This window comes from Clostridium bowmanii (assembly GCF_018861315.1).
Lineage (GTDB): Bacteria > Bacillota > Clostridia > Clostridiales > Clostridiaceae > Clostridium_AD > Clostridium_AD bowmanii.
The window spans coordinates 1-57,671 of the sequence record NZ_JAHLDL010000024.1; the positions used below are offsets into that span (position 1 = coordinate 1).

The 57,671-nt window shown below is 31.1% G+C and carries 51 protein-coding genes (1 of these 51 running past the window's edge); 3 read left to right on the forward strand and 48 right to left on the reverse strand.

All coding sequences use genetic code 11. The features are described from left to right. Positions 1 to 274: 274 nt before the first annotated feature. Both KPL51_RS15535 and hflX read right to left on the reverse strand, forming a co-directional pair. Positions 275 to 775, reverse strand: a complete 501-nt coding sequence (locus tag KPL51_RS15535) for a hypothetical protein (protein WP_216163384.1) — start codon at positions 773 to 775, stop codon at positions 275 to 277. 133 nt (positions 776 to 908) lie between these two features. Next, complete coding sequence (gene hflX, locus KPL51_RS15540) at positions 909 to 2,699, reverse strand: GTPase HflX (protein WP_216163499.1); 1,791 nt, start codon at positions 2,697 to 2,699, stop codon at positions 909 to 911. 122 nt (positions 2,700 to 2,821) lie between these two features. Here hflX and hpt point away from each other — a divergent pair, with 122 nt between their 5' ends. Further along, positions 2,822 to 3,346: a hypoxanthine phosphoribosyltransferase gene (gene hpt, locus KPL51_RS15545; protein WP_216163386.1), complete on the forward strand. Its 525-nt coding sequence runs from the start codon at positions 2,822 to 2,824 to the stop codon at positions 3,344 to 3,346. 87 nt (positions 3,347 to 3,433) lie between these two features. Here hpt and yunB read toward each other — a convergent pair whose 3' ends face one another. Further along, a complete protein-coding gene (gene yunB / locus KPL51_RS15550) occupies positions 3,434 to 4,111 on the reverse strand; it encodes a sporulation protein YunB (RefSeq protein ID WP_216163387.1) in 678 nt (225 codons plus the stop codon). A 197-nt stretch (positions 4,112 to 4,308) separates the two neighbouring features. Here yunB and KPL51_RS15555 point away from each other — a divergent pair, with 197 nt between their 5' ends. Further along, entirely contained in the window at positions 4,309 to 6,807 is a 2,499-nt protein-coding gene (locus KPL51_RS15555; RefSeq protein WP_216163388.1) for a transglycosylase domain-containing protein, read from the forward strand. A 49-nt stretch (positions 6,808 to 6,856) separates the two neighbouring features. Here the strand turns inward: KPL51_RS15555 and spoVAE are convergent, their stop codons facing one another. The 38 genes from spoVAE to KPL51_RS15745 all read right to left on the reverse strand — a co-directional run bounded on the left by spoVAE (position 6,857) and on the right by KPL51_RS15745 (position 48,689). Continuing rightward, positions 6,857 to 7,216 (reverse strand): stage V sporulation protein AE, encoded by a 360-nt coding sequence (spoVAE, locus tag KPL51_RS15560; RefSeq protein ID WP_216163389.1) that lies wholly within the window; start codon positions 7,214 to 7,216, stop codon positions 6,857 to 6,859. Further along, positions 7,217 to 8,233 carry a stage V sporulation protein AD gene (spoVAD, locus tag KPL51_RS15565; protein WP_216163390.1) on the reverse strand — a complete coding sequence of 339 codons (1,017 nt, stop codon included), beginning with the start codon at positions 8,231 to 8,233 and terminating at the stop codon, positions 7,217 to 7,219. It lies immediately after the preceding gene. 6 nt (positions 8,234 to 8,239) lie between these two features. After that, positions 8,240 to 8,692: a stage V sporulation protein AC gene (spoVAC, locus tag KPL51_RS15570; RefSeq protein WP_216163391.1), complete on the reverse strand. Its 453-nt coding sequence runs from the start codon at positions 8,690 to 8,692 to the stop codon at positions 8,240 to 8,242. Positions 8,693 to 8,878: 186 nt separating this feature from the next. Next, entirely contained in the window at positions 8,879 to 9,634 is a 756-nt protein-coding gene (gene sigF, locus KPL51_RS15575) for an RNA polymerase sporulation sigma factor SigF (protein WP_216163392.1), read from the reverse strand. Positions 9,635 to 9,644: 10 nt separating this feature from the next. Beyond that, positions 9,645 to 10,073, reverse strand: a complete 429-nt coding sequence (gene spoIIAB, locus KPL51_RS15580; RefSeq protein WP_216163394.1) for an anti-sigma F factor — start codon at positions 10,071 to 10,073, stop codon at positions 9,645 to 9,647. A gap of 13 nt (positions 10,074 to 10,086) precedes the next feature. Beyond that, on the reverse strand, positions 10,087 to 10,422 hold the full coding sequence (gene spoIIAA / locus KPL51_RS15585; protein ID WP_216163396.1) for an anti-sigma F factor antagonist: 336 nt from the start codon (positions 10,420 to 10,422) through the stop codon (positions 10,087 to 10,089). 457 nt (positions 10,423 to 10,879) lie between these two features. After that, positions 10,880 to 12,253, reverse strand: a complete 1,374-nt coding sequence (locus KPL51_RS15590) for a hypothetical protein (RefSeq protein ID WP_216163398.1) — start codon at positions 12,251 to 12,253, stop codon at positions 10,880 to 10,882. Positions 12,254 to 12,301: 48 nt separating this feature from the next. Next, a complete protein-coding gene (locus tag KPL51_RS15595; RefSeq protein ID WP_216163400.1) occupies positions 12,302 to 13,600 on the reverse strand; it encodes an acetyl-CoA hydrolase/transferase family protein in 1,299 nt (432 codons plus the stop codon). Positions 13,601 to 13,617: 17 nt separating this feature from the next. Next, complete coding sequence (locus KPL51_RS15600) at positions 13,618 to 13,890, reverse strand: hypothetical protein (protein WP_216163402.1); 273 nt, start codon at positions 13,888 to 13,890, stop codon at positions 13,618 to 13,620. Then, a complete protein-coding gene (locus KPL51_RS15605) occupies positions 13,890 to 14,177 on the reverse strand; it encodes a NifU family protein (protein ID WP_216163404.1) in 288 nt (95 codons plus the stop codon). The genes KPL51_RS15600 and KPL51_RS15605 overlap by 1 nt, the downstream gene beginning before the upstream one ends. 92 nt (positions 14,178 to 14,269) lie before the next feature. After that, positions 14,270 to 15,724, reverse strand: a complete 1,455-nt coding sequence (locus tag KPL51_RS15610) for a 4-hydroxyphenylacetate 3-hydroxylase family protein (protein WP_216163406.1) — start codon at positions 15,722 to 15,724, stop codon at positions 14,270 to 14,272. A gap of 310 nt (positions 15,725 to 16,034) precedes the next feature. Further along, positions 16,035 to 17,834, reverse strand: coding sequence for a sigma 54-interacting transcriptional regulator (locus KPL51_RS15615; RefSeq protein WP_216163408.1), 1,800 nt, complete (start codon positions 17,832 to 17,834; stop codon positions 16,035 to 16,037). 133 nt (positions 17,835 to 17,967) lie between these two features. Next, the gene (locus KPL51_RS15620; RefSeq protein WP_216163410.1) at positions 17,968 to 19,272 is read right to left on the reverse strand and encodes an acyl-CoA reductase; all 1,305 of its coding nucleotides are present in this window, start codon (positions 19,270 to 19,272) and stop codon (positions 17,968 to 17,970) included. Continuing rightward, positions 19,269 to 20,381, reverse strand: a complete 1,113-nt coding sequence (locus tag KPL51_RS15625) for a LuxE/PaaK family acyltransferase (RefSeq protein ID WP_216163412.1) — start codon at positions 20,379 to 20,381, stop codon at positions 19,269 to 19,271. Before KPL51_RS15625 ends, KPL51_RS15620 begins: the two co-directional genes overlap by 4 nt. Positions 20,382 to 20,400: 19 nt before the next feature. Beyond that, the gene (locus KPL51_RS15630; protein WP_216163414.1) at positions 20,401 to 21,870 is read right to left on the reverse strand and encodes an AMP-binding protein; all 1,470 of its coding nucleotides are present in this window, start codon (positions 21,868 to 21,870) and stop codon (positions 20,401 to 20,403) included. Beyond that, positions 21,867 to 22,109 carry an acyl carrier protein gene (locus KPL51_RS15635; RefSeq protein ID WP_216163416.1) on the reverse strand — a complete coding sequence of 81 codons (243 nt, stop codon included), beginning with the start codon at positions 22,107 to 22,109 and terminating at the stop codon, positions 21,867 to 21,869. Before KPL51_RS15635 ends, KPL51_RS15630 begins: the two co-directional genes overlap by 4 nt. Positions 22,110 to 22,556: 447 nt before the next feature. Continuing rightward, positions 22,557 to 24,311, reverse strand: coding sequence for an Eco57I restriction-modification methylase domain-containing protein (locus tag KPL51_RS15640; RefSeq protein WP_216163418.1), 1,755 nt, complete (start codon positions 24,309 to 24,311; stop codon positions 22,557 to 22,559). Between the two features lie 196 nt (positions 24,312 to 24,507). Continuing rightward, positions 24,508 to 25,368: a DMT family transporter gene (locus KPL51_RS15645; RefSeq protein ID WP_216163420.1), complete on the reverse strand. Its 861-nt coding sequence runs from the start codon at positions 25,366 to 25,368 to the stop codon at positions 24,508 to 24,510. Between the two features lie 195 nt (positions 25,369 to 25,563). Next, complete coding sequence (locus tag KPL51_RS15650) at positions 25,564 to 26,103, reverse strand: nitroreductase family protein (RefSeq protein ID WP_216163422.1); 540 nt, start codon at positions 26,101 to 26,103, stop codon at positions 25,564 to 25,566. Between the two features lie 53 nt (positions 26,104 to 26,156). Further along, complete coding sequence (locus KPL51_RS24340) at positions 26,157 to 27,254, reverse strand: glycosyltransferase (protein WP_376770096.1); 1,098 nt, start codon at positions 27,252 to 27,254, stop codon at positions 26,157 to 26,159. A 37-nt stretch (positions 27,255 to 27,291) separates the two neighbouring features. After that, positions 27,292 to 28,011, reverse strand: coding sequence for a WecB/TagA/CpsF family glycosyltransferase (locus KPL51_RS15660; RefSeq protein ID WP_216163427.1), 720 nt, complete (start codon positions 28,009 to 28,011; stop codon positions 27,292 to 27,294). A gap of 81 nt (positions 28,012 to 28,092) precedes the next feature. Next, complete coding sequence (locus KPL51_RS15665; RefSeq protein ID WP_216163429.1) at positions 28,093 to 28,749, reverse strand: sugar transferase; 657 nt, start codon at positions 28,747 to 28,749, stop codon at positions 28,093 to 28,095. Positions 28,750 to 28,982: 233 nt separating this feature from the next. Beyond that, complete coding sequence (locus tag KPL51_RS15670) at positions 28,983 to 30,113, reverse strand: glycosyltransferase (RefSeq protein WP_216163431.1); 1,131 nt, start codon at positions 30,111 to 30,113, stop codon at positions 28,983 to 28,985. Next, positions 30,113 to 31,378, reverse strand: a complete 1,266-nt coding sequence (locus KPL51_RS24345) for an O-antigen ligase family protein (RefSeq protein WP_216163433.1) — start codon at positions 31,376 to 31,378, stop codon at positions 30,113 to 30,115. Before KPL51_RS24345 ends, KPL51_RS15670 begins: the two co-directional genes overlap by 1 nt. A gap of 35 nt (positions 31,379 to 31,413) precedes the next feature. Beyond that, a complete protein-coding gene (locus KPL51_RS15680; protein ID WP_216163435.1) occupies positions 31,414 to 32,445 on the reverse strand; it encodes a glycosyltransferase family 2 protein in 1,032 nt (343 codons plus the stop codon). Between the two features lie 69 nt (positions 32,446 to 32,514). Then, positions 32,515 to 33,978 (reverse strand): O-antigen ligase family protein, encoded by a 1,464-nt coding sequence (locus KPL51_RS15685; RefSeq protein ID WP_216163436.1) that lies wholly within the window; start codon positions 33,976 to 33,978, stop codon positions 32,515 to 32,517. A 55-nt stretch (positions 33,979 to 34,033) separates the two neighbouring features. Beyond that, complete coding sequence (locus tag KPL51_RS15690; RefSeq protein ID WP_216163438.1) at positions 34,034 to 35,377, reverse strand: ABC transporter substrate-binding protein; 1,344 nt, start codon at positions 35,375 to 35,377, stop codon at positions 34,034 to 34,036. A 187-nt stretch (positions 35,378 to 35,564) separates the two neighbouring features. Then, positions 35,565 to 36,689: a glycosyltransferase family 4 protein gene (locus KPL51_RS15695; protein WP_216163440.1), complete on the reverse strand. Its 1,125-nt coding sequence runs from the start codon at positions 36,687 to 36,689 to the stop codon at positions 35,565 to 35,567. Positions 36,690 to 37,050: 361 nt separating this feature from the next. Then, entirely contained in the window at positions 37,051 to 37,791 is a 741-nt protein-coding gene (locus KPL51_RS15700; protein ID WP_216163442.1) for an acyltransferase, read from the reverse strand. Positions 37,792 to 37,824: 33 nt separating this feature from the next. Continuing rightward, entirely contained in the window at positions 37,825 to 38,913 is a 1,089-nt protein-coding gene (locus tag KPL51_RS15705; RefSeq protein WP_216163444.1) for a Gfo/Idh/MocA family protein, read from the reverse strand. A gap of 96 nt (positions 38,914 to 39,009) precedes the next feature. Beyond that, positions 39,010 to 40,326 carry a nucleotide sugar dehydrogenase gene (locus tag KPL51_RS15710; RefSeq protein WP_216163446.1) on the reverse strand — a complete coding sequence of 439 codons (1,317 nt, stop codon included), beginning with the start codon at positions 40,324 to 40,326 and terminating at the stop codon, positions 39,010 to 39,012. 147 nt (positions 40,327 to 40,473) lie between these two features. Further along, positions 40,474 to 42,315: a polysaccharide biosynthesis protein gene (locus tag KPL51_RS15715; RefSeq protein ID WP_216163448.1), complete on the reverse strand. Its 1,842-nt coding sequence runs from the start codon at positions 42,313 to 42,315 to the stop codon at positions 40,474 to 40,476. 320 nt (positions 42,316 to 42,635) lie between these two features. After that, positions 42,636 to 43,544, reverse strand: a complete 909-nt coding sequence (gene galU, locus KPL51_RS15720; RefSeq protein ID WP_216163450.1) for a UTP--glucose-1-phosphate uridylyltransferase GalU — start codon at positions 43,542 to 43,544, stop codon at positions 42,636 to 42,638. A 45-nt stretch (positions 43,545 to 43,589) separates the two neighbouring features. After that, entirely contained in the window at positions 43,590 to 44,366 is a 777-nt protein-coding gene (locus KPL51_RS15725; protein ID WP_216163452.1) for a tyrosine-protein phosphatase, read from the reverse strand. Positions 44,367 to 44,387: 21 nt separating this feature from the next. After that, on the reverse strand, positions 44,388 to 45,071 hold the full coding sequence (locus KPL51_RS15730) for a CpsD/CapB family tyrosine-protein kinase (RefSeq protein WP_216163454.1): 684 nt from the start codon (positions 45,069 to 45,071) through the stop codon (positions 44,388 to 44,390). Between the two features lie 12 nt (positions 45,072 to 45,083). After that, positions 45,084 to 45,755, reverse strand: coding sequence for a YveK family protein (locus KPL51_RS15735; RefSeq protein WP_216163456.1), 672 nt, complete (start codon positions 45,753 to 45,755; stop codon positions 45,084 to 45,086). After that, positions 45,755 to 46,825 (reverse strand): tetratricopeptide repeat protein, encoded by a 1,071-nt coding sequence (locus KPL51_RS15740; protein ID WP_216163458.1) that lies wholly within the window; start codon positions 46,823 to 46,825, stop codon positions 45,755 to 45,757. The genes KPL51_RS15735 and KPL51_RS15740 overlap by 1 nt, the downstream gene beginning before the upstream one ends. A 130-nt stretch (positions 46,826 to 46,955) precedes the next feature. Continuing rightward, the gene (locus KPL51_RS15745) at positions 46,956 to 48,689 is read right to left on the reverse strand and encodes a phospho-sugar mutase (protein WP_216163460.1); all 1,734 of its coding nucleotides are present in this window, start codon (positions 48,687 to 48,689) and stop codon (positions 46,956 to 46,958) included. A 353-nt stretch (positions 48,690 to 49,042) separates the two neighbouring features. Here KPL51_RS15745 and KPL51_RS15750 point away from each other — a divergent pair, with 353 nt between their 5' ends. Continuing rightward, positions 49,043 to 50,533, forward strand: a complete 1,491-nt coding sequence (locus tag KPL51_RS15750; protein WP_216163462.1) for an aminotransferase class I/II-fold pyridoxal phosphate-dependent enzyme — start codon at positions 49,043 to 49,045, stop codon at positions 50,531 to 50,533. A gap of 19 nt (positions 50,534 to 50,552) precedes the next feature. Here KPL51_RS15750 and KPL51_RS15755 read toward each other — a convergent pair whose 3' ends face one another. The 7 genes from KPL51_RS15755 to KPL51_RS15785 all read right to left on the reverse strand — a co-directional run. Further along, the gene (locus KPL51_RS15755; RefSeq protein WP_216163464.1) at positions 50,553 to 51,398 is read right to left on the reverse strand and encodes a hypothetical protein; all 846 of its coding nucleotides are present in this window, start codon (positions 51,396 to 51,398) and stop codon (positions 50,553 to 50,555) included. A gap of 239 nt (positions 51,399 to 51,637) precedes the next feature. Continuing rightward, positions 51,638 to 52,213: an indolepyruvate oxidoreductase subunit beta gene (locus KPL51_RS15760; protein WP_216163466.1), complete on the reverse strand. Its 576-nt coding sequence runs from the start codon at positions 52,211 to 52,213 to the stop codon at positions 51,638 to 51,640. Between the two features lies 1 nt (position 52,214). Next, complete coding sequence (gene iorA, locus KPL51_RS15765) at positions 52,215 to 53,981, reverse strand: indolepyruvate ferredoxin oxidoreductase subunit alpha (protein WP_216163468.1); 1,767 nt, start codon at positions 53,979 to 53,981, stop codon at positions 52,215 to 52,217. 16 nt (positions 53,982 to 53,997) lie between these two features. After that, entirely contained in the window at positions 53,998 to 54,894 is an 897-nt protein-coding gene (locus KPL51_RS15770; RefSeq protein WP_216163470.1) for a phosphate butyryltransferase, read from the reverse strand. 57 nt (positions 54,895 to 54,951) lie between these two features. Then, a complete protein-coding gene (glnA, locus tag KPL51_RS15775) occupies positions 54,952 to 56,382 on the reverse strand; it encodes a type I glutamate--ammonia ligase (protein ID WP_216163472.1) in 1,431 nt (476 codons plus the stop codon). Between the two features lie 145 nt (positions 56,383 to 56,527). After that, complete coding sequence (locus KPL51_RS15780) at positions 56,528 to 57,541, reverse strand: alpha-hydroxy-acid oxidizing protein (protein ID WP_216163475.1); 1,014 nt, start codon at positions 57,539 to 57,541, stop codon at positions 56,528 to 56,530. Beyond that, positions 57,531 to 57,671 carry the 3' end of a 2-thiouracil desulfurase family protein gene (locus KPL51_RS15785; RefSeq protein WP_216163477.1) on the reverse strand. It continues 342 nt past the right edge of the window, so the window shows 141 of its 483 coding nt (coding positions 343-483); its start codon lies beyond the right edge, outside the window; the stop codon is at positions 57,531 to 57,533. Before KPL51_RS15785 ends, KPL51_RS15780 begins: the two co-directional genes overlap by 11 nt.

Here is a 57,671-nt window from a genome sequence, read left to right on the forward strand (position 1 = left end):
AAAAGTTTAAAATCCTTTTTGTAAATATTTGTAAAACAAATGCAAATTTGTAAGTTTTTAATTCTGTAGATCTAAATTACGAATTGAAGTTCAATTTTATTACAAACAGGACATATTTTTTCCATAACGCTACCTCCAAATTTATTATCCTATTTATTTTTACCACTTTTTTATAAAATAATCTTAGTATGAAAAGCAAAGATATTTTCTTAAAAATAAAATAATAGAACAAGCCTAACGTTAATTAAACTTGTTCTCTTTAAAATTTAAAGAATCATTTACATTTACAATCGTACTTTGATAAATTCAGCATGTTGTCAATTTTACATCTCAATACTTTTACTAGATCTTCAGAAATCTCATTGATTTCGTCAGTTAAATCTATAGCATCTTTTATTTGTGAAGTATGTCCAAAATTTATACCCGCCAAATTTTTTGCAGCAGTTGAGTAATCAATAGATGCAAGAGATAGAGTATACAAAGTGTCTACTAATGGCCTTACATCATTTTCAAAATAAGCTCTTGCTTTAAAATCTAGTGGCAATCTGTCTACTTCATATTTCAAAATATTTATATTTACAGCCTTATCTGCCAATGATGCAACATCAAAATTGTTAGTTGTTCCAACGGTCCCAGTTGTGTCAGAGGCATCAGGTACAGGCTGAGCAAGAGTGTCACCTTCATTCGGCATCTTATCTTGATTCTTGGAATTATATTTAAGTGTTTTTTTAATATGACTTTTTCTCTTCTCTGAATTTGATTTTTCCTCTCCCATATCTACTCCTAAATCCTATGATAAATGCAATAGACCTTCTATTAAATTATATAATCTAGCTACAAACTTTATTACACTTATTGTGATTTTTTTATGAGTAAAGTATTTTCTTTATCCTTATTTAGAATTTTAATTAAATTACAATATATTTTTCACACTTATTATAAACTTCATCGTCCCCTTGCACAGTCATAAGTGTTCCTTCTTCATTATATTCTTCTGAGTCCACCTTTGAACCTCTGTGCAAATATGCCACCATAGCTTGATCTGTGTATGGAATAAGCACCTTGATTTTTTTAAGCATATATGGAAGTTCTTCACAAGCTTCTTTCAATAACTCTTCCAAATTAGTACCATATTTAGCTGATATTTCTATACATTTTAAGTTTTTATATTTTTCTTTGAGCTTCAAAATGTTTTCTGGTGAGGCTTTATCAATCTTATTTAATAACAATATCATTGGCTTATCAATTACTGCAAGTTCTGTTAAAACCGCATCTACAGCCTCGATTTGTATCTCGGCATTGTCTGAAGATGCATCTACAACATGCATAAGCAAATCTGAATACACCACTTCTTCAAGGGTTGATTTAAATGCTTCTACTAAGTCATGTGGAAGTTTTCTTATAAAACCTACAGTATCCGTTACTGCTGCCACACGATTGTCAGGTAATAATAGGGCTCTTGTTGTTACATCTAATGTTGCAAAAAGCATATCTGCTTCAAAAACCTTATCCTTTTGCACAATAGTTTTTAAAGCTGCTACCTCGCATAGTACATTTCTAAGTGTTGATTTACCAGAGTTAGTGTACCCAACTAAGGATATTTTTGAAATGCTTTCGCGACTTCTCTTTTCTCTTTGTACATTTCTAGTGGTTCTTATTTTTTCTAATTCTTTGTTTAAATCAAAAATACCTTCTCTTATTCGTCTTTTATCAATTTCTAGCTTTTTCTCTCCAGGACCCCTAGTTCCAATTCCTGCACCAGTTCTTGAAAGCATTGTCCCAAGTCCCGTTAAACGTGGTAGCCTATATTTTAATTGTGCAAGTTCAACTTGAATCTTGGCTTCACGAGTTTTAGCTCTTCGTGCAAATATTTCCAATATGAGTGTGGTTCTATCTATAACCTTACACCCAAGCACTTCCTCCAGATTTCTGACTTGAGATCCTGATAATTCATCATCAAAAATAACTAAATTTGCTCTTAGTGCTTGCCTAATAACCGCTATTTCTTCTGCTTTACCGCTACCGATATATAGTGCTGCATCTATTTTATGTCTATTTTGCAGAATCATATCTACAGTTTCTACATTACATGCCTTTGCCAATTCCCGAAGCTCTAATAAATCCTCTTCACTTTCAATACCCACTAAAACAGCTCTCTCAGCATCATCTTCCATAATTTCACTTGTTTTCATTGCTTTTTCAATTTGTTTAACTTTGCCTATTACATCATATTCCAATATCTGATTTATATTTATAGGTCCTACTTCTTCTTCTATTAAAATATTATCTTCTATTACACAAAAGCCTACATTATATCTTATTTTTTCTTTTTCTGCTGCTACTCCAATAGCCACTATACAATCTAATTTTAATTTTATTAGTGCTGACATATCAAGAGCAGACAATCTAGAATTACCGTTTGGGTGAGTGTGTATTATTTTAACCCCAGATAATCGTCCTTCTCTTATGTCAATTATAGGCAGGTCAACTGAACTACTATCACCAATTGCCATACTAATTATTTTACCTTTTCTATCGATAGCCGCACTGACTTCCCTTTCTAAATCCCTTGTTACCTCAACTAATATATCTACCAATTCTTCAGATAAAATACAATCTTTAGAAACTCTTATTTCACAAGCATTTTCTAATTTATTTAAAATTGAATTCTTAACCCCATCAACATTTCCATATATCATCATAAATCACTCCATTTCATTAATATTTAAATAATTTTTCTTATTGTTATACTTGACAACTTTCTTATAATTTTATACTATTAAAGGAATATTGTAAATATATAATGAGGGCGGGATTAACATTGGATAATAAAAAAGTAAATATTCTTATATCTAAAGAGCAAATTGATGAAAGAGTTGAACAACTTGGCGCAGAAATTTCCAAAGATTATGATGGAAAGAAATTATATATTCTTTCATTACTCCGAGGGAGCTTTATATTTACTGCGGACCTTGTACGTAAAATTACTGTACCTACAAAAATAGGCTTTATGACAACTTCTAGCTATGGTGCAGATGAAGAGTCTAGCGGGTCAGTTAATATTATAAATGATATACCAGACAATATTTCTGGCTTTGACGTATTAATAGTAGATGATATTGTTGATACTGGAATAACTATGGATTCCATTATGACTCGGGTTAAATCTTTAGGAGTTGCTAGTGTTAAATCTTGTGTACTTTTAGATAAACATGAAAGAAGGAAAATTGATATAGTACCTGATTATTGTTGTTTTGAAATTCCTGATCTTTTTGTGGTAGGTTATGGACTAAATTATGGGGACTACTATAGAAATATACCTTATGTATTTAATTGGGAAGATTAAGTAATTTTAAATATTTCATTTAAAAATGTTTTTAAACATAAAAAGAGTATGCAATTTAATCAATTGCATACTCTTTTTATGTTTAAATTAATTATTACTACTATTCCCTAATTTAAAACCTGTGCCATTTAAATCTAACCCAATTGCAGTATTAGGTGTTTTCCCCACTATAATAGTTTCAGCAATCGGTATTTCATTGGCTACCTCAATATCATTGCTTCTCAATGGAATAATTACTCTAACCGTGGTTTTCACTTTAACATAAATTTTATGCCTGGTTTGATTTATACCTGCACTTTCAAACTCAGAGGAATATTTAGTCTCTACAAGGCCTATCGGTTGCATATTTATTGTAATGCAAGGACCATAATATGACAAAATATTATTTCTTGTTATGTAACCTATCGGAATTTTAATACCTATTTCTCCTAATTTCATTAGTTCCTTTTGGGATTCCAACGCAACATCACAGGCTATTTTATTCATTTTTAAAGTATCCGCTTTTAACATTACAATATTCCCCTCAGAATCTTTATCCACCCTTATAATTTCATCATATTTAAATTGCTTAGAGTATTCATTTATAATTGCTCTATTAACAATCTCTGTAGCTTTTGCTCTCATTTCTGCATCTGCCACCGCCATTACGGTGGGCATTACGGTTCTATCAAAAATATATATGAAAATTGTAAAATTTATTATAATTATGGTTATAATTAATAATGCCCTATTTCTTATTTTATGTTTGATATTTATTACCTCCATAAAAGGTTATATGTTATTATATGTAACTGTATTAACTTGCAGAATTAAATACCTTATGAAAATGGATATTTTATATTAGTATAATTATATGGTATAATATTAAGAATAATTATAGTTAGATAGCATGAATTTTTTAGTGGAACATCTAGCGCATATTAATTGTCATCCACTCCAGAGAAATACAAGGAGGATTCACAATGAACGATAAAGAAACTACGCAGAAAAAGAAGAAAAAAAGAACGGGTAAGAAAGTTTTTAAAACCCTCGTTTTTACTATTCTGTTTATAGCCTTAATAACTATTGTAGCTATGGGTGGAGTAGTCCTTGCTATGATTAAGACAGCGCCTGACTTAGATATCAATGCCTTTTTAAAATTAGATGAGCCCTCAATATTATATGACAATTCTGGCAAGTATATGGACGAATACATCACCTCAGAAAAAAGAATTAATATATCTATTAATAACGTTCCATCTATTCTTAAAGATGCTTTTACAAGTATTGAGGATTCTAGATTTGACACTCACTCAGGCATTGACTTAAAAAGATTAGGCGGTGCTATATTTAATGATGTAAAAATTAAATTAAAGGGAAGTGACGAAAGTCTACAAGGTGCATCAACTATAACTCAGCAGTTGGTTAAATATAGAATGTTTTTAGAAGATTCTATAGAAAATAGAACATCTATAAAAAGAAAAGTTCAAGAAATTTCACTGTCACTTCAACTAGAAAAAGTTTTAACCAAACCTCAAATTTTAGAGGCTTATATGAACACCATTTATTTAGGTGGAAATGCTAATGGTGTAGAAGCAGCGGCGCAACAATATTTTGGTAAGTCTATTGGTAAACTAAGCTTAAAACAATCTGCTTTTATTGCAAGTGCAGCACAAAATCCTAGTCTTTCATATAGTTTGGCATATAAAGCATCTAAAACTAAAGCTGTTTTTAGCTCTAATAGAACTAAAGCTGTTCTTGAGACCATGTACAAATATGGTAAAATTGATAAAAAACAACTTGATTCAGCTATGGCTGAAGAGTTAAAATTTAAATTTTCAACAAAAAATGCGAACAAAATGAACTTCGAGGCCTTCTCTAGACCTGTAATTCTTCAGGTTACTGAGGATTTAGTGAAAACACTTAACATTAGCAAAGAAGAAGCCCGCTCAATGATTATGTACGATGGATTAAAAATTACTACAACTATGGATAGGGCTCTCCAAAACAAATCGCAAACCCTAATCGACGATCCTATACAACCAGGAAAAACAAATAGCTATGATTATATATTCCCTAGAGATAGTAACCTTAAACTTAAGCAAGCAGATATCCAAGCTTCCTGTGTTATCATGGATTATCATACAGGTGAAGTTAAGACTATTATAGCCGGACGTGGTGATGAAGGTCCTATGTCTTATAACAGGGCTGCGTCTAATGATTTTTTAAAAGCACCTGGCTCAAGCATTAAGCCTTTAACAGTATATAGTCCAGCTATTGATTCGAAAATAGCTACGGCCTCAACAATTATCGAAGATTCACCTGTGCCTGAAGCAATTGGAAAAAAATATGTTGCTCCGGGTAAAGCTTCTTATGATCCTAGAAATTCACCGGATAAATATAGAGGATACTTAACTCTAAGAGATTGTTTAAAATATTCTGTTAACGTTGCAGCTGTGAAACTCGAGGATATGATTAGTCTTAAGACTGGTGTTTCTTATGGTGAAAAATTTGGATTGCAACTAGATGAAACAGATAAAACCAGTATGTCCGCCATGGCCTTAGGTCAATTAGATGGCGGTAGTTATAGGGGGACTAATCCTCTAACTATGGCAGCTGCATATGGTGTTTTTGGTAACAACGGAATGCGTACTACTCCAAGATTATATACTAAGGTAGTAGATAGATCTGGAAAAGTATTGCTAGCTACAAAATTTGAAGCAAAGTCTGTTTTATCGCCTCAAAGTGCTTATATAATGTATGATTTATTACAAGGCCCTGTAAGTCCAGGTGGTACTGGAACAAATGCTGTTTTTGGCAATATGCCAGTTAGAGGTAAAACTGGTACTTCATCTGATTCAAAGAACTTATGGTTTGTTGGGTTAACTCCATATTACTCAGCTGCTATTTGGATTGGAACAGATAATGGGTCTAAAATTCAAGATATGGGCAGTAATACTGCTGCCGCTTTATTATGGGGTAAAATTATGAAAGAAGCCCATACTACTCTTCCAGTGACTAATGTACAAAGGCCTGCTGGTATATCCTCTTATTCAGTATCAAAGGATTCTGGCGATATCCCTACTGAACTAACCTATGGAGATCCGAGAGGCAATAGAGCTTACTCTGAACTCTTTATTGATGGAACTCAGCCAACAACACTTGATAGCATACATGTTTTGGCTAAAGTTACCAGAAGCCCTAGTGGTAATTATGTTCTTATCTCAGACTTTACACCAGCTGAAAAGATTGAAACAAGGATTTTTATAAGGAGAGATAATCCTAATGCGAATTTAGAAGACTCAGATTATGTATTACCAACAGCAGTTGATAACTTTTCACAGCAAATTGTAGTTCCGCCAGTTACGGTTCCACCAGTAACTGAACCACCAGTTACTGATCCACCAGTAACTGATCCACCAGTTACCGATCCGCCAGTTACTGATCCAACCGTCACGGATCCACCTGTTACTACCCCCTAACACAAAATATAAAACTACTATCAAATACAATTTTTGATAGTAGCTTTTTTTATCCTTTAGATTTAGGATTAAATATTAATGCCATAATATATCCAAAAAAGATTGCAGCAGTAATACCTCCTGCAGTACCTTTTATACCTCCTGTAAATGCCCCTATAAATCCAATCTCATCTACTTCCTTCATTACGCTTTTAGCTAAGCTATATCCAAACCCTGGAAGCGGAATACTTCCACCTGCTTTGCCATATTCAATCACCACATCATATATATTTAGTGCACCTAATATTACTCCGGCAGTTACAAATACAACTAATATTCTAGCTGGAGTTAATTTAGTGGTGTCCATAAGTATTTGACCTATTACACAAATCACCCCTCCAACTATAAAAGCCATTATGTAATTATTCATTTATTCACCCCCAAATTCTATTGAAACAGCATGTGCGATTCCAGGTATTGTCTCTCCTTGCAGAGATGAAGTTGTACTTAGAAGTGCACCTGTTGAAACTAGAAGTATCCTTTTAAATTTCCCCTTTAGCATATTTTTGTATAAGTAACCTGTTGCAACCACTGCTGAACATCCACAACCACTACCGCCCGCATTAGTTCCTTGTTTTTCAGAATTAAAAATTTCCTCACCACAATCAATATAATTCCCCTTCATATCGTATTTATATTCTAAGAGCAATTCTTCTGTAAATTGCCTTCCTATCTTTCCCAGGTCTCCTGTAGCAATAATATCATAATCTGAAGGCTTTCTACCAGTATCCATGAAGTGTTGTTTAATAGTGTCTACAGCAGCAGGTGCCATGGAAACCCCCATATTATTTACATCTTTTATTCCATAGTCTTTAACTTTTCCAATTGTAACATGAGTAACACAAGGAAAATTACCTTTTTTCCCTAAAACCATTGCACCTGAGCCTGTAACTGTCCATTGTGCTGTTGGAGCTCTCTGACTTCCCATTTCCAGTGGTAATCTATATTGTCTTTCAGCGGCAGAAAAATGTGATGAAGTAGCTGCTACAACATAATTAGCAAATCCTCCTTCCATTATCATTGCTCCCACACTTAAAGACTCTGCCATGGTTGAACAAGCTCCATAAAGTCCTAGGAAGGGAATATTCAGCTCTCTAGCTGCAAAAGTTGAAGAAAATAATTGATTTAGTAAGTCTCCTGCTAATAAAAAATTTATATCAGTTTCTTTTAGTTTTGCTTTTTTTATACTCTCCGATACTGCTGTATATAAAAGACTTGTTTCAGCTTTTTCAAAACTTTCTGTTCCATTCAGATCATCTTCTAAGATTTTATCAAAATACTTTGCCAGTGGTCCCTGGCCTTCTTTTGGGCCAACTATATTATATGTACTAATAATTCTAGGTTTACTAACAATTTCTACAGTTTGAACACCAATTCTTCTGCCCATTTTAAATCACCACCTTAAAAAGTAATATAAAATTCCAACAATTACGGATGACCCAATCCCATATACTAAAACAGGTCCTGCAATTGTAAACATTTTAGCAGCTACACCAAAAACAAAACCTTCTTTTTTAAACTCCATGGCTGGTGCAACAATGGAGTTTGCAAAGCCCGTAATTGGAACAACAGAGCCTGCTCCTGCAAAATCGCCTAACTTATCATAAATACCAATACCTGTAAGTATAGCTCCTAAAAACACCATAACTATGGAAACATAAGTTCCTTTCTCATCCTTAGGCACACCCATTCGAGAAAAAAAGTCTCCGATAAATTGTCCAATTACACATATTGTTCCGCCCACCCAAAATGCATTAAAACAATGTAGCAGTAGATTAGGCTTAGGGATTTTATTAGAATTAAGCTTATCAAATTTTTTCCTTATAGTTTTTTCTTCCACTTTCATAGATCTTCCTCCTTGCATTTCTCGATAGAAATAGCAAATATTAATTAAATTATGTTATCCATATAAAATATTTTGAGTGCTTATATATTGTTTGCAATAATATGATTTTTAGTCAAAAAAAAATAAGATGCATTTAGATAAGCAACTTACAAATCAAACATTAAAGTTGCTTATCTAATTTTCATCTTAACCACTTAACTTTTCCTTCATTATTTTCAAAACTTTTTTTTCTATTCTTGATACTTGTACTTGACTTATTCCCATCATTTTTGCTACCTGAATTTGTGTATTATCTTTAAAATATCTCAGCATAATTATTTGTCTTGATTTTGAATCAAGTTTTCTAAGCGCTTCTTTAAGGGCAATTTTATCTAAAACCTCGTTATCTTCTTCGTATCTCTCGCTTAATTTATCTATTAATAGTACCGGTGCGCCATCATCTTGGTGTATTGTATCAAATAGATACTGCATATTACTTGCAGATTCTAGAGCATACACTATATCTTCTTTTTCTACATTAGAAAAAACTGATAATTCTTCAATGGTGGGGTCTCTACCTAATTCTTTTGTTAAAGTATCTTTATCATAATGTAATTTTCGCGCTGTGTTTTTAACACTTCTACTAACTTTTATAATCCCGTCATCTCTAAGAAATCTTTTGATTTCTCCCATTATCATTGGAACGGCATATGTAGAAAATTTAACATTATATTTAGTATCAAAATTATTAATAGCTTTTACTAGGCCAATACAGCCAATTTGAAAGATATCATCATACTCATAACCCCTATTTAGAAATTTTTTACTAATTGATGCAACTAAAGGTAAGTTCATTTCTACTAACCTATCTAATGCACCTGGCTCTCCACTTCTAACCAATTGAATGAGTTGCATATTATCTTCATAATTATAATTATTTTTTTTCACTGTTTTCTGATCCATAATATTCCACCTAACTTAAAGGATTAAATATTTTTTTCATTATTATACTTGTTCCCCTACCTTTATCAGACTTTACTTCTAAACTATCCATAAAAGTTTCCATTACAGTAAAACCCATACCTGACCTCTCTAAGTCTGGGCGAGAAGTATATAATGGTTGCATAGCCATCTCTAGATTGTCAATTCCTTTTCCAGTATCGTTAATAATAACTGTTAATTCAGTTCCATCAATAATAGCTTCTATAGTTATCATTTCTTCTTCACTTTCATAACCATGAATAATTGCATTAGTAACTGCTTCAGATACCGCTGTCTTAACATCACTAATTTCATCAATTGTAGGATCTAATTGTGATGCGAATGCCGCTACTGCTACTCTTGCGAAGCTCTCGTTCTGCGATTTACTTAAAAACTCAATTTTAATTCTATTGTGACACATATTAATCCCCCCACTAAATATTGTTTACAGCTTGTTCAACATTATCATATAACATGATTATCTTAAACATTCCTGACAATTCAAACACCCTTTTTACTGAAGACTGAATGCTAGTTACACATACACTGCCATTCCTCGTATGTAACTTTTTGTATCTTCCAATAACTACACCAATACCTGAGCTATCCATAAAGGACACTCCTCCGAAATCCATGATTAATTTATTGTAGCTATCTCTGTCTAAACGATCGTCTATAAGATTCCTTACTTCTTCAGCACTATGATGGTCTAATTCTCCCGACATGTAAACAATCAATCTATCGTCATTATTCTCAAAATTTAAATGCATCTGCTTCCCCCCCGAATAATTAGAAATTAATAAAATTTCTCAATTTTTTCTAAATAATTTTCTCTTCTTATATATTCTACAAGTTACATAATTTTCCTTCTTTTTTTTAAAATATTTATTCATTCTTTTATATACTAACCATTTGTAATCATTTAATACAATATGTGATAAATAATCTTCATAAATAAGTTGAATACATCAAACTATTACCCTATATCAAAATCATTGTGTATAAATACTATACTCCATTTTTTCTTCTAAAGTAGTTACTTTATCAGCTTCTTATGAATTTGCTAGTAGATACTTTACTAAAAAATTAAAAAAGCTTGTTTTGCTTTACCTAAGTTTGTAGAAGATTTATTAAAATAAAAACAAGTAAATATTAAAAGCAATAAAAGCAGCATAATTAAATATATAATTATCCTGCTTTTATTTTAGTTTAAACTCTTTGTATTACCTAAATATCTAAGTTTTCATTTTCAAAAATCATAACATCGTATTTAGGTTTATTTCCCAATTTAATTAATATACAAAGTACAACACCTGCTGCCAGACCCCAAGCTGCACCTCTTGTTGCAACTATTGCTGCCATAATACCTGCTATACCTAAGTCATTAGCAGTACGTGCCTTCATAACTCCAACTCTTATAGAAACATACCCTTGAATTAACATTGTAGAGGCAAGAGCAATTCCTAAAATAGGTTTGCATAATGACACTATTGGTAGAAGAAAATATCCTGTAAGGGTACCAAATCTGAAAGACCCTGCTCCACCATTAATTGAATCCATAGATTCTTTACCATGCTTAAATCTTTCACAAACAACAACCTGCATTGCTGCCCATAGTGGTCCACACATTGTAAGATCTGGTCCTATTACAGACATTAACAAGTTACGAAGGCCAAATATTATGTGAGATCTGTTTGGATCATAATCTATAAGTTCATCTGGACGATCTTTCTTACAGTCGTCTAATAATGCTTGAGATTGAATCATATCACCAAATAGAACTACATATGCAGTGATAACCATTGGTAAGGCTTTTATAAACATACTAATTGGAGGAAACCCTATATTTTTAGAAAAAAATGTCCATTGTGTCCATAAAACTCCAAAAGCCGGTTTTGTTATACCCCATTCTATCTTAGGCCAAGCTGTTTCTCCAACTAAAGGTGCAAATATTATTGCAAGAGCTATAATAGGTAATATTCCTAAATTAGATACTATTTTCAAAAAACGATTTTTTTTGCAGATACTTTTAAAATGATTTGAAAATAAAAGGTAGAATCCGAGGCCTACACATACAATAATAGAAATCGGAAATTGATCAAAACGAGCACCTTTTACAAAGATAACATTTACGGCGGCAATACCTGCTCCAATTATAATACCGGCCTGCATTGCATTTGGAACAATATGAACTATCTTCTTGCCAAGTCCTGTAATACCTAAGAATAATGCTAAAAGACCAAGAGTCATTTCAAATGCTATTAACGCTTGCATTCTTTCTGGTCCCATTTTATAATCACTCACATACAGCATAAGCAGTGGAATGGCGGGTGTAACCCAGCCTGGTACTACTGGATCACCTAAAAATACATGGGCACAATAAAGTATTCCATTTAGCACAACAACAGCAATTGCTACTTCAAACGGCATCCCTAAGTATTCCTGAAGCATAGGGATGGCTCCAAGGCAAACTGCACACATCAATAATCCTTGAACATAATCCGCCCATTCAAACTTATAATGTACAAAAGGAATACGTATTTTAAATGGACCAGCAGGTATATATGGTTGTTCTTTCCCAAATTCTCTTTTAATAGCCATAATTAAACCTCCACAAATATATATTTTTTAATAAATGTTATATATTAGCTAAAACTCACAGCTAAATCTTTTTTGAAATTCTCGTATTAATTCATTTTTGAAATTTGGATGAGCAATGTTTATTAGTGCCCTAGCTCTATCCTTCAGGCTTTTACCCTTAAGTTGTGCTATTCCGTATTCTGTAACCACATAATTAACATCATTTCTACCAGTTGTAACTGCTGAACCTTCTGCAAGCAGTGGTACAATTTTAGAGATTGTCCCTTTAGCCGCAGTGGATGCCATTGCCATAATAGATTTACCGTCTTCACACATATTTGAACCTCGTACAAAATCCACCTGACCGCCGACTCCACTTATTTGTTTTAGCCCAACACTTTCTGATGCTACTTGCCCCATTAGGTCCACCTGTACACAAGAATTTATTGATATCATCTTTGAATTTTTCATAATTACAGTTGGGTCATTTACGTAATCTACAGGATACATTTCCACCATTGGATTATTATTTACAAAATCATAGAGTCTTTGCGTTCCCATAAGGAAAGTTACTACTATTTTTCCAGGATGAATTGTCTTCGCCTTATTTGTTACAACTCCCGCTTCTACTAGTTCAACTACTCCATCTGAAATCATTTCCGAATGTATACCTAAATCTTTTTTGTCCCTTAAAAATAAAAGTACTGCATCTGGAATAGCTCCTATTCCAAGTTGAAGAGTGGACCCATCTTCAATTAAAGAAGCACAATGCTGTCCAATAGCCTTCTCAACATCTCCAATTTTAGGAGGCTGTAGTTCTATAATTTGATGACTTACTTCTACTATATAATCAATTTCAGATACATGTATAAAAGAGTCTCCCATAGTTCTTGGCATTCTATTGTTTACCTCTGCAATTACTAATTTTGCACATTCTGCAGCGGGTTTTGTATAATCGTTAGATACGCCGAAACTACAATAACCATGTTCATCAGGTGTAGAAACTTGAATAAGTGCTACATCTACTGGTAAATTTCCTTTAAAAAGACTTGGCACTTCTGAAAAATAGCAAGGTGTAAAATCTGCTCTTCCTGAACTTACCGCTTCCCTTGTATTTCCGCCTACAAATAGTGAGTTATGTCTAAAATGCACTTCCATGCCTGGCTTTGCATATTCACTACTACTCATTGCCACCATGTGTACGATTTCAACATTTTCATAAGCTTCACAATTAGCAACCATTGCAGCTATAACCTCTGTTGGTTCTCCACAAGCATGTCCTGCAACTATCCTGTTTCCAGACTTTATTTTCCCCACAGCTTGTGCTGCAGTAACAACCTTCGATTTATAAATTTGTTCTAAGTTCATGCATATCACTCCCCAAATCACAAAACTTTTATTTTGTCTATATTATTTAGTAATTTTATAATATCACTTTCACTAATTATGCATACTTTTTCATATTTAGCTTCAAGATTCTGATGATCAGCACAGGCACAGATACAACCACATATAATAACAATTACATCATAAATAGTTCCTTGCTTTGCCAATTCAATATTGTGATTGAAGCCACTATGTTTTTTTAATCTTGAGGCTACATCTGTTCTATCATATGTTGGATTGCATCCTCCACAATATTTAATACCAATTTTCATTATCTTCCTCTATTACCTTCACTTAAAATTTTTCTAGCTTGTTCTAATAGCTCTTCACTAACTTCATTTCTCAGTATTACCTTTTTAATGCCAGGTATTTCTTCTTTGAGTGTTACTTCAACTAAATCCTCAATGGTATATTTTGCAGATAAACACCCTTTGCATTGCCCCAAAAGCTTCACTTCAACTATTCCATCATCATAGCTGACAAGCTTAATATTTCCATAGTGATCTGCAAGCTTTGGCCTAACATTCACCTCAAGGATTTTTTCAATTTCAGCAAACATAACATCACTCCATTCTTTTTAATATGTGGGCTAGACTAAGCCCACATATATTTAGATATTTCATATTGTGAAAGACGTATTTATTTGATGAATTATTCTTGTATCCTAGCAATCACTTTTGCCAAAGCTTTTTTATGAGGCAAATTACTTTGTCTAGCTATCATTATTCTTTGAGCTTGTGGGGAACCTGCACCATGCATCGATTCTGTTCTATAACCAACTGCAGCTGTTCCAAGTGACATATTCTCTATTAATCTTAATACTCTCATTCTATTTTCAGTGGATACAGATGCGACACCTTGCAAGTACTTTTCACAGTAAGGTCCAGTTATTGTGCCTTTAAAATCTTTACCTGAAGGCATAGTTACCATGAGTCCTCCAGCAATATCTTCAGCAAGTCTTACTATTTCATATGGGAATCTTGTAACATTTTGCTTACATACATTAGCAAGTAACAAATCTATCATGAAGTTACCGGCTACAGTTTTATGACCTTCTGCAGAGCATGCAATTCCACAAGCATATAGTGTTTCATTTAAATGAGTCATTTCAATTAATTTGTCTTTAATGTGTGATACTCTACCAGTTCCATTATATTCTGCAGCTAGAGCAGTAGCTCCAATGAGTACATCGCCTACACCAACTTTACATCCACCATAGCTTTGTCTATGATATCCTGCAAATCTCTCGACAAGCATTCCTGCAAATTCAGTTTCTCCATTTAAGAATATTCTTTCATTTGGTACGAATACATTATCAAAAATAGTTAAAGCTTCTACTCCACCAAAATTATAATTTCCTACATCAAGATCCGCGCCTTCTTCACTTTTCCTTGTATCACATGATTGACGTCCAACAATCATAATAATACCTTTTGTGTCTGTTGGAATTGAAAATGATACTGCATAATCCTTATCTTCTGGTCTCATAGCCATAGTTGGCATAACTAAAACTTCGTGAGAATTACATATACCAGTTTGATGAGCTTTTGCTCCTCTAACTACAATACCATCAGCTCTTCTTTCAACTACTCTAAGATACATATCTGGATCTGATTGTTTTGATGGTGATAGTCCTCTATCTCCTTTTGGATCTGTCATTGCACCATCTACTACTAAATCATTTTCATGAACGTATTTTAAAAAGTTTTTAAATCTTTTATGATACTCAGTACCATATTCTTTATCAATTTCATATGTAGTACTATATTCAGAGTTAAAGGCATCCATTCCAACACATCGTTGGAAACATGAAGCGGTTTTTTGACCACATAATCTTTGCATTTTAACTTTTTTAATTAAGTCCTCAGTACTTTGATGAAGTGTAGCAAATCTGTTAATTTTTTCTCCTGTAATAGTCGAAGTTGTTGTCATTAAATCTTCGTATTCAGGCATTTGTGCTAAGTCATACGTCATTTTAACTGAATTCATTGAAGGTCGAATTATAGGGTTGTCCACTACATTTTCTACTTTTTCTCCAAACATATAAACATTCAAATCCAGTTTCCTAAGACTTTCTACATATTGTTCTCCAGTCATTAATCCCATTAAAATCATTCCTTTCACATATATATTTTATTAACTTTCTATTTATATACATAGCAATACCTGTGCCAAAGTTATAAATTACTACAATTATTAAAAAAGTAGCAAGATTTTAAAGTATATCAAAGTTTTTACCTAGCATTATAATGTGTGATTATGATTTTTATCACACATAAATGGTTAAAAAAAATATTTGTTGCATAAAAGCAACAAATATTAAAAATTTTATTTGCAAAAATCGGTAAATGCTTGTATACGATGTGTATACGTTTAACATTAATTATTTATTGCATTTTTGCAACACGTTTCATTTTTACAACATCCCTTTTTCTAAATATCTTTTACGTTTTCTAACAAACGTAGAAGCATCTATGCCAAGCATTTTTGCAGCATCACGAACATTACCTGCATTTTCAAATGACCTACTAATGAGGTTAGCTTCGATTTTTCCAACTGCCTCTTTTAAATTACATATGTCATCATTACAAATATTTTTTTCATTGTAACTAGAAAAGTTTTTCATTGGTAAATCACTTTCAAATATTTTATTACTACTGCTCATGACTATAACTCTTTCTACAATATTTTTTAGTTCACGAACATTACCGGGCCAATTGTAATTATAAAATGTATTTATAGCTTCAATAGTGAAAGTTTTCTCAAAATTATATTTTTCATTTAATTCAGATAAAAAATGCTGAATTAAAGGTACAATGTCCTCTCTTCTTTCCCTTAATGGTGGAACTATAAGTGGGACAACATTTAAACGATAATATAAGTCTGATCTAAAGGTTTTTTCTTTTGACATACTTTCTAAGTCCCTATTAGTAGCTGCAAGTACTCTTACATCAATTTTAATTCGTTTTATTGATCCAACTCTTTCCACTTCCCCCTCTTGAAGGACATTAAGTAGCTTAACTTGTATGTCTAGTGGAAGTTCCCCTATTTCGTCTAAAAAAACCGTCCCTCCATCTGCCAATTCAAAAAGTCCAATCTTTCCTTCTTTATTGGCTCCTGTAAAAGCTCCTTTTACATATCCAAATAGTTCTGATTCTATAAGGTTCTGAGGGATTGCTCCGCAATTGATTTTTATAAAATGGTTGTCTCGTCTTGTACTATTTTTATATATAAACTTTGCGATTTCTTCCTTGCCCACCCCTGTTTCTCCAAGTATTAGAACAGTAGTATCAACATTAGCTACTCTTTTAGCAATCTCCAATAAATTTAACATTGATTTATCCTTAGCAATAATATTTGTTAAATCTAAATACTGAATTCTCATTGCTTCTATCTCTGAATAATATTTTTCTGTAAGCTCCATAGTTTTAGCTAGTTCTTCTTCCAACTCGTATAATTTTGTTATATCTCGTACATTTGTAACCACCATAGTTATATTACCATGTTTGTCAAATATAGGGTTACTAGAAACAAGAACTTTTTTACCTGTTCTAAACTCCTGCTCAATGGTATTAGATTTTTTATTTTTTAATACCATAAGAGTAGATGACTTAGATATATAGCCCTCCTTTTGCAAATCATACATATTCCTATTTAACATATCTTTTCTCTTTAAACCAGTTATACTTTCATAAGATCTATTAATCTTTAATGTATTAGCATTCCCATCAGTTATATATATACCATCATAAGATGATTCAATAATTGCATCTAATTCTGTACAATTAAGCTTTGCCTCGTCGCATTCATCAATACATTTTAATCTTTGCTTTAGATCAGTTATTTTTTCTAATGCATTGGCAAGCTGCTGCTTATATATACTATTCATGCTAAAAATGCCAACAGCTTTACCTTGATCATTTTTAACTGCCAGATAACTTTCCTTAGAAGCAATATAATCTTGTGTTGCAGAATTTTTATTAATAATACTTTTCTTGCTTAAGGAGAGGTTTTTTACAAATACATCTGGCTTAGTCCCTTTAATAAAATTTCTAATTATATCATTTTTAGTTATAGCACCAACTAAAATTTCATTTTCATCTATTATTGGTATTACTTCAACTTCATCATTTTGAAATAGCTGAGTTGCTTCATAAAAAGTATTATTTTCTTTAAGTGTATAATTACATTTCATTATATCATCCTGTACTTTCATATAAAAACACCCCTCAATATATAATAAAATCATACTATGAATTGTATTGGCAATACATAGTATAATCTTATTATATCAGAAAAAGTCTAGTTTAATCTAAACATTCAGTTTATTCTTAAATTGAATGTTCAGATTAAATCATTCCCACTATATTAATAGAGCACCATCTAACTAATTCACTCATTATTAACCTACCGTCCCAAGGGGAATCATAGAAATTCATATATCCAATTTTCACAACTCTATCAACTCCAAGAGCTGTGACCCTGTCCGTGAAATCTATTGTCTTATTAATATCTTTTGATGCTATGCCAATGGTTTGTATGTTCTTAGTAATTAGTGGACATACCTCCAATATATCATCCACTTGTTTTATAAATATAGTTCGTCCTGTAATGGGTTCCTCAAGCTTTAATTCACTATCAATTAGTATTGTATATTGAAGTCCTTTACTTGCATAAAACGATTTATCCAAACACAGAGAATATTCCCCTCTTTTATTAATTATCTTTGCAGCTATAGCCTCCTCTAAATCTAAATTATTATATCTTTTAATAAATTTTTGAAATTTTCCACTTAAGATTTGAGCTATTTCTTCCACAAGTAATTTACTTTTCTCTAAAAACAATACCTGAGGTGAAGAACATGCCTTTTGCTTAAACGCAATTATATCTGTAACTAGATTTTCTAAGTATTCTTCAAAGTCATCACTTTCAATAGCAGACTTGTCAAACACTGCAAAGGAGTACTTAGGACCAAAAATCAAATCTACACAAGTAGTTTTTTTGGGTAAAATTGAAATAGCATTTACTGCTGTCTCTCCACCCCAAACTATTCGTGCATCTGCTTTTAAAGACATCTGGGAATTATGATATACATCTTTACTTTTAAAATAAATAAGAGCAATATTTTTCAATATAACTTTAGAGGAATACGCGTTCCCCTCATATACAACCTCAATATTATCCAAAAGCACTAATAACTCATATACCGCACTAACACATTCCACAGATACACGAAGAATATTGGCATTCTTACATAATATACTCTGAAGTACTGAATAAATTCCAAGGGTTGCTACATTCCCAGCCATCCAATGGCATACCACACCCCTGGGCTGAGCTTTAATATATTTTTCTTCCCCTACAGGTACAAAATTATTAAGATATTCTGTATTCCCCAAATTAAGTATTAGTTGTTTTTCCATATTTACCTTTTTTAAATAAAAGCATAAAAATGAAACGCCTTCCATTCTTAATATTTCTCTATTTATTGCAATTCTCTTGCTATATTTATTTATAATAAGTAATAAAACTTCTACAGGAAGTGCGTGTAGCTCCTTGAGATTGTTATTTAAGTAGGTATCTATTTCATCAAAGCCTTCAAATTTTATTCCACTTTTATAGAACTCTCCATTTAGTCCATAGCAATTTATCATCTTCTCACCTGCCTTTCCGCAAAGGTATCTCCACAGCCGCGAATCTCGGCCTTATCTACTCGTGACTTAAATCTAAAATACTTACCCCGTCTACCGCAAGGACAATCATCTATGCCTACAAATTCGCCTATATCCTCAGTTAGAATAGCTTGGGACGGATAGCTTGAGCCTAAAATACTCATAACTTCTATAAGCCCTGTTCCACCAATTTTCACCTCTTCTAAAGTCTGTATATCTCTTATAATAATCTCTGCAAAATTCGGTACATGTTTATATCCGCTGGGACAATCAATAAAAATTACTCCCACCTGTTCCACCATCCCATAAAAATCTATGATGTTAGTTGCACTTGTGTTTAATAGGTTGGATGCAGTTTCCGAAAAAATTTTCTTTTCAACCTTTTCAGAAATAAGTTTTTTCCACCCGCCACTATGTAAGAGCTTTAGTTTAGGCATATCCACCTTTATTCCTTCCTGTTTTAATACATTTAAGAATCTAGACCACAATATATAAGTAAATCCATAAACTAAAATTTCCTCATCCTTATACGATCTTTCAAATTCACGAAGTCTATCTAAATTTAACTTAAGTTCGCCATTTTCACTATTCATAACATAAAAAATTTTACTAGCAAAAGTACTTATCCCTCTTATAGCAGCCCCACGCGCAGTTATATTGTCTCCTCTTTTATTACTTTCAGCGCAATCAATTATAAGCATCGGCCTTCTTTTTCCTCCTAAAAAACTTGTTAAAGTACTTATTAATCCCTGTGTTTGTCTTATAGAAGTCCTTTTATCTAAATATATTTTGCTAGGAATCCCTGTGGTGGTAGCACTAGAGTTTAACACCCTTACCACCTGCTCTTGTGTGCATATTCTAAGGTCAAAGTATTTAAACATATTTACAGGTATATATGGAACCTGCTCTAGTGTTTTAATACTACTAATATCTATACCTAATTTATCATACATAGCTTTTATGTTTAAATTTGACCTATTGTGTTCTAGCTGCGATAAGATAATATTTAAAAGTAGCTTTTCCTTCTTTTCTTGATCAATATTAAACTGCTCTTCTAGTACTAGCTCATCTATTAATTCTGAAGTCTCCATTTATTTCACCCTCTAATTATTATTTAAGCTCTTTTGTTAATACTTTACCTGAGGAATTTTTAGGAAGTACCTTTAGAAATTCTATATACCTTGGAGTTTTATATGAGGGCAACTGTTTTTTACAAAATTCTAATACATATTTAAGGTTTATATAAGATTTGTTTTCTAATATTACTACAAAGCACTTTACAGCTTCGCCTAAAATATCATCGTAAACTCCAATAACTGCACATTCCACTACCTCGGGAATTTGTAATATTATATCCTCAATTTCCTTAGGACTTATTCTGTTTCCACCACTTTTAATGATATTTTTTTCTCTTGAAACAATATATATATACCCCTCATCATCAACTTTTGCTAGATCTCCTGTGTATAAGTATCCCTTCTTTATAACTTTTTCAGTCTCTACCTTATCATTGAAATACCCCTTCATTACATTTCCGCCCCTAGCAGCAATTTCACCAATTTCTCCTGATTTCACATGGGTTCCTTCGCTATTTAAAACCACCAGTTCAGTTCCACTAATGCCTTTTCCTATAGAATTCATCTTTTTACTAATTAAATGTGGTGGTAAATAAGATAGCCTTGCTGTCGCCTCAGTCTGACCATACATTATAAAAATGTCTACTCCTTTTAACGAGTCTATAAGTTCATTTATAAAAATCTCAGAAAGCTTCCCCCCTGCTTGAGTTATGTATCTCAAGGATGGAAATCTAGTTTGCTTTATATCTGTCATTCTAAGAAGTATTTGATAATTGCTAGGAACCCCTGAAAAGCCTGTGCAATTATATTTATTTATATCCTCAACTACTGTTTGTGGAAACATAAATCTATTATTAATGACAATACTTCCCCCTACCCTAAAATGAGTATGCAAAATTGAAGTTCCATAACAATAATAAAATGGTAAAACCATTTCTACTCTATCTTGCAATGTAAGTTCCAGAAACTCTATTATAGAATTCGTATTATACATGAGATTATAATGAGTAAGCATTACCCCTTTAGGACTTCCTGTAGAACCAGAAGTAAAGAGTATTACAGCTACGTCTTCTTCTATTCTTATATTTTCACTATAACTATTTTCATGTACTTCAGTAAAATTAAACTCACTATATTCTGTATAAATCTCAACATCATCACAAATCAATCCATTTATTTTTTCGAGGAATTTATTTTGAGTAAAAATCAACTTAATATTAAGAGAATCAATAATATATTTTATTTCATTATTACTTAAAGCTGGATTTATAGGAACACAAATAACTCCACTTTTAATTATCCCAAAATAAGCTTCAATAAAAAAATTAGAATTATCTGAAACCAAGAGTACAGCATCCTTTTTAAAAAGCTTCTTGTTTTTTATAAAAGAAGCTTTTCTATTTACATTTTCAAAGGTTTGCTTATAACTTATTTCATTTTCAAAAATTACAGACGTCTTATCGTATTTAGATGAAAACTCGAATATATAATCTGTGAAGGTCATATCTGAATGCCATATTTCCCAAGTATTTTCTTGATGCCTCCTATGGTATACATTCTAGAGATATCTACTACCTCGAAAGATATGTCAAAACTCTCTTCTAAACCTGTTATAAGTTCTATGTGTCCTAAAGAATCCCAATTTTCTATTTCATCAGGTCCCAGTTCATCATTTATATCCTCCAATTTTTTAAAATCAAATACATAGAATAACACCTTGTTTAGTTTTTCTAAATTAGTCATAATAGTTCCTCCTAAATTATAATATTTTTTTATATTTGTAGCAATAATGATGCGTTTTTTAATAATCCTACAATTATATCATTTTAATATCTATTCCCTTTATAGTAAGCTCCTGTATAAATAATATTTTTTCTATATCTATAACTATTTCTCGCTCTTCATTTATTTCTATATTGTTTGACAAAAGTATTTTGAATCCTTCATAATAGTAAATTGAATATGCCTTTAGGTTGCAATTGTAAAATCCCATTCGTACCGAAGGGACATAGTACTTTTTAGTACTTCCACAACCTCATCCTGCACTTGTCTCATTTGCAATGTTATAAATTATAACCGAATTTGCATTGTGTTTTTTAAAGTACTTTAATGCTAAATCACTAATTATGATTTTCATACAATCACCTCCTACACAATATTATAGCAAGTTTTATGCCAATCAAAAAAAGATTATACTTCACCAAGTATAATCTTTTTTTCCTCTTCACTAAATTGAAAATAATCATATAAATAATTTTCGTCCTTGCCCTTAAAATCCATCATAATTGGCATACATAATTTCATTAAATTATTTGGATAATACTCATAAGCATCTTCACCCAGTTTTTTTGCAAAGGTCTTAAAGTAAAATTCATAGATTTTACTATTTAATAAATACAATAAAAAATCATAAGTAAAGGGTACATCTTCTTTTAATATTAATGCATATACATCAGCACTAAAATAACTCCCTTTGTCAAGAGCAAATCTATTGCAACTAGCTTTAAATGGGAATACTATTTTTTCGCCTTCAAATATGTTTTGATTTCTGCCCCATTGAAGTTGGTACCATTTTCTAATACCTCTTTGGCATTCTCTTCTTTTTAATAATTTTTCCCTATGCAATCCAATATGACCTATTGCATTAGTGTATTCTTTGGGGCTTTGGATCAAATCTGAATATATTATGTAACTATCTTCTCTTGAGACCGAATTTTTTTCTATGTAACTACTTTTAATCCATGGTTTTATTATATTTTTTTCTATGTTTTCTCTTATAACAATATCATTATTAACTACAAAAGCTTTATCACACCCTGTTATTATGCCTTGATAGCTATTACACATATTACTTAAATGAGTAAAACTTCTCTCTTCTATTTTATTTATTATATTTCTCTCTTTTTCATCTATTAAAATCCAGCCCTTGTTATTTAATTTGTTTTTGTTAAGAAGAAAACTATTATATTCATTCCCATTTTTCAAAAATACACTATTGTAGAATTCTTTTCTGTTTTTACCTTTTATGTTTAATGGTTTCACAATTTGAATTTCACTATTCTCATCTTGATTATTTGTTGTAAACAAAATTACAGGGTCTATCCCTATATTTTTAAATGGTCGTATACCATAAAAATCAACAATTTTGTCTATAGTACATATATCTTTTAAAACCTTCCTAAGATCTTCTCCACTTGGTGACTCTAAAAAGTATCTTGAAGTAATAAAAGTCAACTTTCCACCCTTATTCAAGTCTTCTAATGCCTTCTTAAAAAAACAATAAGACAAATCTCCTTTATCTCTATATACTTCCTTATACCTAATTTTTAAATATGAAGCATACTCCTTATCGATAGATTTTTTACCAACATAAGGTGGATTCCCTATGAAAATATCATATTTGAATTCATTTTCATATAATAAAAAATCCACATTTAAAACATTACTACATATTCTCCCCCTACTTAAATCATATAAATCTATAGTAAGGATTTTTACAGCTATATCGTCAATATCAAAACCATATAAGTTATGTGCTATTATATGTTCATCAATACTTTGATGTTCTAAATTTAACCCATTTTTCTCATTTATTTCGACTAAATTATCCCTAAATAAAGTTCTAAGAAGTTCAAAACAGCAAATTAATATATTCCCTGTACCACAAGAGGGATCCACAACTTTTATATAAGGATCCTCTATTATCTGCTCTGCTTTTATAGTTTTTTCTACCATATAAGAGGATATTGGACCTGGAGTGTAAACTGTACCTTTTTCTTTATTATTTTTAATAAACTCATAATAGGCTTCACCAAAACTTTTCTGATGTGTGAACTCTATTTCCCGTTTATAATTTTCTAGTGCAGTTATTTTAAACATTTCATCTATTGGACTTAAAATGATATTATATAATTCACATATTTTTTGTTTGAACAAATCCAGCATTTATTATTCCCCACCTATCTGAAACTTAAAAACCTATTAAATTATATCATAAATGCACACTATGGTGAACTATAATTGAGACTAGAGAGATTTATTTTAACATTTAAAATTGCACTTTTAAGAAAAAATGATTGTTAATTTCATGAAAGCAAATAAAAAAATTTTAACTCGAATTGCAAAGGGGTTAAAATTTTAATTATTCTCTTGTTAATATAACTACAGACATTAAAATCAATATACTTCCAATTACAATCCTAGCTGATATAGACTCCCCTAAAATTAATATTCCTAGTGTTAATGCAACAATAGGTTCAATTGTACTAAAAATTGAAGCCTTAGATGGGCCTATAATTCTGACCCCTTCTAAAAATGCCATTAAAGCAACCACTGTAGATATTAATGCTAATAATAAAATTGCAACCAGTGCATAAAAAGATATATGCATATTAAAATTACTAGTAGAGATTGCTGCAATAAACATGACAACAGCAGATGCGCATGAGATATAGAAGGTTAAAACGTAACTGTTAATAGTCCTAAATTCTTTATGAGATGCGCCTAGCACATATAGTGAATAAAGCACTGCAGCTATGCCTGCCAGTATTATCCCTATTAAATTGAAAGTAGCACTCCTACTATCAATTAAAATAAAAATACCTATTGTGGAAATAATCAAAGATATGATTTTTCTAGGGTATATTTTTTCTTTATAAAACAAATACGAAAATAAAGTAACAATAGCAGGGTATGTATAAAAAATCATGGTTGCCAATCCAATACTTATATAATTATAGGACATAAATAAACTTGTGGACGTAAATGCAAATCCAAACACGCCTATAATTGTAACTAAAAATATTTGATTTTTGGCCAATTTAAGTGATATTCCTTTGGATTTCAAATAATACAAAAGCATAATTGCTGCAAAAAAAAATCTTAAGAATAAGGTGGTATATGTATTAGCACCTCCTCTATATGATAATTTTGCAAGTATTGGCATAATACCAAAAGAAATAGCAGATAAAACAATATATAAAATTCCTTTCGTTTTTTCCATAGTAATCCCCCCATTTTCAAAAAAGATACATATAATCATTTCTAATAGCTTTTAAAGTGTATCATCTTTATATAAAGTTTTCATCATTTAATCATAAATTTTATAATTAATATTGGTAAAATAATTAAAAACCCTAGGTCTGCATGCAGACCTAGGGTTTTTACAAAATTAAACAAAAACCTTTTTTAAGTACTTCTAAGAATAAGCATTATCCCATGTATTTAAAAATACATAATCACTGACAGATTTTTTATCATTATGTTCTTTACTTTCAGCAATTTCTCCAATAGGAGTCATAGCAACCACTTTGTATTTTTGTGGAATGGACAATGTACTTTTAATAATATCTTCATTGATAGCAGCAATCCAACATGTTCCATATCCCTCATTAGTAGCTGATAAAACAAAATGTTCTAGTGCTATGGCACTATCCACTAAATAATACTCTTTGTTTTGTACTTCTCCAGAATCATTAGGATCTGAAACTATAACCGCTGTCATTGGTGCATCTAATATTGACTGAGCTGCAGAATTATCCTTATTAATTATAGACTTTGAAATCTGTTCTAATTTCTTTTTTTCATCAACTAGAATAAACTTGTAAGAAGTATTGTTTTTCCATGAAGGTGACATCATTGCTGCATTAATCATTCTACCTAATTTTTCATTATCTATTGGGGTATTCTTAAATTTTTTAATACTTTGCCTCGTTTTGACTACATCATAAAATTCCATAAAATCACACTCCTTTAATTTTAGTATGTGTAATTTCGAAACAAATAATGTAGTTATTTTTTTATTATATTTTTATAAATTCTTAGATAATTTTCCCAAAACTTTTCTATGGTATATTTTTTCAAAACGATTTTATGTAAATTCTCACCTTTTTGCTTTAAATTATCCACATCAAAATATGCTGCTTTCATAGCATTGTAAATACTTTCATTTGTTTGGTTTTCTATTTTATATCCGCTATTCTCATCCAATATAGACTCTAAATCTCCTACCTCAGTATAGATTGTGGTTTTCTTTACAATTCCTGATTCTAAAACAGTTAACGGTGGTGCTCCGCCCTCACTAAAAGAAGCCAAAACACTAATATTAGAACAATTTATGTAGTCCATAGGATTTGTTACATTTCCAACCATAATAACTTTATTTTCTAGTTTTAAATCCACTATTAATTTTTCTAATTGGAGTCGTAGCTTCCCCTCACCAACTAAAAGCAATTTTACATCATCAAACTGGAGCGTTAATTTGCTAAAGGCTAGTATTACTCCTCTATGGTTCTTTATAGGATGCAATCTTGCAACCATAACATATACAAAATCCTGTTGGTTTAAATTTAAATTATTTCGCATATCTTCTACTGAGGTCGCAATATTAATTTTTTTTATATCTATGCCATTGTTTACAACCGCTTTATTTCCCTTAAATTCTTTTTCTTCTAATAACTTCTTTAAATTATTTGATACACAAATATAATTATTAAAGCTCTTTAACCCTTTAATACTAAGAGGAGTAAAAATATAATATTTTATTTTATTATTAAGAAAATCATATCTGAAATCACTGTGAACTACAGCTACTGTAGGCACCTTTATTTTTCTTTTTAAAAGCAAATGCATTAAAAATGGTTTTGCTCCATGGAAATTTACTATACTTATGGAATTATTGTTTATGAATTCAATAAGCTCCATATTATTAAGCTTTTTTGTAAAAAGTTTATATCTAACATCTATAGTTTTAGCCTTTAAGTAAAGTGGACCTTCTCCCACACAACCAATTATATTTTCAAAATTATCATTACATTTATTGCATATATTTAATACGTGGTTTCCACCGCCGCCATTATCATTGCCAGATATGATATGTAAAACTTTAATGTAGCTCCCCTCCTCATACTCATCTTAATATATATAATCATTTATGCTTATATTTATCCTTTATAACCATTAAAATAAATTTAGGTATAGATGATAATCTTTTAATTCTAAAGGGCTCTTTTGCAACTCTATATAACCATTCCAAGCCTGTATTTATCATCCATTTAGGTGCCCTTTTAAGGTTACCCGCTATAATGTCAAAACTTCCTCCAACCCCCATAAATATACTGCATGGAAGTCTCTCCATATACTTTGCTATGAATAACTCTTGCCTTGGACATCCCATTGCAACAAATAATACCTTAGGACTCACTTTTTCTATTTCCTCTAATAATTCTTCACAGTTGTTTAAATCGAAATATCCATCATGACTACCTAAAACATTTAATTTCCGATATTTTGTTTGCAAATTAATATTACACATATCCACTGTTTCCTTTGTAGAGCCTAACAAATATATCCCCTGGTTTTCTTTTTCACATTTTTTCACTAAACGATCCATGAGCTCTATGCCCGCAATTTTTTCTTTCACAGGTTGCCCTACTATTTTTGAACATATTACGGTGCTAATTCCATCTGGAATAATAATCGATTTTTCACTAGTAAAATTATCTAGTAATACATTATTTTGTAGTCCACTGTTTAGAACCTCTGGATTTCCTGAAACAATATGTACTTTTTCAAAATTATTTATACTCCTCAGCAATGCTTCTATGTTGTCATTAAAAATTTCATATTGAAAAATCATTGTTGCCATAAAACTCCTCCAAATAATCTTCTTTTTTTAGAAACTACAGTATATATAATGAGTACTTGAACTAACTATTTTAGCCAATTATTAATAAGCTCCTTCTTTTTTAAATACAGATAACACTGTTAAAAAGAGGATCTTTATGTCAAATATCACTGAGAAATCTATAATATATTTCAAATCGTAAGAAATAGTTTTTCCCAGTTCAATTTCTCCTCTTCCACTAATCTGTGCAAGCCCAGTAATCCCTGGTAAAACTAAAAATCTTTGACGATAACTTTCTGGATAATAATTAACTACCTCTGGTATTTCAGGTCTCGGACCTACAAGGCTCATTTGTCCAAACAAAACATTAAAAAGTTGTGGAATTTCATCCAAGCTACTACTCCTTAAAAAGTTTCCAAGCTTAGTTATTCTATTGTCTGACTTACTTTGAAATACAAAATTTTCTAGATCATTTGGATCTATATTGAGTTCTCTTTTACTTTCAGCTTGAACTATCATAGTTCTAAATTTATAAATAGTGAAATTCTTGCCATCCTTACCAACTCTAACTTGTTTAAATATAGCTGGCCCTTTAGAATCTAATTTAATAGCAATAATAATAATTAAATATATAGGAGATAATATAATTATGCCAAGCATTGATAATATTATATCCATTAATCTCTTGACAATGAATTGAAGCTTTTTATTCTCAATGTATATTTTCTTGTCTATATTTGTAGTGATACTTTCGTTCATCGTTTATTCCTACTTTCTCCTGAATATTTAAGTGAGATGTTAATTTTTTTACATTTATTTGTACACTAATAATATCATATTTTATTATTTACAACAACTATCATAACAACATGGGTTGCATCAATAATAATCTCATATATTTTTTTATAATGTAGTATGGATTACACAATTCATAAGGGTATATCAAAGTGAGATATACCCTTTTGAATTGTGACTAAACTTTAATGAATGATTTAAAATTTAGTCACATCTTTGTATACTTCCAATAATTTTTTTGAAACACATTCCGGTGAAAACTTAAGCTTTATCTCGGCAGATATCTTCTCCCGATTAAATTTTATGTTATTTTCATACATATATTTCATCGCACTTACTAATGCATCAAAATCATCCACTGGAATCATACGTCCATTCTCTTCATGAATAAATACTTCAGGTCCACCACATTTAGTAGCTATTACAGGAACTCCAGAGGCTAATGCTTCAATATAAGCAACCCCAAAAGTTTCAGAGCGCGAGGCTAGCACAAAACAATCACTACTTTTTAGCTTTTCCTTAATAACTTCCCTAGAACACATACCCATAAGTACAACTCTACTCTCCAAGCTATACTTTTTTATAATACCTTCTAATTTCGATCTCTCCTCACCTTCTCCAAATATTGTAAGTGTCACAAGAGGAAGCTTACGAAAAGCACTATAAAATGATTCAATGGTCAAATCCATTCTTTTTCCATAGTTTAGATTTCCAAAGGATATAAAGTTAAATATCTTGTCTTCTCCTCTTATTGCATAAGTGAATAAGTCAGTATCCACAATATTAGGAACGTAAATTGATTTTATATTAAATTTATCTTTTATGCAATTGACCAGTGCTGGGCTTACTGCAATAAGAGTATCAGCTTGTTCATATGCTAATTTAGCAATGCTTAAAAGTTGTTTCTCTATTATGGGCTTGTTTATAAGGGAAGAGTGCTCAGTTATTATTAGCGGAACATTTACTTGTTGTTTCAGTTTTGCTGCCGCATAACCTAAATCAGTAAAATGTGCATGAAGTATATCTGGCTTTCCTAATTCTTTTAATATAATCTTATAAAGAATACTAAGACCTATACTAGTAACTTTGTGCAAAATCGCTTTGGGCAGTCTGCCTCCAGGAATGTTTATAACATAAACATTAACACCATCTACTTCATGTCGTTCCAACCCCCATTTACGCCACCTTCTTATGGAGCGCATATCAATTGCAGCAAAAACCACTTTTGAGCCAGCTTTGGCTAGTGCCTTAGCCTGGTCAAATTCAAATATACCGTTCATCTTATACTTATTTGTTGGAAATCCCCGTGATATGATCATGATATACATTATATTGTACTCCCCTCATATATTCCTTTAGGGCGGTTATTTAATAAAGCTTCTACAGTAGCTAATAAAAACCAAAAGTAAGTTGTCGCTTTAGGTACAAAAAATAAATTATCAAATAAATTCATAAATAGAAAAGCAACCATAGCTGCCATTACACCCATATAAAATGGTTTATAAAAGTTATCTGTAGTTATACTATACAATTTTTTAACTCTACATAGAGTTATTGTTACTATTCCTAAAAAAGAAGCAATTCCTATTAAACCTAACTCACTTTGCACCTTTAAATATGAATTATGACCTGGGTAATTTTTATATTCTTGATATTTCAATTCTTTATACTTTTTTATATATTCATTATATCTAGTGACATAATTTCCATTACCAACACCCAAAAGGGGATGTTCCTTTATCATCATAATAGCTGTTTTCCAAAGTTTAATTCTTGATTCATCTTGAGATAAATTAGTAACATCTTTAACTCTTTGAAAAACAGAAGGAATGAAAAACATTAAAATACTAAAACCTCCAAGTGCAAAAATCAACTTAATGCTATAAATTAGTGCAAGTACTAATACTCCAAGTCCAAATCCTAAAAATGCATTTCTAGAAAGTGTCATCAATAAATTAGTAAGTAATAATATTGAAAGGAATATGTACATTATTTTTTTATTTTTATTTTTTTCATAAATACTCAACATAATCACGGGAAAAATTATCAATATTAAATAAGCACCATAAGCATTTGGATTAAATAGTGTGGATGCAATCCTTATACCTGTTCCAAAGGCGCTAGGTTTTGTAAACTTTTCAGTAAGTCCAAACCCTGTAAAATGCTGAACAATACCTATGCAACTTAAAACAAAGGAAACAAATATATAACATCTTAATAAGATTTTTATTTGTTTCTTATTGTTGAACTCATATTTTATAATAAAATACATAAAGATATAAGTTATAAACCTAGCACTCTCGCTTAATGCTAGTGTTTTGTCTACTGCATAAATAGTAGATAGAAGCATTATAGCAAGCAGTATTGTCATAAATATGCTTAGTTTATCCAAGAAAAAATTCACAATGCCATTAATAAAATTTTCTCTTCCTTTTTTAGAAACAATTATACCTATTATGTAAACAAAAATCATTAATGCTAAAATTAAATCAGTGAAAAGTACTCCATGAAATATAAATTCTTTTGGAATTAATGGTAATAATATAATATAAACGCATGTTAATGCAAATAGTGTTTTTTTATAAAAATCCACTTTAACTCTCCCATCTCATTTCAAATGATATAAAATTATCTCGATGATTTTGTATTTTTTTGGACTGCTTTATTAGATCTCAAACAGTAAAATACTATTAAACCCTCTAGAAATCCGATTCCATAGCTTAAATGTAATATCAAGAAGGCTACTATCATCCGAGGTGCATACTTAATTTTCCCACCAGAAGCTTTTAAAGAGAATGTAACAGCACCAAATAAATAAGCTATTAGTTCTGTTATAAATAGATATCTAGCTATCTTTGAGAACGGGCTTACTATAGTGCCCAAAATTAAGCTTACAACAAATAGTAATGGAATTAAATGTCTTACTGCTGCTGGCTTTTTATGTTTTTGAATAACTCTAACTTTCCAAAAGCCATACTGGAAATATTGTGTCCAAAGCTTACCAAAAGATCCTCTCGTATAATAGTGAGAAATTATATCTGGAGCTAGAAGTATCTTATTACCGCTCTTAGATATTCTAAAATTCAATTCATCATCTTGATTGCGTACAAGCTCTTCATCAAAATATCCTATTTCATCAAATATACTTCTTCTATAAGCTCCAAAAGCAACAGTGTCAACAAGCTGTTCTTTTTCTGAAAATCTAAATAATGCATTTCCTACGCCAAATGGAGACCCCATAGAAAAAGATATAGCCTCTGCCATACTGTTTTCACTAATATTTATTATTCTTCCACCTACACAAGCAATATCTGAACTTTTTAATTTTTCCACGCAAATTTTGACATAATCACTATCCATATAAGCATGAGCTCCAAAAATTACTATTATCTCCCCCACAGAGGCTTTTATTCCTAAATTCATCGCAGAAGGGGCTACTCTTTTTTCATTTACAACTAATTTTATCTGTGGATATTTAATGTTATATTCTTTTATTATTTTTTGAGTGTTATCATCTGAACATCCATCACAAACCATAACTTCAATATTATCTATATCGTAGCTTTGTTCTATTATAGATTGTATACATTTACCGATATGATTTTCTTCATTTCTGCAAGGAATAACTACAGAGACTTTTACATTCCCTTGATCATCCATTTTATCTCTCCTTATTGCTCTTGTGCTAATTATTATTTACCAAGGCTAAACTCCTAAAGTATAATATTTTTAAGTAAGTTTTTCATTTAAACATTCTTCTTTATTATTTAATTCTACTATTGCAAATATTAACCACATAATTAATGTTCCTGTAATTACACCTTTATGGTCAAATTCATTTCCTGTTAAAACTGAATAAATCATATAAATTATAATTGTAGTAAAAACACCTCTGTTTTCACTATAATTTTCGAAAATAACCTTTATTCGATTTATAATTATAATAAAGAATAAAATAGAACATACTATTCCAAACTCCACTGCAACTTGAAACCACAAATTATGAGCATTTTCCATAGAGTAATTTGCAACTGGTGCATTTATCCTAAAGCTTTCTGGGAAAGCCAAGTATGCATTCATAGCATATTTTCTGTACAATTCTGCAAAAGTTGCTCCGCCTGCACCAAACGGATATTTTATTACAATTATGCAACTTGCAACAATTGCTTGTAATCTTGCCATTATAGATTCATTCTTTAAAATATCCACATTCACTTGCCCTCTTTGAAGTATAAATGTAATAATCCACTTTGATGATATTAAAAAGGCTATTCCAAAGAAATAAAATATTTTCTTGTACTTTTTACTTATTAACATAATAAAAGTCACTATAATAAAACAAAGCCAAGCTCCTCTAGTAAATGTAATGAATAGTGCAATCATATTTATAAATAAGGAACCATATACAAATATTTTTTCTTCTTTAATAAGTTTTCTATATAATACTAATTCTAAAACTATTGGTACAATCAAAAGTATTATTCCAGCACCTATGTTTACATTATGATATCCAAAAGTTATAAGATTTCTATTTCGCATTACATCTCCTAAGCTCATTCTATTTGTAATCACTTGAGTGAATCCATAAAAACAGCTGAAATCTATACTTACTATTAATGCAAAATAAATTTTTTTTACATCTTCACTTTTAAAATTAACTAAAATCACAAACATAAACATAACGGGTACAAAAATAGATATATATGTACTGCTTAAGCTTTTTAATATGTGTTCGGAAAATATATTACTATTAGTTGCAAGCACTACAAAAATTATAATCAAAAATATAAATTTGCTACTGAGAGATTCTTTATTATATAATTTACGTTTAATTAATTTGCCAATATTTTTTATATTTAATATAAACATTATAGCAATATAAATACTTTCGTAGGTTACTTTTATAAACAATACATCAAAATAAACAACCTTTCTTGCCGTAACAAATATTGGAAAAGATACTATAAATAAAAGTATGGATTTTTTCATGTCAATGGATGCATAATATAATTCAAATACTAATAACGCAGTGGCCATTGAAGCCATTCCTGAGTCCTTTATTCCAATTTTCTTAAATAAAAACAAAAAAACTATTATGGAAATCACAATTATGCTACATAAAATCATATAATTCTTTTTTGAAAATTCCTTTATACTTATATGATTTTTCTTTAAAAATTCTTTAATATTCATATTGTTCTCCTTACTACCTAAATTTAGTTAATTAAGCAACTGAAAAAGCGATAAATTATTTCTCTCTAAATTCACTAAAATCAAAAGAGTAATTATCTTTCATAAATCTACAATACTCAGCATAATTCTCATTCAGTTTCTTTATAACAATATCTACTTTTTGATCTCCCTTAATAGCATCATAAAATAACTGTCTTGTTATCTTTTCTTTATAATTTATGAAAGAAGTAGGATCAAATAACTCATTTCTAAAATTAGTATCATTATTATATTCTTTATAAATGTCATTCTCTTGAACTTTTTTATCCATGAAAATTGGAAGTGCCTTTTTACTTGCTAGTATTTGGTTATTTATTTCTCGATCTAAAAATAGTTCATAAACTTTTTTAATAGCAGCCTTATTCTTACCTTCATTTTTTATATCACTATTTACTACGAGACAACTGTAATTCTCTGTATAATAATAATTTTGTGTATCTTTTAAATCTATCTTTGGTAAGTCTGATATACCCATTGAAAAACTAAGTGGCATAACATTGTCAAAATAGTTCTTATCTTCAAAAGTGCTAATTATCATAGCAGCCTTTTGCGATGCAAAATCTCTTCTTAAATTGCCTTTGTTTTTATCAGCAAACTCTTTGTCGAGTAAACCTAATGAATACATCTTACTATAAATATTTAGGATATCCTTTGAGTAATCAAAATTATACTTTCCTGTCTTGTAATCCCAAAAGGTCGTATAAATACTACCTTTATTTACACTCATTTCACCAATGGCTATTTGAAGTTCTCCCATAGTAGTAGCAGGGAATTCAAAGGGGACAACATTTGGGTATGCTTTTTTAATTTTTATACCATAGTCCAACAGCTCTTCAAATGTTTTAGGCTGTGATTCCGGATCGATTCCAGCCCCTTTTAACATTTCCTTATTCCATATTAATTTTACATTATTACCTAATATTTTCACTCCCATTGGTTTTTTCTTATAATATAAAAAATTTTCCTTACCAATTTTGTCAATATCAAGTCCAAACTGCTCCATATTCATTATTCTTTCATATTTATATAAATCAGAATATCCATACTCGAAAATATCAGGTTTATCAGATGTAGCTAAGGCCGTTTTTAATAAGTTATCATAACTTTTACCTTCTACTTTAAGATTTATAAATATATTATCCTTATTTTCATCATTATACCTATCTATCTGGTTTACTCTGGTTTCTACCTCTGTGGAGTCTTTTAACCATACACTGACTATAGTTTTACCTCTATTTTCATCATTTTCTACCATTTTTCTATTGTCTTCAACTAATTTAAATTTATAAGCATATGCCATTCCTAAAAAAACTAATACAATTACTATATAAACTTTAAACTTCAAAGGAAATTTTTTCAAAATTATCATCCTCTTTCTTATTTTAAAATATTGTTAACTATTGTTTCTTTTACAGTACTTTAAAAGATAGAATAAATTCCACATTTTTCCACTTTACTTTCAATTCTATAAACATAGCTATGGAAAATTTTAACCGAGATGGTGCTTGCCAGTGCAAGTCCAACAACTCCAAATCTAGGTCTCGTAATTATTTAATCTTAGAATTATCTTGTAGTATATCTTTATACAAATTGATTAAATTTATTTTTTCAGCTTCCCAAGATAGTGAATTTTCAACTACACATCTGTTATTTGTTCCTATCTGCCTTGTAGTTTCAATATTTTTTACTAACCCGCTAATCTTGTCTGCTATTTCTTTAGGTTTCTTTGGGTCCACAAATATAGCATTTTCCTCAAATGCTTCCACCCAATATGGAAAATCAGACATCAATATTGGTAGTGCGCATGCCATGTATTCATATGCCTTTACTGGCGAACTTTTTATATGATTAAGAGTTGGATAAAGTGTGCAAAGTCCCAAATCCACACTTTTCATGTATGAATAAACTTCTTTAACTGGCTTAAACCCCAAAAATTTTGTATATTGCCAGCCTTCTAATCCTTCACATTCTTTTTTGAATTCAGGATCATCCCATTTACCTAAAATTAACAATTCTACTTCACCATTTAGGTAATTGACTGCTTGTATTATCTCCTTTATACCTCTTATTTCAGTAAGTCCTCCGGCATAAAGCATAGTAAATTTTTCGCGTTTTACTTCTAATCGCTTGCTTTCATCGATTATAGCTATAGACGGTAAATTTCTTAATAGCGTAGTCCGCTTGTTCATGTAAAATTTTCCAACTATATCATTGGTAACTGTTACCACACCATCGAAATATCTACAAGCCCACTTTTCAAAAGCATTAAACAATTTAGAAATTATTTTTCTAAAAAAAAGACTACCAAGCCAATCTTTATTCATAATTTGTGCTGGTACATCTTCATGAACATCATATATTACTTTTTTCCCTGATAATTTTAATTTGAGTCCTAAAATAATCAATTCTGGATCATGAAAATGATATATCTGCGCATTTATTTCTTTTGCTTTTTTTAATGCAATTCTTTTTTTAAATATAAATCTATATAACCGACCACTCTTTTGAGGAAGTGGAATAACATGCACACCATCTATCTCTTCTTCATTATCATGAGGTGCTATTAAATATACCTCATACCCTTCTCTGGCAAGTGTTTTACATTCTTTGTGAAAAATTCTAACATCAGCTGATGGATGAACTGTAGTAATATGACATACTTTTATAGACATAATTAAATCCTCCATAATACTTAAATAAAAAAATATACTATTTACTCAAAAGAATATAATAGTATCTTTAATATTCTTAATTAATTTGTTTCTCTTCAATATATTTTATACTCAATGTTATTTTTTTCTCTTTATTAATAGTAAAAATTTGCTTAATTAATAGTCGAAATAAAGCAACTCTTATTATATAATACATATTTAACATATGCAACTTATATGTATCGCAACTATTGTTAAAAAGTTGAAATTTAATACGTAGAAATACCCCGTAGTGTAGCCTTTTTATTTTGTCTACACTATAGGGTACATTTTAAAGATGCTAACATCTAAATTAAAGTAGCCTACTATAACATACTTTCTTTTATTGATTTTTAAGCAGTTGTTCCTCTGGTACATCTCGAAGCACTTTAGCCGGATTTCCAACTACAATTTTTCCTGCTTGCACGTCTTTTGTAACTACACTACCTGCTGCTACGAAACCATCTTCGTGTATAGTTTTTCCTGGTAGAATAACTGCTCCGGCCCCAATTCTACCACCTTTTTTTATAGTTACCCCTTTAAATTTTCCAAACCTTTCCTTAGAACGGGCAGCATAATTATCATTAGAAGTTGTAACACAAGGCGCAATAAATACATAATCGCCAACTTCTGAATAAGCTGTTAAATACACATTAGTTTGTATCTTGCAATTAGAACCAACCTTGCAATAATTTTCAATAGTTGCTGCCCGACCAATAATTGTTTTAGAGCCTACGGTTACATTTTCTCTTATTACTGCAGTGTCCGCAATAAGTGTTTTTTGTCCAATGACGCATCCACAATATATTATCACCCCGGCACCTATAAGACAGCCCTCACTTATTTTAGCTGGAAGCAATTTTTCCTCATCTTTAAAAATACTGTTGACGGACCTCATAGGTTGTTTACCTATTACCGTATTATCATCTATTCTAACATTATCTCCAATAATAGTCCCTATGTGTATAACTACATTGCTGCCTATAATGCAATTAGCACCTATTGATACTTCATCCTCTATTACTACGAAATGTCCCATTGTTACATCGTTGCCCAATTTGCTTTTTTCTGAAATATAATTCATGAAAATAACCTCATTTCATATAATATAGATAAACTATTTTTTCATTTGCATAGTTGAAAAATCTCCCATTGGGAATTTAACTGGAAGCCCTGTAAGTCTTGATTTATAAGCTGCAAGTATAATAGACATCCCTTTTTTACCTTCTTCTCCATTTATAAGCGGTTGTCTATCCATATTTATAGCATCTATCATGTCTTTATATAGTGGTGTATGACCGAAACCATATACTGAATCTGGATCTCCCTTTTGCTGACTTAATATTTCCTGCTCAGTATCCACATTATCTGCAAACTTCCAAGTTTCTATTGAGTTGACTGCAAGTCCTCCTATACAAACTGTACCTGTTTCACCAAAGATACTTAATGTCTCTTCTAAATTTTTAGGATATACACAAGCGGAACCTTCAACTATACCTATAGCTCCATTTTTAAATCTTATCATTATAGCTCCAAAATCCTCAGCTTCTATATCTCGAAGAAAAGTATCACACTGAGCATAAACAGTGTCTATTTCTCCACCCATCATCCATTGTAACAAATCAATATTGTGAATGCATTGATTCATTAGTGTACCACCATCTAATTGCCATGTGCCTCTCCAAGGAGCTTGCTGATAGTATCCCATATTTCTATTCCAAAGAATTCTAGCTGTACCGTTAACCAATTTTCCAAATCTATTTGCGTCGACTGCAGCTCTTAATTTTTGTATTGGTTCATTAAATCTGTTTTGGTGACTAACACAAAGCTTTACATTATTTTTTCTTGCACACTCAATCATTCTATCTGCATCTTGAGTAGATAGTGCCATTGGTTTTTCTACAAGTACATGTTTACCCTTATTCATGCAATATATAGCTATTTCTGGATGGTATCCACTTTCAGTAGATATAGATACCATATCTATATCAGCATTCTCAAGCATTTCTTTATAATCCGTATAAACTTTTATATCTGAATTTTCCCCTAGTGTTTTTATGTACTCAGCTTTTTTAGCAATAGCATTAGCTTCTACAACATCACAAACTGCAACTAGCTGAATTTCAGATTTATTTTGAGTTATAGCCTCTACATGTTTGTAAGATATTCTTCCACATCCTATTATTGCTACTCTTAATTTTTTCATTTAAATTCCTCCTTGATGATTTCCCTATAATTTTGGCATGCAATATTATAAAATAGTTTACAATGTTTGCATGCCATAATTTTATTTCAATTACTCTTAAAGTTTATTAATTTTTTCTCTATTGTTTACAACATGCTTTGTAGCATTTCTAGTATCATATAATAAACTAGCTTCAGCTACTATTTTTTCATAATCATAAGAGCTATGATCAGTTGTTATTATTACTATATCTGCATTTGCTATTTCATTTTCCCAATTTGCTGTTACATATTCTTTGCCCTTATGAGTAAATTTAGGAATAAATGGATCATCTACTATAATATCAGCACCATTCTTTTCTAATTGCTCAATAACCTTTAGTGTTGGTGATTCTCTCATATCGTCTATATCTTTCTTATATGCCGCACCCATAAGGAGTACTTTTGCTCCGTTTAGTGCTTTTTTCTGACCATTTAAAAGTTTCATAACATTTTCAAGCACGAATTCAGGCATATAATCGTTAATTATACCTGATGCTTCTATTAATTTTGTATGATAATCAAACTCTTTTGCTTTCCATTCTAGGTAGAACGGGTCAAGTGGTATGCAATGTCCTCCAAGTCCTGGACCTGGGTAGAATGGCATAAACCCATAAGGCTTAGTTTTAGCTGCATCTATTACTTCCCAAATATCAATGTTCATTCTTTTACATAAAATAGCCATTTCATTTGCTAATGCTATATTTACATTTCTAAAAGTATTTTCAAGAATCTTTTCCATTTCTGCTACTGCTGGAGAAGACACTTCCATTATATCTCCCTCTAGTACACTTCTATATAACATTCCTGCTACCTCAGTACAGTCTTTTGTACATCCTCCAACTACCTTTGGAGTATTTTTTGTGTTAAATTGTTTATTCCCTGGATCAATTCTCTCTGGAGAGAAAGCTAAGAAAAAGTCTACACCACATTTTAAACCTGATTCTTCAAGTATTGGTTTTAATACTTCTTCAGTAGTTCCTGGGTACGTGGTGCTTTCGAGTACTACCAGCATTCCTCTATGTAAATACTTAGCTACACTTCTAGTTGAATCTACTACGTAAGATAAATCTGGTTGCTTATATAAATCTAGTGGTGTAGGAACTGCGATACACACTGTATCAACATCCTTAACAAAACTAAAATCTGTAGTAGCTTTAAGTTTTCCTGCTTTTACTAATTTAGCTAAATCTGTATCTACAATATCCCCAATATAATTAATTCCTTCATTTATCATTTTAACCTTTTGATCTTGAACATCAAACCCTATTACTTCATACCCTACTTTAGCCTTCTCTACAGCTAGCGGTAATCCCACATAGCCCAGGCCAACTACACCAAGTTTAGCTGTTTTATTTTTTAATTTTAATAATAACTCATCTTTTAATTGAAACATTTTGTTACCTCCTATAACCTTAAAGGTCTAATTTAATACTTTAATTTATATTTTTTTGCGATGTTAGATTTTTTTATAATTGTCCTAGTGTAAAATAATTTTCATAAGGCAAGTTAAATAAAATACTATCACAAAGTGTTAATTTTTTTAGTCCAGCTTTCTTTTATAAGTTGGAACTTTTTCTTCCATTAAAGCAAATACAGCCTCTTTTTCTCTTCCTACTACAGTTTTAAAATCCTCAATAGATTTTTCAATAAAATCTATATCATTTCCAATAGGCTTTTCAACATAAATTTTATTATGAGAAGTGGATGTTAATGCTACCTCATCCATCAGAAGTTCTTCATATAGTTTTTCTCCAGGCCTTAGTCCAACAAATTGAATTTTTATATCTACATCTGGTTCAAGCCCTGAAAGAGTTATTAAATCTCTAGCTAAGTCAACTATTTTTACAGGTTCTCCCATATCTAAAACAAATATTTCTCCACCTTTTGCCATACCTCCAGCCTGAATAACTAATTGTGCAGCTTCAGGTATTGTCATAAAGAATCTATTTATTTCAGGGTGCATTACTGTTACTGGGCCTCCATGAGCTATTTGTTTTTTAAATAATGGTATTACGGAACCATTGCTTCCTAAAACATTACCAAATCTTACAGCTACATACTGCGTATCGCTAATTGTATCAAAAGCTTGAATTATGAGTTCACAAAATCTCTTGGTAGCGCCCATTATGTTTGTAGGATTTACTGCCTTATCTGTACTAATTTGAACAAATCTTTTTACACCAGTCTCATGACTACATTTTACAACGTTATAAGTTCCTATTACATTATTCTTAATAGCTTCTGCTGGGTTATTCTCCATAAGTGGCACATGTTTATGAGCCGCTGCATGAAATACTACATCTGGCTTATAGGTTTCAAAAATTTCTTTTAATCTATCAATATCTCTAACAGATGCAATGATAAACTCTTTATTTAACATAGGAAACTCATAGTTAAGCTCCATTTGTAAGTCGTATGCATTGTTTTCGTAAATATCTAAAACTATTAATTTCTTAGGATTAAACTTAGCGATTTGCCTACATAACTCAGACCCTATAGAACCGCCACCACCTGTAACTAATATTGTTTTTTCTTTAATATATTTGTCAATATCTTCGGTACTTAATTTAACTGGTTCCCTTCCTAAAAGGTCCTCAATATTTACATCACGAAGCTCACTAATGTTTACTTTCTCGTCTACAATTTCATAAATGCCAGGAATTGTTTTTAACTTGCATTTAGTCCTTTTGCAGATGTTTAGTATTTCAGTTTTAGTTTTAAAATCTGCTGAAGGCATGGTAATAATTATTTCCTCAACGGACTCTGCCTTACAAATTGAAATTATCTTATCTCTACCACCTAATACTTTAATACCGTTAATTATTTTATCATTTTTAGATTTATCATCATCAATTAATCCAACAACATAATATTTTAATTCACTATGCTTACTAATCTCTTTTACTAGCATTACGCCTGCATCTCCGGCGCCTACAATAAGGATGTTTATGTTATTATCACACTGTTTATTTTCGCCTTTTTTTTGCTCTGATATTCTATATATAATTCTAATTCCACCTAGGGTAATTACACATAGAAGCCAAAATATAATATGTACAGTAAAAGGAAATCTATAATAGTGACTTTTAAATAAAATATGACTAACTAAATAGCTATAAATTACGAACACTATATTGGCAAGGGTTATTGAATATACTATAGAAAACAATTCTGCTATGGATGCGTATTTCCATATACTTCGATACAATCCAAATATTTTATTAAATCCTATTATTAGAATCAACACTGGAATAATTGAAAGTTTAAAAAATTCAAGGTCTTTTATAGGGATATTAAAATCAAATTTCAAAAGTAAAGTTATATATAACGAAGCCAAAATGCAAATAATATCCACCGCAAAGACCCTTTTATCCGTTTTCATGAAGTTCACATCCTTTATTTAGTTTTAAATCCTTTGCTACTCCCCTTAATCATTCTACCTCATTTCAAAAATTATTCAACATATTTCTTCTCTTTTATTGTTCAGTATCTTTGCATATATTATTATATCCTAAAACCTTGTTTTTGTATAATTTAATGGAGTTTATTAATTATTTATTTATAATTCCGCAAAATGTAGATGTTTAATGTAGTAAAATTTAAAAATAAAGAAGACATAGCAATTAGTAATTACTATGTCTTCTCTATTTTTATTAATTACAAATTTATTATATTAAAAAAATCTCCTATTTCATTAGGCTATTATTTATTATCATTACATTCACTGTAAATTTCTTTAAACATATCGTTGTCCTTGATAGTTAAAAGATAATTCATAAAAGTTTTTTTAAGATCATCCCTTTTAAGTGCATATTCAACAGTAGCTTCCAAAAATCCTTCTTTATCGCCTACATCATATCTTCTACCCTGAAACTTATAAGCATACATATCTTCCTCTTCTATTAAAGTCTTTAATGCATCTGTGAGTTGTATTTCTCCACCCTTTCCAGGCTTTGTATTTTCTAAAATATCAAATATTCTAGGTGTTATAATATATCTTCCAAGTATCGCTATGTTTGATGGTGCTTCGCACGCGTTAGGTTTTTCAATAACATCTTTGACCTTGTAAACCCTATTATCTATTGAGTCTCCGTCTACTATACCATATTTATATACTTCGCTCCCAGGCACTTCTTGAACTCCTAAAACCGAAGTCCCATATTCACTATAGCAATCTATAAGTTGTTTTAGGCAAGGAACATCGCTATCTACTACATCATCACCGAGCATTACAGCAAAAGGTTCATTTCCTACAAAGGTTTTTGCACAACTAATGGCATGGCCTAGCCCCTTAGGTTCCTTTTGGCGTATATAATAAATATTAGCCAAGTTGGATATATCCTGGACCATTTTTAAGACATCTTCTTTACCATTTTGTTGCAATTGATATTCAAGTTCAATGGATTTGTCAAAATGATCTTCAATTGCTCTTTTATTTCTTCCTGTTATAATTAATATTTCCTCAATTCCAGAGGCAACTGCTTCCTCAATAATATACTGTATTGTTGGCTTATCAACAATTGGTAACATTTCTTTAGGTTGCGCCTTTGTAGCTGGTAAAAACCTTGTGCCAAGTCCTGCTGCAGGTATAATAGCTTTTTTAACTCTCATAGTTCTTCTCCCCTCAAATAAAATACTTATAGATTACACCCTTTATTAAAACTTTTTAAAAAAATTTAAAAAAGAAAATTTTCTTTTTTCAGCTTTTATTTCTAACAATTCCATGGTGGGTTTATTATTAATAATATTAGTTTGATTTTGAGAAATCCAGTTGTACATGGGTTCATTTTTATCTTTTATTATATCAAAAGCCGTTTTTATCCTAGTTTTTCTACTTGTGATATTATGTCCATCACTGCCCAAAATATGTACCATATTCTTTTTTACAAATTGCTGGGCGGTGTTTTTTACTTCTTTTCCATAATCGCCTAATAAACTAGCAGAATTCACTTGCATTAATACCCCTTGTTTAATTAAATTAATACTTAAATCATGATTTTCCATAATTTTAATATTACGCTCTGGATGAGCTAGTATAGGTTTAACCCCCAGTAACATTAATTCATAAAACACATCTTCTGTGTACCTAGGAAATTGACCCATTGGAAGCTCAATAAGTAAATATTCTGAGCCATTAATTCCCCAAATCCTCTTTTCTTTATATAGTTTTGGTAAATTGGGGTGCATATAAACCTCTAGTCCAGATAAAATCTGAATTTTAAGATTTGTTTCACTAGATGCTAAAACTAGGCTATCAAATTTTGCTATATATTTTTCTCTAGTAATTTCATATTCTTCAGGTATAAAATGAGGAGTAGCACAAATGTACTCTACCCCTTCACTTTCTGCAATTTTTAACATTTCAAGAGACATATCTAAACTTTTTGCTCCATCATCAACTCCATGAATTATATGACTATGAAAATCTATCATATATTTACACCTTCTAAAACCTTATTTTTCTTTATCATAATACCCTTCATAATATTTTCCATAATATCCACTTACAGTTTCAGGTACTTTATTAAATACTATACCTAAAATCTTTCCGCCAACCTTATCTATCAATTCTTTTGCATCTACCAACGCATCCTTTTGAGCTTCACCGTATGAAGCTACAAAAATCACACCATCTGTTATTGTAGCTAAAATTTGAGCATCTGTCACTGCAAGTACTGGTGGTGCATCAATAAGAACTAAATCATATTCACTTTTTAGAATTTCAATAAAATTCTTCATTTTCTGAGTTCCTAATAACTCTGCTGGGTTTGGAGGTATTGGCCCACTAGTTAATATAAAAAGATTATTAACATCTGTTTTAACAATACATTCTTCCTTTTTAACATCTTGAACTAATATGTTTGTCAGTCCAACTGAATTGGTAATTCCCATTTTCTTATGTATTGATGGTTTTCTAAAATCACAATCTACAAGAATAACTTTTTTTCCACTTTCAGCCATAGTTATAGCTAAATTTGACAAAACAGTACTTTTTCCTTCTCCCGCACCTGATGAAGTAACTACTATAGATTTAAACTCTTTATCTAAAGAAGAGAATTGAATATTAGTTCTTAATGTTCTAAAAGCTTCTGCTGATCTAGATTTTGGATTTTTTAATGTTATCATTTTTTTTAACATATTCTCACTCTCCTATTTTTTTTCTTCAATAAAAGGAATTATTCCAATAACTGGTAATCCAGTTAGTTTCTCTATATCCTCTTGACTTTTTACAGTGTTATCTAAGTATTCTAATAAAAAGGCTATACCTAAAGAAATCATAAGTCCAATGAAAAATGCGATTGCTATATTTAGCTTTGGATTTGGACTATCTGGGGCCGTAGGTTGTAGTGCATCATCTAAAAGTTGCACGTTATCTGATTTTTTCACATCATTACTGATAAACTTTAATGACTTAGCTAACTGATTAGCAATGTCCATTGCCTCTTTGGGATCCTTAGACTTAACAGTTATAGTTAAAAACTCTGTATCTCCTTTTGGTTCTACTGTTACCATGCTTTGAAGTTCACCAGGGTCCATTTTTAATTTAAGTGCTGTAATAACATGGTCTGAAACCCTTCTGGACTTTGCAAATTCACTATATGTTTTAACTAGTTTTTGATACATAAGCACAGCATCCATGTTAGTCTGAGGTACCTCAGTTTTATTTTCTATTTTTCCAATTATTACTGATATATCAGCTTTGTAAGTAGGTTTAATAACAAAATAACTTAATACTCCGCTAAGTACCGTTGCTCCTAGTGTAATTAAAATCACCAGTAGTATCCTTTTTTTTATTATCGTAAAGTATTCCATCAATTCCATTATTTAGCCTCCGTCAATAGTTTTTCGAGTTCTATTACAATTTCATCTTTTGGATCAATTTTTTTAGCCATATCTAAATGTATTCTAGCTGCATCTAAGTTTTTAATATTTATATAACACATAACAAGATTTGTACATACCTCTATAGACTTTGTAACTTCAAATGCATTCCTAAAGTATTGGATAGCCCTCTTGTAATTTTCAAGAAGAGCATAATTAATACCAAACTCTATTATTACCTCTATTAAATTCTTGTCAATTGCTGCTGCTTCATTTAAATAGTATATAGCCTTCTCGTAATTTTGCAAAAGTCTATAAGCTACAGCGCTATGGTAATATATATCTGGGCTATCCCCTAACTGTTCCATTAGTGGAATCAAGATTTGGAGTGCAGCCTTAGGACTTGTAGCTACTAGCTCTTTGCCCTTTTGAAAACTTGTTATAGTTTCCAAAGTGTTTTTTAGGTCTATAACATCTGATGTTTGTTCTCCACCATTAATAGCATAATTACTTAAAGCTATTAAAGCCATTTCATGTTCCATTTCACTATTAAAAACTAATGCCTCATATAGATATGGCTTACTGTAATCAGTAATTTTTTTAGCCTTTTCTATAAGTTTCACTTCTTCATCTTTGAACATAATATTAGTGACTCTTAATTTGTCCACCAGCAGAAAAATCTTATCATAATTCTCGCTATTCTCTTCTATTGTTAATAATCCTTTTAAAATAATATATGCTTCCTCATAATTTTCATTTTGAATTTCTTTGAAAATTACACCCTTTATGAACCCAATTGAATTTGGAATAGCCTTTATTATTTCTTTATACTCTTTGGTATACTTGAAAAATTCATCGGCTCCTAAAACATAAATCATTCCTTCTATAAATAGATTAACTGGTATATTATCAAAATCTTCTTTTTTCTTTACCTTTTGGATTATTTCATTAGTTCTCACTGGAAAATATATGTCATCCAATATAACAAAATCATTAATTTTACTGTTCTTCTTTATTTCCAGAAAAAGAATAGCTGATAGTTTTTCTGAAAAGTATGCTTTAATGTCCATGTTTACACCTTCCTACTAATCTTAAATATTTATGGTACAACTACTGTTAATGATAATATATTGATGGTAATTTGTAAACCACATAAAATCATAGTAATGGATATTATAGTTTTATGTAAATTTAGAAACTTTAGTTTATGCTTGCTTCGTCAACTATTGACATAACATTTTCTTTTAGCCTAATTATTTTTTCAGATGTATCCTCTAAGCTGTTCCCTTTAACAGATAAATAAATTTTCATCTTTGGTTCAGTCCCAGAAGGTCTAACTACAACCCAAGAACCATCTTCCAAAACAAACTTTAATACATTTGATTTCGGTAGTTTAATTGTTTTTTCAGTACACTCTATTAAATTCATTTCTAAACCAGCTCTATAATCCATTTTTTTTATAATTTTATTATTTCCTATTGAAGCCTTCATTGAATGCCTCAAATACTCTAAAATATTACCTATTTTTTCTGCGCCATCTATTCCCTTTAGTTCTATTGAAACTAAACTTTCCTCGTAATATCCATGTTTCTTATAAAGATCAGTCAATGCATCATATAAACTCATGCCTTTATTTTTATAATAAAGTGTCATTTCACAAATTAGTGTTGCCGCTATAACTGCATCTTTATCCCGAACAAAATTACCGGCTAAATAGCCAAAGCTTTCTTCAAAACCCAATATAAATTCTTTTTCACTTTTTACTTCGAACTCTTTTATTTTTTCGCCAATATATTTAAATCCAGTTAACACATCTAATACTTCAACATTATATTTCAGTGCAATACCATCTACCATATTAGATGTAACAATAGTTTTTATTACCACACCATTCTTAGGCAATTTATTAGTTTCACACAAGGAATTTAAAATATAATTACACAATAATACCCCTGTCTGATTTCCTGTAAGAACCTTATACTTACCAAGTTTATCCTTAACTACTACACCAATACGGTCACAATCAGGGTCTGTTCCAAAAATAATGTCTGGATTAATTTCTTCCGCCATTTTAAGAGCCAATTCAAATACCTTTGGATCTTCTGGATTAGGATATGCTGCTGTTGGGAAATTACCATCTGGCATTTCTTGCTCCTTTACAACCGACACATTATCATAACCAAGTTCACTTAAAACTCTTCTAACAGGAACATTTCCAGAACCATGAATGGGCGTATATATTACTTTTAAATCCTTAGCATATTTAATAACCAGGTCTTCTCTCAGTGTTAAGTTTTTAACCCTATCAATGTATGATAAATAAATATCTTCTCCAATAATTTTTAGTAATCCATTAGTTTTTGCTATATTAACTTCTATAGTTTTCACTTGTGAAAAATCATTTACTTTCCCTGCACATGTTATAATTTCTTTAGCCGCCTCATCAGTAACTTGTCCACCATCTTCTCCATAAACCTTGTACCCATTATATTCTTTAGGATTATGTGATGCAGTAATAACAATACCCGCTTTACTTTTAAGTTCTCGAACCGCATAAGATAAAATTGGAGTTGGTGTTAATTTTTCAAATAAATTAACGTAAATACCATTTCCGCAAAGAGTTTTTGCAGCAGCTCCTGCAAATTCTTTTGACATATTTCTTGAATCATAGGCAATGCAAACTGATATATTTCCCGTGTATTTCGAATTTAAATAATCAGCTAAACCCTGAGTAGCTTTACCTATGGTGTGTATATTCATCCGGTTTGTTCCTGCTCCCATTACTCCTCTAAGTCCACCTGTCCCAAACTCTAAGTCTTTATAAAATCTATCTTCAATTTCTTTTTCATTAATTAACTGTTCTAACTCTTTCTTTAATTTAAAATCTATCAAATTAGAGTTAATCCAACTTTTATACTTTTCTTTGTAATTCATATATTTTCCTCCTTACATTCATCTGCCATAGAAATTATCAACTAAACTCTTTCCCATCACCAACCCACTCTCTTTAGTCTATCACATTATACTATCAATCCATTATAAATAAAAGGAACATTAAGTGTCTTTATTATAAACTATTCTCTTTATAATTTATTTAGCAATTTATTTAACAATTTGAAATTATTATTGCATTTGCATATCTAATCCTCTATAATTATAAATTGGCCCAATGAATTTACTAGCAATAACTATTTTAAAAATTAGGAATATTCAAGTAAATAAATGAGCATATTTTTTTGTTTATTTAAATACTTCACAATATAAGTTCACTTGGAAGGGGTGTATAAATGTATAGATTAAATCAAAATGAAACTCCATTATTTGATGCATTAATGGAATATGTCGACAGAGATACCTTGCCACTTCACGTACCTGGTCATAAAAAGGGAGTAGGTGCTGATGAAGAATTTAGAAATTTTATGGGGGCAAACCCTTTTAAAATTGATGTTACAGTTTTTAAACTTGTTGATTCCTTGCATCACCCAACTGGACCTATTAAAAAGGCCCAAGAGTTAGCAGCGGATGCTTATGGTGCTGATGAAACATTTTTCTCAGTTCATGGAACCTCTGGTGCCATTCAAGCTATGATTATGTCTGTGGTTGGATCTGGCGATAAGATAATTGTACCTAGAAATGTTCATAAATCTATAACTGGTGGAATAATCCTTGCCGGTGCTGTCCCAGTTTATATGCAACCAGAACTAGATAAGAAAATAGGGGTTGCTCATGGTGTATCTCCAGAGACAGTGGAAACAACACTAAAAGAGAATCCTGATGCAAAAGCCGTGCTTATAATTAACCCTACATATTATGGAGTTTCCACTGATATCGAAAAAATTGCAGAAATGGTTCATGAATATGACATCCCGCTTATAGTTGACGAAGCTCATGGTCCTCATCTTAATTTTAATAGCAGATTACCAATGTCAGCAATGGAAGCTGGTGCAGACATATGTGCTCAAAGTACTCATAAAATAATAGGTTCATTAACTCAAACTTCGTTACTACATGTTTGTTCAAATCGTGTTAACCCAGCTAGAGTTAAACAACTAATGAATTTACTACATACAACTTCTCCTTCCTACATACTAATGGCATCACTGGATTGTGCTAGGCGTCAGATTGCTTTGCATGGCACAGAACTTTTAGATAAAACTATTGATTTATCTAATTATGTAAGAAGCGAAGTAAATAAGATCCCTGGTTTATATTGTTTCGGGGAAGAGGTTTTAGATGGTTTTGGAGCTTTCGCTATTGATCCAACTAAAATTACAATAACTTGTAGAGATTTAGGTATAACAGGTTATGACTTAGATATGATCCTCTCTAACAAATATCATATACAAATGGAATTATCTGATCTTTATAACGTGCTCGCAGTTGGATCCTTTGGTGATACAGAACATGGAATGGAGCTATTACTTACGGCATTAAGAGAAGTTAGTAGTGAATATTATGGCAAAGGCGCAAAGAAATCTGATTTTATTGATATTCCTAGTATTCCGCAGCAAGTTCAAATTCCTCGGGAGGCTTTCAACAGTGTAAATACTGCTGTAGAAATTAAAAAGAGTGTTGGTATGATAAGTGGTGAATTCCTAATGGCATATCCGCCTGGTATTCCAATACTTTGCCCTGGTGAGAGAATAACTCAAGAAATTATAGATTATGTTGAAAAATTAAAAGCAACTGGATTATATGTTCAAGGAACTGAAGATCCAGAAGTTGAATATATAAAAGTTGTCCGTGAAGAAGATGCTGTATATATAACGGTTGAATAGAAGTAAAAAGAACTCCAAATTAGGAGTTCTTTTTACTTCTATTAAGTTTTACTCTAAAATCAATATTTTCTTTTTCTATAGTGCCTAAATACTTAAAATATTGAGTATCTGACATTTCACTTATTGTTTCACAAGTATTCACCAATTTAATAAAATATCCCATGGTAAAGCTTAACCTTATTAAAGGTTCTGTTAATTTGTGATTAAATCTAATAGACATTTGTTTACTTTTTTTATCGGAAGTTTTTTTAATATTTGTATAGCAATCTCTGGCTGAATTTATAAGTTTTATCTTTTGGAGGTTTATGCTTAAAGCATTTCTATATGTTGGTAATAGTTCCTCCAACATATAGAGATTAAAATACTTCTTTTCTTCTTTACATTTGTAAGCCGCAGCCATAAGTTGTTTCAACACTAGATTGTTGTTTTTTCTAATTTCGGGCAATTTAATAACAATTTGTTTTACTTTTTCTGAATCTGAAATTCCTTCTTTAGTTAAGAAATCTAAACCGTTAGCTACTAATTTATAATCTTTCCTGTCCTTTTCAACTTTGGCTTCCTCTTGATATGCATTTATTATACAGATTCTGCTTTCTTTATTATAAAGCACCTCAGAAAAATAAGCCAATTTCGCTAATCTTTCCTGTAGCGACTTTTCATTAACAATTTCATTTTTTTCATTAATATAAAGATACCCCAAATTCTCTTTCCGTAAATTTTTAAACAATTTTTTAGAAAATGTAATCTCTCTATACAATATATTATTATATTCCAAAGCATCAGAGATTCTAACTAATTCTCCTCTTTTTATGTATTCTTTTATGCACCCTAATATTTCTTTAGATGCTAATGAGTATAGTGGCATTTTTATTCCTCCTTGTCGGTCTCTGGGGTACAAAACAATTATTAATTGTTTTGCCACTTGTAGTTCTTTATAGTCCATATTTATATTATAACAAATTTTTAGAAATATCCCACAAAAATGTACATTTTTCTACTTTGTATAATACTTATTATGCAAATTCAACCAATTACTATTTATTGTGTATAAAAAACAAAATAAAAATAGGAGCTTTAACTCAAAGCTCCTATTTTTTATTCACACTAAACTTCCATTCCTGCTTTAAATGCCTTCTTATTTATTTCTATAGCTTTTGGAGGTACTATATCACTAATAACCTCATCCCAATTTATATTTTCTAGTTTAAGTACTTTAATTAATGCACCTAGTAAAACCACATTTTGCGCTTTAACATTTCCAAGATTTTCAGCAATTTCAGCTGCATTAATAATTACTATGTTATGCACTATTTCTGATAGTTTTTCATTTACATTTTCAGGATATTTTTCTTTGCCTATTAAAACTGGTATTGGGTATATTTCATAGTCATTAACTACCATGTACCCGTCTTTCTTTAAATAAGGAAGGTATCTAGCTGCTTCACTTTTTTCAAAGGAAACTATTACATCTACTTTACCTTTTTCTACTAGTGGAGAATATACCTTTTCTCCAAATCTTACTTGAGTAGTAACACTTCCACCTCTTTGCGCCATGCCATGAACTTCTGACATTTTAACATCATATCCACTTTTTAAAAGTCCTTCTGTCAAAATTTTAGATGCTAGAATAGTTCCTTGTCCACCTACACCTACAAATAATACATTTTTATTTTCACTCATATTATTCACCAACCTTTTCTATAGCTTTAAATGGACATACTTGCAAACATACACCGCATCCATTACACATGGTTGCATCTATAGTTACAACTCCATTTTGGAATTTTATTGCTGGGCAACCTACTTTTAAGCAAGCCTTACACTTTTTGCATTTTTCTTCATCTATGACACACTTTATACCTGCTCTAGCTTTAAGTACATCTTTAATCAATGCACAAGGTTGTTTTGTAATTATTACAAAAGGCTCTGTGCTATCATGCGCCTGCTTTACTGCATTTTTTGTCTCACCTAGTTTATAGGGGTCTACTACTCTTATATTTTCAGCTTTAATACCACAGGCAAGAACTAATTTTTCTATATCAATCATTGGTGCAAGGTTCTTTTGAAGGGTTTTACCTGTGCCAGGATTTTCTTGATGTCCTGTCATACCAGTAATTCTATTATCTAAAATACAAATAACAATTGGAGTATGATTATATACTGCATTTATAAGTCCCGTTACTCCTGAATGGAAGAAAGTTGAATCTCCAATAAAAGAGAAAACCTTTTTATCATGTCTATTAGAAACCATATTAGCTCTTTCAATACCGGTACCTGCAGAAATTGAAGCTCCCATACATATAACTGTATCAGTTACACTAAGAGGCGCAACCATCCCTAATGTGTAGCATCCTATATCCCCTGAAGCTATTATATCTTTATATTTTGATACTTCATAAAAGATTCCTCTATGTGGGCAACCTGGGCATAATACTGGTGGTCTTGAAGGTGCTTGTATATCTGTTGTATAAGCAATATTATTAACTTCACCTAAAATAGCCTTTCGCAAGATGTCAGGGTTTAATTCGTCACAAATAGGTATTATTTCTTTTCCTACGCAGGCGATTCCCATTGCCTTTATAGCAGTTTCTAAATAAGGGTCATTCTCTTCTATTATATAAAGTTTTTCAACCTTAGCTGCAAATTCTCTAATCATTTCATCTGGAAGGGGATAACTCATTCCTATTTTTAGATAAGAAGCATTATCTCCTAGAACTTCTTTAGCATATTGATAAGAAATACCACTTGTGATTATTCCTATTTTACTATTACCCATCTCCACTCCGTTTAATGAAGTATTATTAGAAAATTTTCTTAATGCTTCTAATCTTTCTTCTACCTCATAATGTTTTGCTTTTGAATGTGCAGGTATCATAATATATTTCTTTACATTTTTTTCATATGGCCTTACAGATACTGATTCCTTCTCTCCAAGCTTTATTACAGATTTTGAGTGACATATCCTTGTAGTAACTCTAAACAAAACAAGTGTATCAAATTTTTCACTAATTTCATAAGCAGCTTTCATATAATATAAACATTCTTGTGAATCAGATGGCTCTAGCATAGCTACTTTAGCATGTGGTGCATAGTATCTATTATCCTGCTCATTCTGCGACGAATGCATCCCAGGGTCATCTGCTGTTACCACAACAAATCCTCCATTAACACCTTCATAAGCGATTGTAAATAATGGATCTGCTGCTACATTTAATCCTACATGTTTCATAGTGGTAAGGGTCCTAGCTCCACCAATAGATGCTCCTGCTGCAACTTCAAATCCTACTTTTTCATTAGGTGCCCATTCTGCATAAACACCTTCGTATTTGGCGAAGTTTTCAAGGATTTCTGTGCTAGGTGTTCCTGGATAACCAGAAGCTATATGACATCCAGCCTCATAAGCACCTCTAGCAATGGCCTCATTACCTGACATAATTACTTTTTTCATATATAATTCCTCCCTTTTATACTACTACTGCTCCAAGAGCTATAGAGTATAATTTTGATTTTGCACTATCAGCCCTGGAAACCAATACTACTGGGCATTTTGCTCCTACTATAATGCCTGCACTTTCAGATTTTGCAAAATAGGTAAGCGATTTGCCTAAAAAGTTTCCGGCTTCTATACTTGGAACAAGTAATATATCACTATCACCAGCTACCTCACTAATAATACCCTTATGCTCAGCAGCCTCCTTTGATATTGCATTATCTAGTCCCAATGGGCCATCAATTAAACAGCCCTTTATTTGTCCTCTTTTATTCATTTGTGATAGTGCTGCCGCGTCTATTGTTGCCTGCATTGAAGGATTAACAACTTCTACTGCACAAATAGGAGCTATCTTTGGAATATCTATTTCTAGCGCATGTGCTACTTGCACTGCATTATTAATTATCTCGATTTTTTCTTTAAGTTCGGGATACGTAACCATGCCTCCATCTGTTAAAAAAAGCAATTTGTGGTAAGCAGGTACATCATAAATCATAACATGTGACAAAAGCCCCTTTCCTCTGAGTCCTGCCTCTTTATTTAATACTGCTTTTAATAAGTCGGAAGTTCCAAGCATTCCTTTCATTATAAAATGAGCCTGTCCACTAGATACAAGTTCTACAGCCTTTGCTGCAGCTTTTATGATGTCTTTTTCATTTACAATTCTAATATTTTGAAGGCTTAAATTTTCTTTAAGTGCAATTTCTTTTATTTTATCCTCATCACCAACAAGTATCGCATCTACAATTTGTAATTTAACTGCTTCAACTACTGCCTTTAAAACTACATTATCTTGTGCTACAGCCACTGATAATATTTTTTTATCTTTCTTAGTAGCCAGTTCTAATAGTTCATCAAGTCTTTTTACCATGATTTAACCCTTCTTTCATAATATCTATAAGTTTAATTGTTTTTTCCAAGTTTACTGCTATAAGTCATAGTATAATTGGAATTCTATTGGTGATGGAACAGGCATCACTTTTTTGATTTCCTTTTCATATTTAAATTTAATCCAGTTATTAATAAAATGTTCATCAAATACGCCACCTTTCAATAAGAAGCCAGAATCACTTTTAAGTTCTTCGAGTGCGTCATCTAAAGACCTAGGTAACACATCAATTTTATCTCTTTCTTCCTTGGGTAAATCAAAAACGTTTACATCATATGGTCCAAAGCCTTCCGCAGTAGGATTAATTTTATTTGCTATACCATCAATACCAGCCATAAGTAGTGCTGAATAAGCTAAATATGGATTTGCCGTACCATCTGATGGTCTAAATTCAAATCTTCTAGTTTCAGGGTCTTTAACGTATCCTGGAATTCTTATTACTGCGCTTCTGTTCCCTGTAGCAAAACAAATTGATACTGGTGCTTCAAAGCCTGGCACTAATCTCTTATAAGAATTGGTTGACGGATTAGTAAATGCAAGTAATGCTTTAGAATGCTTTAATATTCCTCCAATGAAAAAAAGTGCAGTTCTACTCATTTGAGAGTATCCATTTTCATCAAAGAAAAGGTTTCTTCCATCTTTTCTCAAAAGCATATGAACATGCATTCCACTTCCTGCTTCTCCAAATAATGGTTTAGGCATAAAAGTAGCTGTTTTACCATGGGCTACAGCTTCATTTTTGATTAAGTATTTTGCCATCATTGTAGCATCCGCCATTTTACTCATTTTCTCTAATTCAACCTCTATTTCAAGTTGGCCAGCAGATCCTACTTCATGGTGATGGTATTTAACAGGAATACCCATCTGTTCTAATTTTAAACACATCTCACTTCTTAGATCATTATTGAGATCGTAGGGTAATCCTAAATGGTAACTTTTTTGAAAGGGTGCCTTATATCCAAAATTCTGCTCTTTATTATTAGTGTTCCATGGTGCTTGCTTAGAATCTATACAAACCTCTTGATGATGATTTGTAACTTCAAAATTTATATGATCAAATATATAAAACTCAAATTCAGGTCCTATTACGTATTCATCAGCTATTCCCATGTCTCTCATATATTTTTCTGCTTTTTCAGCTATAAATCTTGGATCACCAGAAAATCTTCCTTCATTCTTGCCAAGGGTGTACATATTGGCAATCATGCTTAGAGTTGGTATTTTGCAATATGGATCAACAAAAGCTGTAGTCATATCAGGAAGGAATCTCATATCTGAATCCTCTATAGTTGAATATCCATAGCTTGAACCATCAAATCCTATCCCTTCAGAAAAAGTCTTTTCAGATAGTCTTTCAACCGGTATAGTTAAATGATTCCATTTACCTGGCAGTGTCACTACCTTAAAATCTACAAACTTAATATTATTTTCCTTTATAAATTCTTGTACTTCATTTATATTTTTAAACATTTGTAAGCCCCCCTGCATCTTAATGAAAATTTTTAATATTCTCAATTTTAGTATAATGCATGATTTTTTTTTGTCAATTCAACTTGCTAAAGGAATTAGAATAAATCAAAAAAAGCCACAATATTTATGTGACTTCTTTCAAACTTTAATATAAAATTCTATCGTTTACACATTTTATGGATTTACATCCAGTGAGAACCATAGCTGACTTCAATTCACTTTTAAGGTAATCAATATAGGTTTTTACACCTTCTGCCTCACCTCCAAAAGAAGCTGTTACAAATGGTCTACCAATAAGTACTGCATCTGCACCTAGCGCTAACATTTTAAGTATATCTGCCCCGCTTCGAACTCCACCATCAGCTAAAATAATTACTTTTCCCTGGGCAGCCTCAGCAATTTCCTTAAGAACATCTGCAACACCAGGAGTTTGATCAAGTACTCTTCCTCCATGGTTCGACACTACAATGGCAGCTACCCCAGCATCTACTGCTAGTTTTGCTTCATCAGGCGTCATTATCCCCTTAAGAATAAATGGAAGCTTCGTGGACTTAACAATTTCTTTAATTTCTTCTACATTTTTAGGCATAACTGGTTTGCCATGAAGTGCTAAGGTAATAAGTCCACATGCATCTATATCCATACCTATAGCAAATGCGCCCGCTTTTTCTGCTAATTTAATTTTTTCTATAACCTTTGCATTTTCCCATGGCTTTATGATTGCAATACCTTCTCCACCTTGTTTTTCTAGTTCTGCCAGATTAGTTGTGAAAAATGAATCCACAGCGGTATCACCTACCATAGGGAAAATTCCACCATTTAAACATCCACTAATAACCCAAGATATATACTCTTCTTCACTAAATTTTCCACCCATATTTAAGGTAGTTCCAGATACAGGTGCAGCAAACACGGGCATATCCATTTTTCGTCCAAATAGTTCTATAGAGGTATCCGGATTTTTAGCATCATGGATAGTTCTCATATTAAGTTTATAAGCATCTAATGCCTCTATGTTAATCTTAAAAGCATCTCCAGTTCCTTTTCCACCCATTCCAGGTACCTCGCCAGCACAAGCAACTCCATTACATATAGGACAGACTCTACAACTTTTGTTTAAATTTCCTTTAGCTTCCTTTAAAACATCTTTATAATTCATTTATTTCCCCCTTAGTTAATTTTATTTCATCCAAATTTTCTTCAGTAAAAACTTTTATGCCACTAAATAATAATAATTCCGCAGTAACTCCATTACCGCACCTTTTAGTTCCACTAAAAGTTCCATCGTA

Bases quoted from the DNA above. Each gene is read 5' to 3' on its own strand.
- KPL51_RS15710 (WP_216163446.1), bottom strand. From the start codon at position 40,326: ATGTTTCAATTAAAAGATGAGTTATTATTAAAATTAAAAAATAAAACA.
- spoVAC (WP_216163391.1), bottom strand. From the start codon at position 8,692: ATGAAAGTGGAAGAAAAAACTATAAGGAAAAAATTTGATAAGCTTAAT.
- KPL51_RS15625 (WP_216163412.1), bottom strand. From the start codon at position 20,381: ATGGAGACTTCAGAATTAATAGATGAGCTAGTACTAGAAGAGCAGTTT.
- iorA (WP_216163468.1), bottom strand. From the start codon at position 53,981: ATGAAAAAAGTAATTATGTCAGGTAATGAGGCCATTGCTAGAGGTGCT.
- KPL51_RS15685 (WP_216163436.1), bottom strand. From the start codon at position 33,978: ATGAATATTAAAGAATTTTTAAAGAAAAATCATATAAGTATAAAGGAA.
- KPL51_RS15640 (WP_216163418.1), bottom strand. From the start codon at position 24,311: ATGCTGGATTTGTTCAAACAAAAAATATGTGAATTATATAATATCATT.
- KPL51_RS15680 (WP_216163435.1), bottom strand. From the start codon at position 32,445: ATGGATGATCAAGGGAATGTAAAAGTCTCTGTAGTTATTCCTTGCAGA.
- KPL51_RS15745 (WP_216163460.1), bottom strand. From the start codon at position 48,689: ATGAATTACAAAGAAAAGTATAAAAGTTGGATTAACTCTAATTTGATA.
- KPL51_RS15780 (WP_216163475.1), bottom strand. From the start codon at position 57,541: ATGAATTATAAAGATGTTTTAAAGGAAGCTAAAGGAAATTTAAACAAA.
- KPL51_RS15735 (WP_216163456.1), bottom strand. From the start codon at position 45,755: ATGGAATTGATGGAATACTTTACGATAATAAAAAAAAGGATACTACTG.
- sigF (WP_216163392.1), bottom strand. From the start codon at position 9,634: ATGGATCAGAAAACAGTGAAAAAAAATAATTATAATTATGAAGATAAT.
- galU (WP_216163450.1), bottom strand. From the start codon at position 43,544: ATGAGAGTTAAAAAAGCTATTATACCTGCAGCAGGACTTGGCACAAGG.
- KPL51_RS15605 (WP_216163404.1), bottom strand. From the start codon at position 14,177: ATGTTTGCTGAAATTGAAAAAATCCTTGAGGTGAATGTTAGGCCAAAG.
- KPL51_RS15725 (WP_216163452.1), bottom strand. From the start codon at position 44,366: ATGATAGATTTTCATAGTCATATAATTCATGGAGTTGATGATGGAGCA.
- spoIIAA (WP_216163396.1), bottom strand. From the start codon at position 10,422: ATGCATTTAAATTTTGAGAATAATGACGATAGATTGATTGTTTACATG.
- KPL51_RS15600 (WP_216163402.1), bottom strand. From the start codon at position 13,890: ATGAAAATTGGTATTAAATATTGTGGAGGATGCAATCCAACATATGAT.
- KPL51_RS15715 (WP_216163448.1), bottom strand. From the start codon at position 42,315: ATGAAAACGGATAAAAGGGTCTTTGCGGTGGATATTATTTGCATTTTG.
- KPL51_RS15755 (WP_216163464.1), bottom strand. From the start codon at position 51,398: ATGCCACTATACTCATTAGCATCTAAAGAAATATTAGGGTGCATAAAA.
- KPL51_RS15700 (WP_216163442.1), bottom strand. From the start codon at position 37,791: ATGAATTATATTTCAGAAAAAAGCAAATTGGGCAACGATGTAACAATG.
- glnA (WP_216163472.1), bottom strand. From the start codon at position 56,382: ATGTTTAAAAATATAAATGAAGTACAAGAATTTATAAAGGAAAATAAT.
- KPL51_RS15555 (WP_216163388.1), top strand. From the start codon at position 4,309: ATGAACGATAAAGAAACTACGCAGAAAAAGAAGAAAAAAAGAACGGGT.
- KPL51_RS15750 (WP_216163462.1), top strand. From the start codon at position 49,043: ATGTATAGATTAAATCAAAATGAAACTCCATTATTTGATGCATTAATG.
- KPL51_RS15645 (WP_216163420.1), bottom strand. From the start codon at position 25,368: ATGGAAAAAACGAAAGGAATTTTATATATTGTTTTATCTGCTATTTCT.
- KPL51_RS15730 (WP_216163454.1), bottom strand. From the start codon at position 45,071: ATGTTAAAAAAAATGATAACATTAAAAAATCCAAAATCTAGATCAGCA.
- yunB (WP_216163387.1), bottom strand. From the start codon at position 4,111: ATGGAGGTAATAAATATCAAACATAAAATAAGAAATAGGGCATTATTA.
- KPL51_RS15770 (WP_216163470.1), bottom strand. From the start codon at position 54,894: ATGGTAAAAAGACTTGATGAACTATTAGAACTGGCTACTAAGAAAGAT.
- KPL51_RS15595 (WP_216163400.1), bottom strand. From the start codon at position 13,600: ATGAACTTAGAACAAATTTATAAATCGAAGGTTGTTACTGCAGCACAA.
- KPL51_RS15630 (WP_216163414.1), bottom strand. From the start codon at position 21,870: ATGACCTTCACAGATTATATATTCGAGTTTTCATCTAAATACGATAAG.
- KPL51_RS15660 (WP_216163427.1), bottom strand. From the start codon at position 28,011: ATGGCAACAATGATTTTTCAATATGAAATTTTTAATGACAACATAGAA.
- KPL51_RS15610 (WP_216163406.1), bottom strand. From the start codon at position 15,724: ATGGGATTAATGACTGGAGAACAATATGTAGAAAGTCTTAGGAAACTG.
- KPL51_RS15760 (WP_216163466.1), bottom strand. From the start codon at position 52,213: ATGAGTGAAAATAAAAATGTATTATTTGTAGGTGTAGGTGGACAAGGA.
- KPL51_RS15705 (WP_216163444.1), bottom strand. From the start codon at position 38,913: ATGAAAAAATTAAGAGTAGCAATAATAGGATGTGGAAGAATATCTTAC.
- KPL51_RS15695 (WP_216163440.1), bottom strand. From the start codon at position 36,689: ATGTCTATAAAAGTATGTCATATTACTACAGTTCATCCATCAGCTGAT.
- spoIIAB (WP_216163394.1), bottom strand. From the start codon at position 10,073: ATGTGTCACAATAGAATTAAAATTGAGTTTTTAAGTAAATCGCAGAAC.
- spoVAD (WP_216163390.1), bottom strand. From the start codon at position 8,233: ATGGGCAGAAGAATTGGTGTTCAAACTGTAGAAATTGTTAGTAAACCT.
- KPL51_RS15615 (WP_216163408.1), bottom strand. From the start codon at position 17,834: ATGAAAGTACAGGATGATATAATGAAATGTAATTATACACTTAAAGAA.
- KPL51_RS15635 (WP_216163416.1), bottom strand. From the start codon at position 22,109: ATGACTAATTTAGAAAAACTAAACAAGGTGTTATTCTATGTATTTGAT.
- hflX (WP_216163499.1), bottom strand. From the start codon at position 2,699: ATGATATATGGAAATGTTGATGGGGTTAAGAATTCAATTTTAAATAAA.
- spoVAE (WP_216163389.1), bottom strand. From the start codon at position 7,216: ATGAATAATTACATAATGGCTTTTATAGTTGGAGGGGTGATTTGTGTA.
- KPL51_RS15670 (WP_216163431.1), bottom strand. From the start codon at position 30,113: ATGTATATCATGATCATATCACGGGGATTTCCAACAAATAAGTATAAG.
- KPL51_RS15620 (WP_216163410.1), bottom strand. From the start codon at position 19,272: ATGATAAATTGCTATGGACTAAATGGAGAGTTCTATAAAAGTGGAATA.
- KPL51_RS15650 (WP_216163422.1), bottom strand. From the start codon at position 26,103: ATGGAATTTTATGATGTAGTCAAAACGAGGCAAAGTATTAAAAAATTT.
- KPL51_RS15535 (WP_216163384.1), bottom strand. From the start codon at position 775: ATGGGAGAGGAAAAATCAAATTCAGAGAAGAGAAAAAGTCATATTAAA.
- KPL51_RS15665 (WP_216163429.1), bottom strand. From the start codon at position 28,749: ATGAACGAAAGTATCACTACAAATATAGACAAGAAAATATACATTGAG.
- KPL51_RS15590 (WP_216163398.1), bottom strand. From the start codon at position 12,253: ATGGCTATTAAAAGAGAATTTGGGAAAGAACAACCATATATACCTGCT.
- KPL51_RS15740 (WP_216163458.1), bottom strand. From the start codon at position 46,825: ATGGACATTAAAGCATACTTTTCAGAAAAACTATCAGCTATTCTTTTT.